This is a genomic window from Streptomyces sp. NBC_00271 (genome assembly GCF_036178845.1).
Taxonomy (GTDB): Bacteria; Actinomycetota; Actinomycetes; order Streptomycetales; family Streptomycetaceae; genus Streptomyces.
The window spans coordinates 8,495,398-8,553,068 of the sequence record NZ_CP108070.1 but is presented as its reverse complement, the minus strand read 5'-3'; the positions used below and the strand labels follow the sequence as shown (position 1 = coordinate 8,553,068).

General features: G+C 70.0%; 40 protein-coding genes and 2 pseudogenes (1 of these 42 running past the window's edge). 21 read left to right on the top strand and 21 right to left on the bottom strand.

Going from position 1 to position 57,671, the window contains the following annotated elements; all coding sequences use genetic code 11:
- Nucleotides 1-10 precede the first annotated feature (10 nt).
- The 9 genes from OG798_RS38645 (at nucleotide 11) to OG798_RS38605 (ending at nucleotide 8,628) form a co-directional block, all read left to right on the top strand.
- Entirely contained in the window at nucleotides 11-199 is a 189-nt protein-coding gene (locus tag OG798_RS38645) for a hypothetical protein (protein ID WP_095852098.1), read from the top strand.
- A 61-nt stretch (nucleotides 200-260) separates the two neighbouring features.
- Nucleotides 261-1,016 carry a peptidyl-tRNA hydrolase gene (locus OG798_RS38640; RefSeq protein ID WP_328758463.1) on the top strand — a complete coding sequence of 252 codons (756 nt, stop codon included), beginning with the start codon at nucleotides 261-263 and terminating at the stop codon, nucleotides 1,014-1,016.
- Between the two features lie 46 nt (nucleotides 1,017-1,062).
- Complete coding sequence (locus OG798_RS38635; protein ID WP_095852099.1) at nucleotides 1,063-1,707, top strand: TetR/AcrR family transcriptional regulator; 645 nt, start codon at nucleotides 1,063-1,065, stop codon at nucleotides 1,705-1,707.
- Between the two features lie 98 nt (nucleotides 1,708-1,805).
- The gene (locus OG798_RS38630) at nucleotides 1,806-2,444 is read left to right on the top strand and encodes a TIGR03086 family metal-binding protein (RefSeq protein ID WP_328758462.1); all 639 of its coding nucleotides are present in this window, start codon (nucleotides 1,806-1,808) and stop codon (nucleotides 2,442-2,444) included.
- Between the two features lie 119 nt (nucleotides 2,445-2,563).
- The gene (locus OG798_RS38625) at nucleotides 2,564-3,352 is read left to right on the top strand and encodes a DUF4142 domain-containing protein (RefSeq protein WP_179436408.1); all 789 of its coding nucleotides are present in this window, start codon (nucleotides 2,564-2,566) and stop codon (nucleotides 3,350-3,352) included.
- A 187-nt stretch (nucleotides 3,353-3,539) separates the two neighbouring features.
- Nucleotides 3,540-4,901, top strand: coding sequence for a DUF692 domain-containing protein (locus OG798_RS38620; RefSeq protein ID WP_267063039.1), 1,362 nt, complete (start codon nucleotides 3,540-3,542; stop codon nucleotides 4,899-4,901).
- A 282-nt stretch (nucleotides 4,902-5,183) separates the two neighbouring features.
- Nucleotides 5,184-5,939 (top strand): DUF4142 domain-containing protein, encoded by a 756-nt coding sequence (locus OG798_RS38615; RefSeq protein WP_095852102.1) that lies wholly within the window; start codon nucleotides 5,184-5,186, stop codon nucleotides 5,937-5,939.
- 121 nt (nucleotides 5,940-6,060) lie between these two features.
- Nucleotides 6,061-6,849, top strand: coding sequence for a TIGR04222 domain-containing membrane protein (locus OG798_RS38610; protein ID WP_095852103.1), 789 nt, complete (start codon nucleotides 6,061-6,063; stop codon nucleotides 6,847-6,849).
- 120 nt (nucleotides 6,850-6,969) lie between these two features.
- Complete coding sequence (locus tag OG798_RS38605) at nucleotides 6,970-8,628, top strand: alpha/beta hydrolase (RefSeq protein WP_121414758.1); 1,659 nt, start codon at nucleotides 6,970-6,972, stop codon at nucleotides 8,626-8,628.
- On the opposite strand, the gene hemQ is transcribed toward OG798_RS38605, so the two are convergent.
- Together hemQ and hemG are read right to left on the bottom strand one after the other, a co-directional pair.
- Entirely contained in the window at nucleotides 8,629-9,360 is a 732-nt protein-coding gene (gene hemQ, locus OG798_RS38600) for a hydrogen peroxide-dependent heme synthase (RefSeq protein WP_054233999.1), read from the bottom strand.
- Nucleotides 9,361-9,364: 4 nt separating this feature from the next.
- Nucleotides 9,365-10,825, bottom strand: a complete 1,461-nt coding sequence (gene hemG, locus OG798_RS38595) for a protoporphyrinogen oxidase (RefSeq protein WP_328758461.1) — start codon at nucleotides 10,823-10,825, stop codon at nucleotides 9,365-9,367.
- A 179-nt stretch (nucleotides 10,826-11,004) separates the two neighbouring features.
- Between hemG and OG798_RS38590 the strand changes: the two genes are divergently transcribed.
- Nucleotides 11,005-11,991 carry a DUF4349 domain-containing protein gene (locus OG798_RS38590; protein WP_121414759.1) on the top strand — a complete coding sequence of 329 codons (987 nt, stop codon included), beginning with the start codon at nucleotides 11,005-11,007 and terminating at the stop codon, nucleotides 11,989-11,991.
- Nucleotides 11,992-12,018: 27 nt separating this feature from the next.
- The gene (locus OG798_RS38585) at nucleotides 12,019-13,407 is read left to right on the top strand and encodes an FAD-dependent oxidoreductase (protein WP_328758459.1); all 1,389 of its coding nucleotides are present in this window, start codon (nucleotides 12,019-12,021) and stop codon (nucleotides 13,405-13,407) included.
- 103 nt (nucleotides 13,408-13,510) lie between these two features.
- On the opposite strand, the gene OG798_RS38580 is transcribed toward OG798_RS38585, so the two are convergent.
- Nucleotides 13,511-13,846, bottom strand: coding sequence for a hypothetical protein (locus OG798_RS38580; protein WP_082417462.1), 336 nt, complete (start codon nucleotides 13,844-13,846; stop codon nucleotides 13,511-13,513).
- 124 nt (nucleotides 13,847-13,970) lie between these two features.
- Here OG798_RS38580 and OG798_RS38575 point away from each other — a divergent pair, with 124 nt between their 5' ends.
- Nucleotides 13,971-14,795 (top strand): rhomboid family intramembrane serine protease, encoded by an 825-nt coding sequence (locus OG798_RS38575; protein ID WP_267063038.1) that lies wholly within the window; start codon nucleotides 13,971-13,973, stop codon nucleotides 14,793-14,795.
- 40 nt (nucleotides 14,796-14,835) lie between these two features.
- On the opposite strand, the gene hemE is transcribed toward OG798_RS38575, so the two are convergent.
- Nucleotides 14,836-15,906 (bottom strand): uroporphyrinogen decarboxylase, encoded by a 1,071-nt coding sequence (gene hemE, locus OG798_RS38570; RefSeq protein WP_121414762.1) that lies wholly within the window; start codon nucleotides 15,904-15,906, stop codon nucleotides 14,836-14,838.
- A 204-nt stretch (nucleotides 15,907-16,110) separates the two neighbouring features.
- Between hemE and OG798_RS38565 the strand changes: the two genes are divergently transcribed.
- From OG798_RS38565 to OG798_RS38555, 3 genes are all read left to right on the top strand, one after another.
- A complete protein-coding gene (locus OG798_RS38565; RefSeq protein WP_177324192.1) occupies nucleotides 16,111-16,737 on the top strand; it encodes a DUF3000 domain-containing protein in 627 nt (208 codons plus the stop codon).
- Between the two features lie 336 nt (nucleotides 16,738-17,073).
- Complete coding sequence (locus OG798_RS38560) at nucleotides 17,074-17,736, top strand: response regulator transcription factor (protein WP_054234007.1); 663 nt, start codon at nucleotides 17,074-17,076, stop codon at nucleotides 17,734-17,736.
- A 124-nt stretch (nucleotides 17,737-17,860) separates the two neighbouring features.
- Nucleotides 17,861-19,138 (top strand): ribonuclease D, encoded by a 1,278-nt coding sequence (locus tag OG798_RS38555; RefSeq protein ID WP_121414763.1) that lies wholly within the window; start codon nucleotides 17,861-17,863, stop codon nucleotides 19,136-19,138.
- A gap of 87 nt (nucleotides 19,139-19,225) precedes the next feature.
- Here the strand turns inward: OG798_RS38555 and OG798_RS38550 are convergent.
- Nucleotides 19,226-19,318 (bottom strand): annotated as a pseudogene (locus OG798_RS38550) (carbohydrate ABC transporter permease); the annotation flags it as partial.
- Between the two features lie 175 nt (nucleotides 19,319-19,493).
- Here OG798_RS38550 and OG798_RS38545 point away from each other — a divergent pair.
- Entirely contained in the window at nucleotides 19,494-20,720 is a 1,227-nt protein-coding gene (locus OG798_RS38545) for a thiolase family protein (RefSeq protein ID WP_054234009.1), read from the top strand.
- Nucleotides 20,717-22,843 (top strand): 3-hydroxyacyl-CoA dehydrogenase NAD-binding domain-containing protein, encoded by a 2,127-nt coding sequence (locus OG798_RS38540; protein WP_328758457.1) that lies wholly within the window; start codon nucleotides 20,717-20,719, stop codon nucleotides 22,841-22,843. Before OG798_RS38545 ends, OG798_RS38540 begins: the two co-directional genes overlap by 4 nt.
- Before the next feature lie 361 nt (nucleotides 22,844-23,204).
- Here OG798_RS38540 and OG798_RS38535 read toward each other — a convergent pair whose 3' ends face one another.
- A complete protein-coding gene (locus OG798_RS38535) occupies nucleotides 23,205-24,221 on the bottom strand; it encodes a hypothetical protein (RefSeq protein WP_328758456.1) in 1,017 nt (338 codons plus the stop codon).
- A gap of 379 nt (nucleotides 24,222-24,600) precedes the next feature.
- On the opposite strand from OG798_RS38535, the gene OG798_RS38530 reads away from it, so the two are divergent.
- Nucleotides 24,601-24,975 carry an NTP pyrophosphohydrolase gene (locus OG798_RS38530; RefSeq protein WP_097224533.1) on the top strand — a complete coding sequence of 125 codons (375 nt, stop codon included), beginning with the start codon at nucleotides 24,601-24,603 and terminating at the stop codon, nucleotides 24,973-24,975.
- 104 nt (nucleotides 24,976-25,079) lie between these two features.
- Here OG798_RS38530 and OG798_RS38525 read toward each other — a convergent pair whose 3' ends face one another.
- From OG798_RS38525 to ngcE, 10 genes are all read right to left on the bottom strand, one after another.
- Nucleotides 25,080-26,546, bottom strand: coding sequence for an ArnT family glycosyltransferase (locus OG798_RS38525; RefSeq protein WP_267063035.1), 1,467 nt, complete (start codon nucleotides 26,544-26,546; stop codon nucleotides 25,080-25,082).
- A 74-nt stretch (nucleotides 26,547-26,620) separates the two neighbouring features.
- The gene (locus tag OG798_RS38520) at nucleotides 26,621-28,141 is read right to left on the bottom strand and encodes an amino acid permease (RefSeq protein ID WP_120985553.1); all 1,521 of its coding nucleotides are present in this window, start codon (nucleotides 28,139-28,141) and stop codon (nucleotides 26,621-26,623) included.
- Nucleotides 28,142-28,294: 153 nt separating this feature from the next.
- Nucleotides 28,295-30,226: a 1-deoxy-D-xylulose-5-phosphate synthase gene (gene dxs / locus OG798_RS38515; protein WP_328758455.1), complete on the bottom strand. Its 1,932-nt coding sequence runs from the start codon at nucleotides 30,224-30,226 to the stop codon at nucleotides 28,295-28,297.
- 196 nt (nucleotides 30,227-30,422) lie between these two features.
- Nucleotides 30,423-31,715 carry a sugar ABC transporter permease gene (locus OG798_RS38510; RefSeq protein WP_099920202.1) on the bottom strand — a complete coding sequence of 431 codons (1,293 nt, stop codon included), beginning with the start codon at nucleotides 31,713-31,715 and terminating at the stop codon, nucleotides 30,423-30,425.
- Nucleotides 31,712-32,503 carry an ATP-binding cassette domain-containing protein gene (locus OG798_RS38505; RefSeq protein WP_168512090.1) on the bottom strand — a complete coding sequence of 264 codons (792 nt, stop codon included), beginning with the start codon at nucleotides 32,501-32,503 and terminating at the stop codon, nucleotides 31,712-31,714. Before OG798_RS38505 ends, OG798_RS38510 begins: the two co-directional genes overlap by 4 nt.
- 203 nt (nucleotides 32,504-32,706) lie before the next feature.
- Nucleotides 32,707-33,804: a sugar ABC transporter substrate-binding protein gene (locus OG798_RS38500; RefSeq protein WP_121414766.1), complete on the bottom strand. Its 1,098-nt coding sequence runs from the start codon at nucleotides 33,802-33,804 to the stop codon at nucleotides 32,707-32,709.
- Nucleotides 33,805-33,937: 133 nt separating this feature from the next.
- Nucleotides 33,938-35,137, bottom strand: coding sequence for an ROK family transcriptional regulator (locus OG798_RS38495; protein WP_095852121.1), 1,200 nt, complete (start codon nucleotides 35,135-35,137; stop codon nucleotides 33,938-33,940).
- A gap of 551 nt (nucleotides 35,138-35,688) precedes the next feature.
- Nucleotides 35,689-36,609 carry a carbohydrate ABC transporter permease gene (locus tag OG798_RS38490; protein ID WP_095852122.1) on the bottom strand — a complete coding sequence of 307 codons (921 nt, stop codon included), beginning with the start codon at nucleotides 36,607-36,609 and terminating at the stop codon, nucleotides 35,689-35,691.
- Nucleotide 36,610: 1 nt separating this feature from the next.
- Nucleotides 36,611-37,534, bottom strand: coding sequence for a carbohydrate ABC transporter permease (locus OG798_RS38485; protein ID WP_067375431.1), 924 nt, complete (start codon nucleotides 37,532-37,534; stop codon nucleotides 36,611-36,613).
- A 59-nt stretch (nucleotides 37,535-37,593) separates the two neighbouring features.
- Nucleotides 37,594-39,045, bottom strand: a complete 1,452-nt coding sequence (gene ngcE, locus OG798_RS38480) for an N-acetylglucosamine/diacetylchitobiose ABC transporter substrate-binding protein (RefSeq protein ID WP_095852123.1) — start codon at nucleotides 39,043-39,045, stop codon at nucleotides 37,594-37,596.
- A gap of 484 nt (nucleotides 39,046-39,529) precedes the next feature.
- Here ngcE and OG798_RS38475 point away from each other — a divergent pair, with 484 nt between their 5' ends.
- A complete protein-coding gene (locus tag OG798_RS38475; RefSeq protein WP_443053957.1) occupies nucleotides 39,530-43,357 on the top strand; it encodes a GH92 family glycosyl hydrolase in 3,828 nt (1,275 codons plus the stop codon).
- 68 nt (nucleotides 43,358-43,425) lie between these two features.
- On the opposite strand, the gene OG798_RS38470 is transcribed toward OG798_RS38475, so the two are convergent.
- From OG798_RS38470 to OG798_RS38450, 5 genes and pseudogenes are all read right to left on the bottom strand, one after another.
- On the bottom strand, nucleotides 43,426-46,710 hold the full coding sequence (locus OG798_RS38470) for a GH92 family glycosyl hydrolase (RefSeq protein ID WP_328758452.1): 3,285 nt from the start codon (nucleotides 46,708-46,710) through the stop codon (nucleotides 43,426-43,428).
- A 375-nt stretch (nucleotides 46,711-47,085) separates the two neighbouring features.
- Nucleotides 47,086-47,253, bottom strand: a pseudogene (locus OG798_RS38465) (cellulose binding domain-containing protein); the annotation flags it as partial.
- A gap of 380 nt (nucleotides 47,254-47,633) precedes the next feature.
- The gene (locus OG798_RS38460) at nucleotides 47,634-48,845 is read right to left on the bottom strand and encodes an RNA-guided endonuclease InsQ/TnpB family protein (RefSeq protein ID WP_267063032.1); all 1,212 of its coding nucleotides are present in this window, start codon (nucleotides 48,843-48,845) and stop codon (nucleotides 47,634-47,636) included.
- 409 nt (nucleotides 48,846-49,254) lie between these two features.
- On the bottom strand, nucleotides 49,255-50,805 hold the full coding sequence (locus OG798_RS38455) for a sensor histidine kinase (RefSeq protein ID WP_267063031.1): 1,551 nt from the start codon (nucleotides 50,803-50,805) through the stop codon (nucleotides 49,255-49,257).
- Nucleotides 50,802-51,488, bottom strand: coding sequence for a response regulator transcription factor (locus tag OG798_RS38450; RefSeq protein ID WP_120987411.1), 687 nt, complete (start codon nucleotides 51,486-51,488; stop codon nucleotides 50,802-50,804). Before OG798_RS38450 ends, OG798_RS38455 begins: the two co-directional genes overlap by 4 nt.
- A 394-nt stretch (nucleotides 51,489-51,882) precedes the next feature.
- Here OG798_RS38450 and OG798_RS38445 point away from each other — a divergent pair, with 394 nt between their 5' ends.
- Nucleotides 51,883-55,551 carry a S8 family peptidase gene (locus OG798_RS38445; RefSeq protein ID WP_328758451.1) on the top strand — a complete coding sequence of 1,223 codons (3,669 nt, stop codon included), beginning with the start codon at nucleotides 51,883-51,885 and terminating at the stop codon, nucleotides 55,549-55,551.
- 290 nt (nucleotides 55,552-55,841) lie between these two features.
- Nucleotides 55,842-57,671: the 5' end (the start) of a S8 family peptidase gene (locus OG798_RS38440; RefSeq protein ID WP_267063028.1), read on the top strand. 1,833 nt of this gene lie beyond the right edge of the window; the window shows 1,830 of its 3,663 coding nt (coding positions 1-1,830); its start codon is at nucleotides 55,842-55,844; its stop codon lies off the right edge, out of view.

Below are 57,671 nucleotides of genomic sequence, written 5' to 3'. Positions count from 1 at the left end.
CGCTGGGACCATGAGCGACGACTACTGCGCCACCCCGGCGGCCCCCGCCCCGGCACCGGACCCGGCCGACGCCGGGCCGCCGTTCGCCGAGTGCGTGCTCTGCCGGAAGCCGACCGAGTACCCGGAGTCGTACAAGGGGATCACGCTGTGCCCCGTCTGCGAGTGGCAGGAGGCACAGCGGACCGCCTGTTCCGGGTGACGGCGACGGTGGCACGACCGCTCGCCGAAGAACCGATCTTCCGCCTGGCACACTGGAGGGCGTGAGCAGCGACCCGACCGTAGCCGACGCACCCGGCCGACCCGACGTACCCGGCTCGGCCGAGGACAGCCCCTTCCGATCCGAGCGCACCGCGCGCGACGAGGCCCCGCAGTTCGTGCTGCCGCTGGTCGTGCGCATCGAGAAGGCCGCTCCCCCGGCACGCACGGACGCGCTGGAGACCGCGGCCCGCGCCGTGCTGACGATCCTCAGCGATGAGCGGGCCCTCGGGGACGGCGAATGGGCGCAGGCGGTGCGGGACTGGCAGGACGCCCGGATCCGCAAGGTCGTACGACGGGCGCGTGGCGCCGAGTGGCGGCGGGCCGAGACGCTGCCCGGCATCACGGTGACCGGGAAGTCCGCCGAGGTGCGCGTCTTCCCGCCGGTCCCCCTGGACGGCTGGCCGAAGGACCTGGTCAAGCTCCAGGTCTCCGGCACCGACCTCGACGACCCGGAGCCGCCGGTGGACGCGGACCCGACGGCGCCCATGCTGTGGCTCAACCCCGATCTCGACATGTCGGCCGGCAAGACGATGGCGCAGGCCGGGCACGGCGCGCAGCTGGCCTGGTGGGAACTGTCGGACGAGGAGCGGGCGGCCTGGCGCGACGCCGGTTTCCCCCTCGCCGTCCGCACCGCCGACCCGGCCCGCTGGAGTGGACTCACCACCTCCGGGCTGCCGTTGGTGCGTGACGCGGGGTTCACGGAGATCGCGCCGGGGTCGTGCACGGTGGTGGCCGACCATCCTGCGCTGCGCTCCTGACCGATCCCGACCGACCCCGAGTGACCTACGGACCCGAGGAGGCGCGATGGCCGGGACCCGGCTGGACGGCAGGGTCGAACGCGGCAACCGCACGCGGCAGTTGGTGCTCCGCCGTACGGTCGACATCGCCTCGGTCGAAGGACTGGAAGCACTGTCCGTGGGTCGTCTCGCCACCGAGCTCCAGCTCAGCAAGAGCGGGGTCTTCGCGCTCTTCGGCTCCAAGCAGGAACTGCAGCTGGCCACCGTGCGGGAAGCGGCGCGCATCTACGTCGAGCAGGTGACCCGGCCCGCGTCCGAGACCCCCGCCGGTGTCGCCCGGGCCTGGCGGCTGTGCGCACTCTGGCTGGACTACTCCCAGGGCCGGGTCTTCCCCGGCGGCTGTTTCTTCTACGAGGTCATCGCCGAGTTCGACGCCCGGTCGGGGCCCGTGCACGACGCCGTCGCACAGGCCCAGCGGGACTGGGCGGCCCATGTGGAGCACACCATCGCCGAGGCACGCGACCTGGGTGAGCTGCGCTCCGACACGGATGCCGCGCAACTCGCCTTCGAGCTCATCGCGTTGATGGAGACGGCGAACGCGGTGTCGGTGTTGCGTGACGAGACGGACGTCTATCACAGGGCCCGCGTCGCCATCCTTTCCCGGCTGCGCGCGGCGGCCACCGATCCGTCCCTCGTGCCCGAGCCCTCCTGACCTGCCGAGCTCTCCCGACCTGCCGAGCCTTTGACGCGGGATGCCTCATGGCCGAAAAGAAGTAGCACGATCGTTCGCTCAGTTTTATGCTCGGCCGTATGACATCGACCGGAGTGGACATCGTCGAGCTCGACCGGATCGCCGTCTATGAGTCGCTGCGGCTCGTCGGGCTGGCGCGGGGCGCGGACTGGGAGCGGGACACACCATGTGCGGGGTGGACGCTGCGGCGGCTGGTGGCGCACATGGCCGCGCAGCACCACGGGTTCGCGGCAGCCGCCCGGGGAGCGGGGCACGAGACGGCGTACTGGCGGGAGCCGCAGGACATGAGCGACCCGGAGCGGACCTACCGGGGAGCGGCGACGGCGGTGCTGGCCGCGTTCGCCGAACCGGGCGTGACGGAGGGGGAGTTCGTACTGCCGGAGATCAGGGACGGGGGCGGGTTCCCCGGCGGGATGGCCCTCGGCTTCCACTTCGTCGACTACGTGGTGCACGCGTGGGACGTCGCCGCCACGCTCGGCGTCGGACTCGAACTGCCGGACCACGTCCGCGGGGCGGCCCTGGCCGTCGGCCGCCTCGTACCGACGGATCCGGCCGGTCGCGGGCCTGGGTTCGCGTTCGCGCCGCCGGTCGACGTGCCCATGGGCGCGGATCCGCTGGACGAGGCGCTGCGGCTGCTCGGACGTACACCAGAGAAGTGGCCGCTGTCGGCCGACGGCGCCGATTCACAGCTGATTTGACCTGTACAGAGGGTTCGCTTTAGTCGCGCTTGAACATTCCCGGCGCCCCGCACGTATTTCACGTCGCTGGCCAAGTACAGCTTTCCAACGACCAGTCGGTTTCCCCCGGGAGGCTCATTTTGCGGCGTATCAATGGTTCCGCCTTCGTCATCGCGACGCTCGCCGCCACTGTCGGCGCGCTCGCGTTCCCCGTGTGGTCGTACGCCGACCGCGCCGGCACGGGGCAGGCGAATCTGGCGGCGGGGACGGTGAACACGCAGTGGGGGCCCCTGTCCGCCGCCGACCGCGATCTGATCGTGCGCGTGCGGCTGGCCGGACTGTGGGAACTGCCGGCGGGACAGCAGGCGCTCGAGCGGGCCCCCAACAAGGCGATCAAGGAGGTGGGCGATCACCTGATCGTCGGCCACACCGACCTCGACAAGCGGGTACGGGTCATCGCGGCCCAGCTCAATGTCGAGCTGCCGAATCAGCCCAACGCCCAGCAGCAGGGCTGGCTGCAGGAGATGACCGCGGCGACGGGAGCAGAATACGAACGGAAGTTCGTGAACCTGCTGCGAGCCGCGCACGGCAAGATCTTCCCGGCGATCGGCGCGGTCCGTAACTCCACCCGCAACACGCTGGTCCGGCAGCTGGCCTCGGACGCCAACCAGACGGTGCTGGACCACATCACCATCCTGGAGAAGACCGGGAGCGTCGACTTCGACGCCATCGCCAACGACACGGCGGCCCTGTCGACCGCGAGCCCGACCGGTCCCCCGGCGCCGGCCGCCGGCGTCACGGCGCCCTCCGCGCCGCCGGTGCAGCCGGCCGACGGCGTCGTCGCCACGTCGAGTCCGTCGCCCGCGCCGCCGGGACAGGTCAACACCGCCCGGCCGGAGCCCTCGGATCCGGACAACGTGCTGCGGTAGCCGGTGCGTCCGCCGGCGCCTCGGGGCGTCGGCGGAACCTCAAATGTTGCTCTGAACGTCCGGCGACATGGGTTCGGCCCCGCTTCCCGGGGCCATGACTCCGTCACGCCGGAACACGGGTCCGTCGTGAGGAGACAGCGGCCAGGGCTGCAGCTGCCGGGGTTCGAGCGGTGACGGAGGAGGCGACATGACACAGCCGAGGCGGCTGGGGACGGGAATCGGGTGGCGGCCGGAGATCGCCGAGGCCGTGGAGCGCATGCCCGGCATCGACTGGGTCGAGGCCGTGGCGGAGAACCTGTGCCCCGGGCATCTTCCCGAGTCGCTGCTGCGGCTGCGCGAGCGGGGCATCACGGTGGTGCCGCACGGGGTCTCGCTCGGCCTCGGCGGCGCGGACCGGCCCGAGGAGTCCCGTCTCACCGCCCTCGCGGAGCGGGCCGAGGCGCTGGGCTCGCCGCTCGTCACGGAGCACATCGCGTTCGTACGGGCCGGGGGCGCGCTCACCGCCTCGCCCTCACTGGAGGCCGGGCACCTGCTGCCGGTCCCCCGCACCCGGGACGCCCTCGACGTGCTGTGCGAGAACGTCCGTATCGCGCAGGAGGCCCTTCCCGTCCCGCTCGCGGTCGAGAACATCGCCGCGCTGATCTCCTGGCCCGGGGAGGAGATGACCGAGGGGCAGTTCCTGTACGACCTGGTGGACCGCACCGGCGTACGCCTCCTCATCGACGTGGCCAACCTCCACACGAACCACGTCAACCGGGCCGAGGACCCTTCGAAGGCCCTCGACGAACTCCCCGTCGAGGCCATCGCCTACGTCCACGTCGCCGGCGGCTTCGAACGGGACGGTGTCTGGCACGACAGCCACGCCCACCCCGTCCCCCGGCAGGTCCTCGACATCCTGGCCGACCTCGCCTCCCGCGTGACCCCACCGGGGGTCCTCCTGGAACGCGACGAGAACTTCCCGGACCCGGGCGAACTGGAGAGGGAGCTCGGGGCGATCAGAGTCACCCTGACGAAGGCGCGGGCACGGGTCGTGACGCCGTCCGGAACCCCGGCGGGCCCGCGCTCCGGTGAGGCCGCCGCCCCCGCGAACGACACCCCCGGAGCAGCCGGGAGCCACGCGGCCGACGTGGCCGTGGGTACGCGGCAGCGGCTCGCGCTCGGGCAGGCCGCGCTGTTGTCCGCGCTCGTCGCGGGCACCCCCGTGCCCGAGGGGTTCGACCGGGGACGGCTGGGTGTGCAGGCGCGGGCGCTCGCGGCCAAGCGGGCGGACGTCGTCGCGAAGGTGGCGGCGGAGCTGCCGGAGATCCTCGGGGACGCGTACCGGCCGGCGTTCCTCACGTACGCGCAAGGGCATCCGATGAGCGGTGGGTACCGGCGCGACGCGTTGGACTTCGCCGAGTACATGCTGCTCGCGGGGCACCCCGAGGACGCGGAGACGCGGCGGCGGCTGCGTGCGTGGTGGCTGGAGCGGTCCGGCCCGACCCCGCCGTCGCAGCGGCCCACGGCCCGGCTGGCCCGTGCGACCCGACGGGTACTGCTGCGCCGCTGACCCCGCCCGCACCGCAGGAGCCGACGCGGACTCCTACGCGCGCCGTAGTGCCTCGCCCCGGCAGAGTGTGCCGGGGTTAACACCGGGCCCCGTCCGACCGGATCCCACGTCCGTTTTCCAGGGTTTCCTGATGGTCTGGACTCCGGTCGAACCACCTCATTCGGCGCCTTCCTCCCACCCGGCAACCCTTACTCCTCGTACGGCAGTTGGCGTAGTGCCCGAAGTAATATGCCAACCCGCACCCGTAGCGCACTAGCGTGCGGTGCCGCAACAGGAGGCACCATGCGATCCATCAACCGCACCGGATTGGTCAGTGGGACAGGACTCATCGTCGCGGCCCTCACCGCGACCCTCGCTGCCCTGATCTTTCCGATCTGGTCGTACGCGGACCGCGCCGGCACCGGCCTGGACACCCTGAACGCCCAGTCCGTGTCGACGCGGTTCGGTCCGCTGTCCGCACTGGACCGGGAGTTCGTCACCAAGGTCCGGCTCGCCGGGCTGTGGGAGCTGCCCGCCGGCCAGCAGGCCGAGGAGCGTGGCACCACCCAGGCCGTGAAGACGGCGGGCGCACACCTCGTCGAGGGCCACACGTTCCTCGACGCGCGCGTCCGGAACGTCGCCGCACGGCTCGGACTCGAACTCCCGAACCAGCCCAACGCCCAGCAGCGCGGCTGGCTGGCCACGCTCGACGCCGCGCACGGCACGGACTACGACCAGAAGTTCGCGAACATCCTGCGCAGGGCGCACGGCAAGGTCTTCTCCGTCGTCGCCCAGGTCCGCGCGAACACCCGTAACTCCCTCGTACGGGACCTCGCCGACGACGCGAACACCACCGTGCTCGACCACATCAAGGTCCTCGAAGCCACCGGGTACGTGGACTTCGACGCCCTCGCCCAGGACGCCGCGACCGCGAGCCCGCCCCCGCTGACGGCTTCCCCGGCCCCGCCGGGTCCCACCGAGTCCCCGGACAGCCCCGTCCCCGTCACCCCGTCCGGGACCTATCCACTGCCCCCGGCCGCGTCCCGCCCCAAGGGCTAGCCGCGCGGCGCCCCTTGGGGAGCGTCTCGGTGACCACCGGAACGTCACAGAGCCACAACGCTCCGTCCATATCGTGGGCATACCGTGGCGCCGACCTGGACTCCTCGCGTAGAAACACGCCATGTTCTGGGTCCTTCTCCTGCTCCTGGCCTGGGCCGCGGCCGGTATCTCCTGCACTCGGCTGTGCCTGGCCGCCGTGCGCGCGGCGGCGGTCGACGCCGACGCGGCGCGCGGACACCACCTCACGCTGTACGAGGCGGCGTTCCTGTCCGGCGGCCCCGCCCGGGTCGCCGATCTGACCCTGGTGTCGATGGCCCGTCAGCGGCGGCTGCTGCTCGCGCACACGGGCTGGGCGACCGTCGTGGACCCGCGCGGTCGCGACGAGATGGAGCGCTCGGTGATAGGGGCGATAGGTCCGCAGGGTCAGTCCCGGATAGCGCCCGTACGGGCGAGCACGGCCGCCGCGGACTCCGTACGCCGCCTCGCCGACCGTCTCGTCGCCGCGGGCCTCGCCGTGCCCGACGGCGCCCGCACCACCGTCGCGAGCGCCATCCGCCAGGTCCAGGCCGCCGCCGCGGCCGTCCTCGCGCTCGGCGCCGTCGCCGTGCTGATGCCCTCCCCGTCCCGGGCGAGCGAGAACGACGTGCCGATCGCCGTGTGGTTCTCGCTGCCGCTCATCCTTACCGTGAGCTGCCTCGCCATCGCCCGCATCGAGGTCCACCCGTACACGCGCTGGGCCTCCCCGGCCGGACAGCGGCTGCTCGGCACCCTCGCCCGGCACCCCGACGCCACCGGCGACGACCGTACGTACCTCACCTCGGTCGCCGTACGCGGCGTCCGCGCGGTCGGCGAGCCGGAGCTGCGCGCGGCCTTCGCGCACCGCGACCGAAGCCCCGAGCGGCAGCGCTGACGGCGCCCGAGGGGGCGCATAGGGGTCATTGGGGCCGACACCGGCACCAGGTGCTTTACTTCATCAACTGACGAACCAAACATCCCTTTTGTCGCTGCCGTGCGCCGAAGGGGATACGCGATGAGAGCTGCCGTCCTGTACGGAACCACCGGGTCCTTGCTTCTGAGCGGCCTCGTCGCCGCCCCCGCGGGCGGTGCGGCGGCCTGGCCGGACCCCGCGGCCGCCCTCGAGGCGCGCGGCACCGTCGTCGCCGCCGCCCGCGCCGCGAAGGCCGGCGTCCATTGGGGCGCGTGCCCCAAGGGGGACCACTTCCCGGTCGAGATGCGCTGCGGCACGGTCACCGTGCCGCTGGACTACGCGCAACCCGACGGCAAGAAGATCAAACTGACCGTCAGCCGCGCCGGCGCCACCGGCAAGGACCTGCGCAACTCCAAGCACAAGGTGCCGCGTCAGGGCTCCCTCGTCTACAACCCGGGCGGCCCGGGCGCGTCCGGCATGTACTTCCCGCTGATCGGCTTCCTCCCCGAGTGGAAGCGCGTCGCGGCCGCGTACGACCTCGTGGGCTACGCCCCGCGCGGCGTGGACCGCTCGGCCCCGCTGTCCTGCGAGGACCCGAAGCGCTTTCTGAAGGGGCCCGCGCAGTCGCCGACGTACCCCTCGGAGACGTACAAGAAGGAGCGCATCGCGGAGGCACAGGCGTACGCGCGCGGCTGCCTCAAGCGCTCCGGGCAGGGCATCCGCCACTACACCTCGCTCAACAACGCCCGCGACCTCGATGTGCTGCGCGCCGCGCTGGGCGAGCGGAAACTGACGTTCATGGGGGCGTCGTACGGCACGTACTTCGGCGCCCTGTACGCGACGCTCTTCCCCTCGCACGTACGCCGGATGGTGTTCGACTCGGCGGTCAACCCCGACCCCCGGCAGATCTGGTACCGGAACAACCTCGACCAGTCGGTCGCGTTCGAGGCCCGTTGGGCGGACTTCCGCGCGTGGGTCGCCAAGCACGACAAGGAGTACGCGCTCGGCACCACGCCCCAAGCGGTGCTGCGCAACTACGAGAAGGCGCGGGCACGGCTCGCCGCGGCGCCCGCGGGCGGCAAGGTGGGGCCGCGTCAGTTGCAGGGCGCGTTCCTGGAGGCGGGGTACTTCGACGACTACTGGCCGCAGCGCGCCCTGGCGCTGTCCGCCTATCTGAAGGGCGACCCGAAGCCGCTGATCCAGCAGGCCGGGCCGCATCCGGAGGCGTCGGCCGAGGCGGAGAACGGCAACGCGGTGTACACGGCCGTGGAGTGCAACGACGCGGCCTGGCCGACGGACTGGCGTACCTGGGACCGGGACAACACGCGGCTCGCGCGCGTGGCACCGTTCGAGACCTGGGACAACGCGTGGATGAACCTGCCGTGCGCGTACTGGCCGGTGCCGCGGCAGAAGCCCCTCGATGTGCGGACGCTGCCCGGGGCGCTGGCGCCGGTCCTGATCCTGGCGGCCCAGCGGGACGCGGCGACGCCCTATGAGGGGGCGGTGGAGCTCCAGCGGCGGCTGTCCGGCTCGGTCCTGGTGACCGAGAACGGCGCCGGGACGCACGGGATCGCGGGCGGGCCCAACAAGTGCGTCAACGGCTACCTGGACGCGTACCTCCTGGAGGGCCGCCTCCCGAAGCGGCGCACGGCGTGCGCCCCGCACGCGGAGCCCAAGCCGGCCGCGCCGGGCGGTGACAAGACCACCCGGCACGACGCGCAGGCCCGTGAGGACGCGAAGACGACCCGCCAGGCTCCCTGATCAGGCGAGCCCGGCGACCAGCTCGGCCACGGACTTACGGCGGCCCGTGTAGAACGGGACCTCCTCGCGGACGTGCATGCGGGCCTCGGAGGCGCGCAGGTGGCGCATGAGGTCGACGATGCGGTACAGCTCGTCGGCCTCGAACGCGAGCATCCACTCGTAGTCGCCGAGGGAGAACGAGGCGACCGTGTTGGCGCGCACGTCCGGGTAGCCGCGGGCCATCTTGCCGTGGTCGGCGAGCATACGGCGGCGGTCCTCGTCGGGCAGCAGGTACCAGTCGTAGGAGCGCACGAAGGGGTAGACGCTCACATAGTTGCGCGGCGTCTCGTCGGCGAGGAACGCCGGGATGTGCGAGCGGTTGAACTCGGCGGGGCGGTGCAGCGCCATGTTCGACCAGACCGGCTCCAGGGCGCGGCCCAGCCTGGTGCGGCGGAAGAGGTTGTACGCCTCCTGGAGCTGGTCGCTGGTCTCGGCGTGCCACCAGATCATCAGGTCGGCGTCGGCGCGCAGCCCCGACACGTCGTAGGTGCCGCGGACGGTGACGTCCTTCGCGGCGAGCTGGTCGAAGAGCTCCTGGACCTCGTCGGCGAAGCCGGCGCGGTCCTCGGGCAGCACGTCCTTCAGCTTGAACACGGACCACAGGGTGTAGCGGATGACCTCGTTGAGGTCCTTAGCCAGCTTGCCCTTGTTCGGGACCCTGCCGGACTCGGTGGTGGGGGCGTCGTCACTCATGAGGCTATTCTCCCGCTCCGCCGTGCAGGCTCTGCACCGGGTTCGCCCTCAGCTCGTCCAGTCCGGCGCGGTCGCCGCCGAGCTGGTCCACGGCGGCGTACGCGCTCGCGACGCACGCGGGGATGCCGACCCCGTCGTACGCCGCGCCGCAGACGGCGAGCCCCGGGAGCTTGGCCACGTGCTCGCGGACGCGGGCCACACGCGTGTGGTGCCCGACCGGGTACTGCGGCAGGCCGTCGTCCCACCGGGTCACCCGGGTCGCCACGGGCTCGGCGGCCAGGCCGGTGGCCTCGCGCAGGTCGTGCCGGGAGACGTCCACGAGGTCGGCGTCGTCGCGGCCCAGCACCTCCGTCTCGCCGTACCGCCCGACGGAGGTGCGCAGGACGAGCAGGTCGGGGTTCTCCTCGGCGATCCAGCCCCACTTCCGGGAGGCGAAGGTGGATGCCTTGATGGTGTGGCCGTCCACCGGCGGCACCAGGAAACCGCTCCCTTCGGGGAGCCTGATGTCCGCACGCCGGTAGGCGAGCGTCACCAGCGCCATGGAGGCGTACTCGACACCGGCCAGCTCGGTGGCCGCCGCGGGCGCCTCGGCCCTCAGCAGGGCGGCGGCCGCGCCTGCGGGCACCGCGACGACGACCCCGTCCGCGTGCAGGACGCGTCCCCCGGCCACCACCCGCCAGCCGCCGTCCTCGGCGCGGCGCAGCTCCGTCACCGTGGTGCCGGTGAGGATCTCGCCGCCCCGCGCGCGCACCGACCGCGCGACCGCGAGCGGGAGTTGGCCCACTCCGCCCTCGATGCCCATGAACACCGGTCCGGTCTGCTGGGCCGCGGCCGCCTTCGCCTGGATCTCGCGGACCGCCTCGGTCAGGGAGACATGGGTGCGGACGGCGGCGAACAGCTGGGGGACGGCCAGCCGCATCGAGATGCGGTACGCGTCGCCCGCGTAGACGCCGCCCAGGAGGGGCTCGACCAGGCGGTCGACGACCTCGCGGCCGAGGCGTGCCGCCACGTACTCCCCCACGGCCACGTCGTCGCCGACTTCCGTGCGGGGCAGCTCGGCGTCGCGCTCGATGCGGGCCAGGCCCTCGTCGGAGAGGACTCCGGAGAGGGCGGTGGCCGTGCCGGGCACGCCCATGACGTGGCCCTTGGGCATCGGGCGCAGCGCGCCGCGCGTCCACAGGGAGGCGGTCGCGGTGGCGGGCGGCTGGAGGCGGTCGGCGAGGCCCACCTCGCGGGCGAGCGCGACCGCTTCCGGGCGGCGGGCGAGCATCGACTCGGCGCCGAGGTCGACCCGAGCGCCCGCGATCTCGCCGGGCAGCAGCTTGCCGCCGACGCGGTCCGACGCCTCCAGGACGGTCACCCGCGCGCCGCGGCCCAGCAGGCGGTGGGCGGCGGCCAGACCGGCGATGCCGCCCCCGATGACGACGACCTGTCCCGTACCCGTACGACTGTCCTGTGCGCGCATGCCTCCACCTTCTCAGACCCCGCTGACAGGCCCGCCGGGACCCGGAGCCGTCGTCCGGTACGGCGGTGTCCTGCGCGAGTCCCGACCGTGACCGCATCGCGATCGGATCCGGCCAACGTCGTGCCCTGCTCCGGCGTCGAAGGAGGGTCAGCAGTCACCAGCCACGGGGGTACGCCCACATGCACACACGACGTTCCGCACGAACCGGCCCGGTTGTCGCCGGGATGGTCCTCGCCGCCGCCCTCGCGGTGACGGGCTGCGGCGCAGCCGACGGTGGCTCCGCCTCCAGCGCCGACAAGGCGGCCGCGCCGGGCGCCGAGAACGCCCGCTCGGACGCGGCGGGCAGCGTCGCCTCGGGCGCGGGCGGCGCGAAGTCCACCAGCCCGTCCAAGGCCACCGGCACATCCGTGCCGACCGGCAGCCACATCATCCGCACCGCCTCGCTGACCCTGCAGGTCAAGGATGTGCCCAAGGCGCTGGACGCCGCCCGCACCGCGGCCGTCGACGCGGGCGGCTACGTCGGCAACGAGACGACCACCCGGGACGGCGGGGGCCGCGAGCGCACCCGAGCCGTACTGCGTGTGCCCACCGACCGCTACGACGCGGTGCTCTCCTCCCTGGAAGGCACCGGGAAGGTCGTCGAGCGGACGGCGAAGGCGGAGGACGTCACCGACCAGGTCGTCGACGTGGAGAGCCGCGTCAAGTCGCAGCGCGTCAGCGTGGCCCGGGTCCGCGAGCTGATGGACCAGGCCACCAAGCTGAGCGATGTGGTCGCCCTGGAAGGGGAGTTGAGCACCCGTGAAGCGGACCTCGACGCCCTGCTCGCCCAGCAGGCGTCCCTGAAGGACCGCACCAGCCTGGCCACCATCACGCTCTCCCTCTCCGAGACCCCGCTGAAGGCGGCCGCGAAGAAGTCCGACACGCCGGGCTTCGTGGACGCGCTGACGGGCGGCTGGGACGCGTTCGTCACGATGCTGCGCTGGATCGCCGTGGTGTTCGGCGTGGTGCTCCCGTTCCTGCTGAGCGCCGGGCTCCTCCTGGCGCTGTGGCTGCGGCTCGCCCGCGCGGGGCGGCCGCGCCGGCCCGGGGCCGAAGCGGCTCCCGCGAGCGCGGGTTCGCTGCCGGTGGCACCGCCGGTGCGCGAAGAGGGTGGCGACGAGGACTGAAATGCCCGGTCCCCGTAGCGTGTTCGCATGAGCATGAGCCGTACGGAGCGACTGGTCGTGATCGGGGGTGACGCGGCGGGCATGTCCGCCGCGTCACAGGCACGCCGGATGCGCGGGCCCGACGAGCTGGAGATCGTGGCGTTCGAACGCGGTCACTTCAGCTCCTACTCGGCCTGCGGCATCCCGTACTGGGTGGGCGGCGACGTCCCCGAGCGGGACCGGCTGATCGCCCGGAGCCCGGCGGAACACCGGGAGCGCGCGATCGACCTGCGGATGCGCACCGAGGTCACGGAGATCGATGTCGCCGGGGGCCGCGTCCGATCGCTCGACCTCGAGACCGGGGCCGAGGAGTGGACCTCGTACGACAAACTCGTGATCGCGACCGGCGCCCGTCCGATCCGCCCCGACCTGCCGGGCGTCGACGCTCCGGGCGTGCACGGCGTGCAGACCCTGGACGACGGCCAGGCCCTCCTGGACACACTGGCGACGACCGAGGGCCGTCGCGCGGTGGTCGTCGGCGCGGGCTACATCGGCGTGGAGATGGCCGAGGCGCTCATCAACCGCGGGTACGAGGTGACGGTCGTCAACCGCGGCAAGGAGCCGATGTCCACCCTCGACCCGGACATGGGCCGCCTGGTGCACACGGCCATGGAGAACCTCGGCGTCACCATGGTCAACGACGCCGAGATCACCAAGTTCCTCACCGGGGACGCGGGCCGGGTCCGCGCGGTGGCCACCGAGGACGCGGAGTACCCGGCGGACGTGGTCGTACTCGGCATCGGCGTACGCCCCGAGACCACGCTCGCACGGGCCGCGGGACTCCCCCTCGGCGACCACGGCGGGCTGCTCACCGACCTGGCGATGCGGGTGCGCGGACACGAGAACATCTGGGCCGGCGGCGACTGCGTCGAGGTGCTGGACCTGATCTCGGGACGCGAACGGCACATCGCGCTGGGCACGCACGCCAACAAGCACGGCCAGGTCATCGGCTCCAACGTGGCCGGCGGGTACGCGACCTTCCCCGGTGTCGTCGGTACGGCCGTGAGCAAGGTCTGCGATCTGGAGATCGCCCGCACCGGACTGCGCGAGAAGGACGCGCACCGGGCGGGCCTGCGGTTCGAGGCCGTCACCATCGAGTCGACCAGTCGCGCGGGTTACTACCCGGACGCGGACCTCATGACGGTGAAGATGCTCGCCGAGCGCCGCACGGGGCGGCTGCTCGGCGTGCAGATCGTCGGCGGGGAAGGCGCGGCGAAGCGGGTCGACATCGCCGCGGTCGCGCTGACCGCGGGCATGACGGTGGAACAGATGACATCCCTGGACCTGGGCTACGCGCCCCCGTTCTCACCGGTGTGGGACCCCATCCTGGTGGCGGCACGCAAGGCGGTGACGGCGGTACGTAAAAACGCCGCGTAAGTGGAGCGCCCCGAAGGGGCGCGGGGCTGTGACATATGCGGCTCCGCCGCGTGGGCGCGACCAGCCACAACGCACCCGCAGTCAACACTCCACCGCTGCGCGCCTACGCCGATTCGTGCCCCGCATTCCCATTGATCCGGTCTATCGCCTGCCGCGCCTGCTCGGCCGGCGGCCGCGCCGGCAGCGAGGACACCGACGCCGAGGCGGTGACGGCCGCGGGCTGCGTCGTCGGCGGCTTGGCGTGGGCGGCCGACCGCGCGGAGCGCAGTCGGTGGCTCACGGCCTCGTCGAGGGTCACCGGCCGCTGCATCCGCGCCGCGAGCCGTCCGGCCTCCTGGCCGAGCGCGGCGACGTCCTCCCAGGGGAGGTGCAGCACCAGGGCGATTTCCGCCTCGCCGTCGGGCAGGGCATGCATCGGAGGAGTAACTCGGTCGTTCATCGCCTGTGTCCTCACGTCTCTCGCGTCGCGTCTTCGTCGCGGTGCGGGCGGTTGAGGAGACATACGGATGCGAGGGCGGGGACGTTCACGGATTCACCCGGCGTATCCCGGGCACTAGTTCCTCGTGGTCATCCCCGTCCATGACGTGAACCCGGTGCGCCGCACGCCCTATGTGACGTATGCGCTGATCGCCGCCAATGTTCTGGTGTTCCTCTACACGCCCGGCCTCGCGGGATCGGTGGCGGGTGACAGCGGGCTCTCCCAGCTGTGCCATCTGCACGCGTTCCTGGAGCACTACGCCGCGGTGCCGCAGGAGTTGGTCCACCACCAACTGCCCCGCCTGGTCCCGACCGGCGACGTCGGCGTCGGCGTCGGGTCAGGAGGCCCCGGGTGCCTGGTGGGCCCGCCGACGTACGACAAGTCGCCGCCGCTCTCGGTCCTCACCGCGATGTTCCTGCACGGCAGCTGGCTGCATCTGCTCGGCAACATGCTCTTCCTGCTGATCTTCGGCAACAACATCGAGGACCGCCTCGGACATGTGCGGTTCTCGGTGTTCTACGTGGCGTGCGGTTACGCGGCCGCGTACGGCTTCGCGTACCTCAACGCCGACTCGGCCGACCCGCTGATCGGCGCTTCCGGAGCGATCGCCGGAGTCCTCGGCGCCTATCTGGTGCTCTATCCGAGGGTCAGGGTCTGGGTGCTCGTCCCGTTCCTGGTCTTCCTGCCGCTGCGCCTGCCCGCGTGGCTGGTGCTGGGCTTCTGGTTCGCGTTGCAGGCGGTGTACTCGTCCGGCGGCGGCGTCTCCACCGCCGGAACCGTGGCGTACGAGGCCCACGTGGTCGGCTTCCTCGTGGGGATGCTGCTGGCCTGGCCGCTGCGCCCGGGCACCCCGCCACCACCGGAACCGCGCAGCCTGCTGTTCGGCAGACAGGCGCGGCACGGCTGGTGAGGAGGGCGGCGTCGAGGCGTGCGCCGTCCCCCGTAGGAGGTCAGCGCTCGGTCTGCTGGTGGACGTACTCCACGAGACGGGTCAGCGCGTCCGGGTCGATGCTCGGCATGACGCCGTGGCCGAGGTTGAAGACATGGCCCTCCAGACCGGCGGCGGCGTCCAGCACCTCGCGGGTCTTGGCTTCCACGGCCTCGGTGGTAGAGAAAAGGACGGCGGGGTCGAGGTTGCCCTGGAGCGCCTTGCCGGGACCGACACGGCGCGCGGCCTCGTCGAGCGGGACGCGCCAGTCGACGCCGACGACGTCCGCGCCCGCCTCGCCCATGAGGCCGAGCAGCTCGCCGGTGCCGACGCCGAAGTGGATGCGCGGAACGCCGTACGCGGCCACGGAGTCGAAGACCTTCGCGGACGCGGGCAGCACCGAACGGCGGTAGTCGGCGGGTGCCAGGGCGCCGACCCAGGAGTCGAAGAGCTGGACGGCACTGGCGCCCGCCTCGATCTGCACCTTCAGGAAAGCGGAGGTGATCTCGGCGAGACGGTCGATCAGGTCGGCCCACAGCTGCGGGTCGCCGTACATGAGCGCCTTGGTGTGCTCGTGGTTCTTGGACGGGCCGCCCTCCACGAGGTAACTCGCGAGGGTGAAGGGCGCGCCCGCGAAACCGATGAGCGGGGTCTCGCCGAGCTCGGCCGTCAGGAGCTTGATCGCCTCGGTGACGTACCAGACGTCCTCGGGGGTCAGATCGCGCAGCTGGGCCAGGTCGGCGCGGGTGCGGATCGGGTTCGCGACGACCGGGCCGACGCCCGGCTTGATGTCGAGGTCGATGCCGATGGCCTTCAGCGGGACGACGATGTCGCTGTAGTAGATCGCCGCGTCCACGTTGTGCCGGCGCACCGGCTGGAGGGTGATCTCGGCGACCAGCTCGGGCCGCATGCAGGAGTCCAGCATGGGAATGCCCTCGCGCACCTTGAGGTACTCGGGCAGCGAGCGACCGGCCTGCCGCATGAACCACACGGGCGTGTGCGGCACGGGCTCGCGCCTGCACGCCTTGAGGAAGGCGGACTCGTACGTGGCTGTCGGCGGCTGGCCCGCGGCGGGGCGGTCATTGGCACTCACGACGGAAAGTCTCGCATGCCCCGCCGACCCGCAAGTGCCGGGCTCCGGCGCCCGGAGCGATCCGCTCCCGCCTGCGCTTTCGCGCGGCACGATCCGGACAGTGGTCCGGCGCACGGGTGTCTCTCCCTGCGCGCGGGCTCCGTTCCCCTTAATCTTCCCCGCATGGCTGCGGCTCAGGGACGACTGTCGGACGGCGCTGGCGAAATGGACGATGCCAAGGAGGGGGACCGGGATGCGAGGGAGACGGCTCCGCCACCCTTCCGGGCTGCCGTCGACGCACTGAGGGCCGCGCGGCTGCGGCCCGAGATCGAGATCGACCCGACGCGCCCACCACAGCGCCTGGCCCCCTACGCGTACGCGTTGGAGGCCGCGGTCGTCGCCGACGACGAGGACCTGGCGGACGGCCGGCTCATCCTGTTGCACGACCCGGCGGGGCACGACGCCTGGCAGGGCTCCTTCCGGCTGGTGACGCTGGTGCGCGCGGAGCTGGAGCCGGAGATGGCGGCCGACCCGCTGCTCCCCGACGTCTCCTGGTCGTGGCTGACCGGCGCGTTGCAGGCCCGCGGTCTGTCGTACGGCGAACCGAGCGGCACCGTCACCCGGGCGAGCTCGCACTACTTCGGGGGGCTGTCCGAGCGCCCCGCCGCGTCCCAGATCGAGATCCGGGCCTCCTGGACGCCTCGCGAGGGCCTGGGCGGCGTACCGGACACGGCCGCGCACCTCGCCGCCTGGTGCGATCTGCTCTGCCAGATCGCGGGCCTGCCCCCGGCGGGGCCGGGCGACGGCTCGGTGGTGACCCTCCCGCAGCGCCGGGGGCCGCAGTCCCGCTGAACGCCCTTCTTTCGCTTCTCCGTCTTCCGGGGCGCCCGTGTCATGTCGAACGGGCGCCCTTTTCGACCTCACGGAACGCCGCGCCCTTTGCCGAGTTCCTTGCCGAGGTTTTGTCGATACGGCCACTTTCAGCCGTGTCGCGACATGGAACGACTCGGTTTGATCTTCGGATGATCGATCGCGTGTCCGAATTGCACGGATTGTTACTCACCAAATCGTGATCATTCTCTAAAGGCGGACGGGTTTGATGCCGAAGACGTCTGTGACCTTGAAAGCACGGTTCGCCCCGGCTTCATCCCCACAGCCGGTCCCCGTCCCGCACCCCCAGGAGGCCTGGTGTCCGTTCTCCTCGAGCAGCCCGCAAGCCTGGTCGCCTACCGCCCGAACAAGCCGACCGCCATGGTGGTCGTGGCCGACCCACGGGTCCGATCCACCGTCACCCGCCACCTCTGGGCGCTCGGAGTGCGCGACGTCATCGAGGCGTCGTCCGTCGCGGAGGCCCGTCCCCGAATCGGCAACCCGCGCGACATCTGTGTCGCCGACGTCCACCTGCCCGACGGCAGCGGGCTCACCCTGCTGTCCGAGACCCGAGCCGCCGGCTGGCCCAACGGCCTCGCCCTCTCCGCCGCCGACGACATCGGCGCCGTGCGCAACGCCCTCGCGGGCGGCGTCAAGGGCTATGTCGTCACCGGCACCCGTACGAACGTCGGGCTCCCCACCCGACCCGGTGTCGCGCCGATCGGCTCGGCCGCCGCCCGTATGCACCGCCGCCCCCCGGGTGCCCCGAGCCACCCGGGCGGCTACCGCGAGCTCTCCGGCCGAGAGGTCGAGGTGCTCCGACTCGTCGCCGAGGGCCAGTCGAACAAGGCCATCGGCGTCTCCATGGGCCTGTCCGCGCTGACCGTCAAGAGCCACCTCGCCCGCATCGCCCGCAAGCTCGGCACGGGCGACCGCGCCGGGATGGTGGCGGTCGCCCTGCGGACGGGGATCATCCACTGAAAACGGGGGCACACCCCCCACCGGACCGGAACTTTCACCGACCTGACTGGTTTACGACCCTCCTGCGCCCGTCGACGGAACGTTCCGTCGGCGGGCGTAGTCCATACACAGATACCCTTGACAGGTGACCGACGCCCAAGAGACCGCAGAAGACAGCTCACTGCGAACCACCGGAGGCGGCCCTCCGGACGACGTCGAATCGGCGCCGATCCCTTTGCTTGAGCCCCGAGAGGGCATTCCGCCCGTCGTCGCCGACGAGGCCTCGCTCGCCGAGGTGATCGCGGCCTTCGCCGCCGGCTCCGGCCCCGTGGCCGTGGACGCCGAACGCGCGTCCGGGTACCGATACGGCCAGCGCGCCTATCTGGTGCAGCTGCGCCGCGAGGGCGCCGGCACCGCGCTGATCGACCCCGTCGCCTGTCCCGACCTCTCCGGGCTCGGCGAGGCCATCTCCGGCGTCGAGTGGGTGCTGCACGCCGCCACCCAGGACCTGCCGTGTCTGCGGGAGATAGGCATGGTGCCGACGCGGCTCTTCGACACCGAGCTGGCCGGACGCCTGGCCGGGTTCCCCCGAGTGGGCCTGGGCGCGATGGTCGAGAGCGTGCTCGGCTTCGTACTGGAGAAGGGGCACTCCGCGGTCGACTGGTCCACGCGCCCGCTCCCGGAGCCGTGGCTGCGCTACGCCGCGCTCGACGTGGAACTGCTCGTCGACCTGCGCGACGCCCTGGAGAAGGATCTCGACCGGCAGGGCAAGCTGGACTGGGCCCGACAGGAGTTCGACGCGATCGCGCAGGCCGAGCCCGCGCCGCCGCGCAAGGACCCCTGGCGCCGCACGTCCGGGATGCACAAGGTGCGCCGCCGTCGGCAGATGGCGGTCGTGCGGGAGCTGTGGGAGGCCCGGGACCGGATCGCCCAGCGCCGGGACATCTCGCCGGGCAAGGTACTGGGGGACGGGGCCATCGTGGAGGCCGCGCTCTCCCTTCCGGCCAACGTGCACGCGCTTGCCGCGCTGAACGGGTTCGGGCACCGGATGGGGCGGCGCCAGCTGGAGCAGTGGCAGGCCGCCGTGGACCGCGCGAAGGCAGTGCCGGACGCCGAGCTGCCGCAGCCGGGGCAGCCCGTCACCGGGCCGCCGCCGCCGCGTGCCTGGGCCGACAAGGACCCGGCCGCCGCCGCCCGGCTCTCCGCGGCGCGGGCCGCCGTGTCGGCGCTGGCCGAGCAGCTCAACATGCCGCAGGAGAACCTGATCACTCCGGACACGGTGCGGCGGGTGTGCTGGGAGCCGCCGGCCGGTGCCGACGCCGAGTCGGTGTCGGCCGCGCTCGCCGGGTACGGGGCTCGGGCGTGGCAGGTGGAGTTGGTCACACCGGTACTGGTGGAGGCGCTGGCCGTTAAGGGTGCCTAATCGCCGTACGTGGTTCTGACGTACGGCGAATGGGGGTTGTTTCGCGTCGCTCGCGCAGTTCCCCGCGCCCCTTTCGGGGCGCGGTTTCGTCTCCCGTGCGCTCCGAAAGGGGCCTTTGAAGCGAAAGAGCGACGTCGAGATCACGCCAAGATCCCCGGATGGCCCACACAGGAACGGGAGGGAGAGCGAGACGATGTCCGTGCCCGAGCGGAGACGATCGGCGGATGTGACGTTCGCCGCTCCCGTCGTCGGGGCTGGGCAGGGTGGTTACTCGCAAGTAGCATGACGGGGTGAGCGCGCGCTCAGTCGCGTGCGACGCGCAGCAGTGCCATCCCGCATCTGGAGGAGAGCCATCGTGCCTCGTACCGTCAGGGACGTCGTCTTCGTCGACGGCGTCCGCACCCCGTTCGGCAAGGCGGGCCCGAAGGGCATCTACCACGAGACCCGCGCCGACGACCTCGTCGTGAAGGCCATCCGGGAGCTGCTGCGCCGCAACCCCGGCCTCGACCCGAAGAAGATCGACGAGGTCGCCATCGCCGCGACCACGCAGATCGGTGACCAGGGTCTGACCCTGGGGCGGACCGCGGGCATCCTCGCCGGACTGCCGCAGTCGGTTCCCGGCTACTCCATCGACCGCATGTGCGCGGGCGCGCTGACCGCCGTCACCACCACCGCGGGCTCCATCGCCTTCGGCGCGTACGACGCCGTCATCGCCGGTGGTGTCGAGCACATGGGCCGCCACCCGATGGGCGAGGGCGTGGACCCGAACCCGCGGTTCGTCAGCGAGAAGCTGGTCGACGAGTCCGCCCTGTTCATGGGCATGACCGCCGAGAACCTGCACGACCGCTACCCCACGATCACCAAGCAGCGCGCCGACGAGTACGCCGTGCGCTCGCAGGAGAAGGCCGCCAAGGCGTACGCCAACGGCAAGATCCAGCAGGACCTGGTGCCGATCTCGGTGCGCAACACCAACGCGGACGCCGGTGAGACGGGCTGGGGCCTGGTCACCGCCGACGAGCCGATGCGCCCGGGCACCACGCTGGAGAACCTGGCCGGCCTGAAGACCCCGTTCCGCGTCCACGGCCGGGTCACCGCCGGCAACGCCGCCGGTCTGAACGACGGTGCGACCGCGTCGATCCTCGCCTCCGAGGACTTCGCCCGCGAGAACGGCCTGCCGGTCAAGATGCGCCTGGTCTCGTACGCCTTCGCGGGCGTCGAGCCGGAGGTCATGGGCTACGGCCCGATCCCGGCCACCGAGAAGGCCCTCGCCCAGGCCGGCCTGTCGATCGAGGACATCAACCTCTTCGAGATCAACGAGGCCTTCGCCGTCCAGGTGCTCGCCTTCCTGGAGCACTACGGCATCGCCGACGACGACGCGCGCGTCAACCAGTACGGCGGCGCGATCGCCTACGGCCACCCCCTCGCCTCCTCCGGCGTCCGTCTGATGACGCAGCTGGCCCGCCAGTTCGAGGAGCAGCCGGAGGTCCGTTACGGCCTCACCACCATGTGCGTCGGCTTCGGCATGGGCGCCACGGTGATCTGGGAGAACCCGCACCACAAGGACGCCGGAGGCAACAAGTGAGCACCACTGAACTCCTGAAGGGTGCGGCCGAGCTGTTCCCCGACGAGGTCGTGACGTCCGCGCACGTACGCCACCTCGACCTGCCGTTCGGTGCCGGGCGGTTCGCGCTCATCACCCTTGACAACGGCTTCGACCACACCAAGCCGACCACCTTCGGCCCGGCGTCGCTGGCGAACCTCAACACCGCCATCGACCAGGTGGAGGCGGAGGCCGCGGCCGGCGAGATCGTCGGTGTCGGTGTCACCGGCAAGCCGTTCATCTTCGCGGTCGGCGCGGACCTGAAGGGCGTCGAGCTCCTCAAGAACCACGACGACGCGCTCGCCATCGGCAAGGGCGGCCACGAGGTCTTCAAGCGCCTCGCGGGCATCGCGGTCCCGACCTTCGCGTACTACAACGGCGCGGCGATGGGCGGCGGTGTCGAGGTCGGTCTGCACTGCCAGTACCGCACGGTGTCGAAGGCCATCGCGGCCTTCTCCCTCCCCGAGGTCTTCCTCGGTCTGGTCCCGGGCTGGGGCGGCTGCACGCTGCTCCCGAACCTGATCGGCGCCGACAAGGCCGTCTCGGTCATCATCGAGAACTCGCTCAACCAGAACAAGCAGCTCAAGGGCAAGCAGGTCTTCGACCTCGGCATCGCCGACGCCCTCTTCGAAGGCGCCGACTTCCTGGAGCAGTCGCTGATCTGGACCGCGTCCGTCCTCAAGGGCGACATCGCGGTCGAGCGTCCCGAGATCGACCGCGGCGAGGCCTGGGACCAGGCCGTCGCCAAGGGCCGGTTCATCGCCGACGGCAAGGTGCACGGGGCGGCTCCGGCCGCGTACCGCGCCCTCGACATCATCGAGGCGGCCAAGGACGGCGACCTGCAGAAGGGTTACGACGCCGAGGACATCGCCCTCGCCGACCTGATCATGGGCGGCGAACTGCGTTCCGGCATCTACGCCTTCAACCTGGTCCAGAAGCGCGGCAAGCGCCCCGCGGGCGCGCCGGACAAGAACCTGGCCCGTCCGGTCACCAAGGTGGGCGTCGTGGGCGCGGGCCTGATGGCCTCGCAGCTCGCCCTGCTCTTCCTGCGCCGCCTCGAAGTACCGGTCGTCCTCACGGACATCGACCAGGAGCGCGTCGACAAGGGTGTGGGCTACGTCCACGCCGAGATCGACAAGCTGCTGGCGAAGTCCCGCATCAACCAGGACAAGGCCAACCGCCTCAAGGCGCTGGTGACCGGTGTCCTGGACAAGGCCGAGGGCTTCTCCGACGCCGACTTCATCATCGAGGCCGTCTTCGAGGAGATCGGCGTCAAGCAGCAGGTGTTCGCGGAGGTCGAGGCGGTCGCCCCGGCGCACGCGATCCTCGCCACCAACACCTCCTCCCTCTCGGTGACGGAGATGGCGTCGAAGCTGAAGAACCCCGAGCGGGTCGTGGGCTTCCACTTCTTCAACCCGGTCGCGATCCTGCCGCTCCTCGAGATCGTGCGCGGCGAGCAGACGGACGACGCCTCGCTGGCCACGGCGTTCGCCGTCGCCAAGAAGCTGAAGAAGACCGCGGTGCTGGTGAAGGACGCTCCGGCGTTCGTCGTCAACCGCATCCTCACCCGCTTCATGGGCGAGATCCAGAACGTCATCGACGAGGGCACGCCGGTCGAGGTCGCGGAGAAGGCGGTCGAGCCCCTGGGCCTGCCGATGTCTCCCCTCGTCCTGCTGGAGCTGGTCGGCCCCGCGATCGGTCTGCACGTCTCGGAGACCCTCAACCGGGCCTTCCCTGACCGCTTCACGGTCTCCCCGAACCTCGCGGCCGTCGTCAAGGCGGGCAAGCGCGGCTTCTACGTGTACGACTCCGGGAAGCCTGAGCTGGACCCCGAGGTCGCGGCGCTCCTGAAGCAGGGTGACGTGGTCCTCACGGAGGAGCAGGTGCGTGCCCGTGTCCTGGACGCGGTCGCCCAGGAGATCGGTCTGATGCTCGACGAGGGTGTCGTCGCCGAGGCCCAGGACATCGACCTCTGCCTGATCACCGGTGCCGGCTGGCCCTTCCACCTGGGCGGGATCACTCCGTACCTGGACCGTGAGGGCGTCTCCGAGCGAGTGACCGGCAAGCGGTTCCTCGAGGTCGGGGTGGCTTCCGTCCCCGCGTAGCCGCTCCGCTGTGTCTCCCGGGTGCCCTGTATGCCGACGTGGCGTACGGGGCACCCGCCGTTTCCCTCGCCCCCGCCGCCCCTACCCTCCCCCAAGCTCTCGGCTTCGCTCGAGCAGGGGGACCCCCATCATCCCCAGGGGCTCCGCCCCTTCGACCCCGAACCCCGAATCGCCTGAAGGGCTCGTCCTCAAACGCCGGACGGGCTGAAAGATGCGGCGCGACCAGCCCCCACCGGCCCCGCAGCCAAACGAACTCAGGCGGGCGGGGGACGCGGGGCGAAGCCCCCGCCTCAGGGGCGCGGGGAACTGCGCGACCAGCCCCCACCGGGCCCGCAGCCGAAGAACACACCCCACGTTTCTGTCACACCGGGCGCCACGCCTCCAGCGCCAGGCCCGGTTCGTCCTTGCGCCGGGTGAGGAGGAGTTCCTCGCCGCCGGGGGCCAGGGTCGCCGCCACCACACGCCCGTCCTCGTCCTCGGCAAGAGACACCTCGGCCCCGACGGGAAGCCCGGGACCCGACTCGGTCCACCACGCCCCCGCCGCCTCCTGCTCGGTGGGATACGCGGCGAAGACGATCCGACCACTCGCCGACCGCTGCGCGAGCAACGTGCAGTCGTAGCCGTCGAGTTCACAGCGGATCGCCGAGACGGGGCCGGGACCGGCCGACGCGAGCACGGCGACAGGCTTGGTGCCCGGGCGCCACGCGCACACGTCACCCGCCTCGTCGGTGAAGAAGAGGGTGGTGGACGAGGGGGAGGTGGCGAGGGCGCGGAGGGTGCCGGGACGTACCGGTGTCTCCATGGACTCCTGGAGCACCGGCTGCTTGCCCGGCTCCTCCTGGCGCCAGTGGGCGACCCCGTCCGACACGGCCGCGTACAGCTCGACCAGCCCGGACTCCCCCGTCACGGCCGCCAGATCCTCCCGTACGTCACTGCCCTTGAGGTCGCGCCAGAGATCCCAGCCGCCCTTCTCCTTCTGGGCGACCATGCTGACCCCGCCATCCTTGTTGCGCACGAAGACGTGGGCACGCCCCTGCACGTCGACCGCGACGGCCGGCGTACCGGTGCGGTCACCCGTCCTGTTGGGGTGCCCGATCGAGTGCCAGTCGAGCGCGGCGAGCCGTGGCCGGAAGTGCGTGGTGTGCACGAGTCCGGACTCGCCGGGCACGGTGGGGCGCCAGGAGACGAGATGGGCGTAGCCGTCGGCGCCCTGCCCGACGGCGAGGACGGAGTGCAGACGCTGCTCGCCGCCGATGGTGCGCGGTGGGTCCCAGGGGCCGCCGGGGCCGCGCTCCACCCGGCATTGGACGGCGGTGCCCGACAGCAGGTACACACTGAGCCTGCCGTCGCGACCGCGTCTGAGCCATTCGCCGTTCACCGGTTCACTTTAATCCGGAGCCCTCTCGTCATCGCCAGGGGCCCAGGGGGCTGCCCGTGGCCGGTGACAGCCGGCGACGGACGTGCAGGCGCCCGTCGGTGCCGACGACCGCCAGGACGACGGCGCCATGTCCTTGTCGCGGTCGGGCAGCGACACGACGGGGCGCCGCGTTCGGGTGCCCACAGCGCGGCCACGGCGCCCGTACCTCCGTGGCCGCCGAGCCCGGCGCCGGACCCGGACCAGCGGCCGTCGGCGTGTCGGCGGTAGGCCATGACCTGCTGGGCGCCGACCTCCCGGTAGTACAGGCAGGTGCGGCCCGGTTCGGGCCGGTACCAGCGCCATACGGTGTTCAAACGGCCGTTCATGCGACGCTGGTCGGATGACCGACCAGCCTCTGCTCGTGATCATCGACGCCGCCAACGTCGTCGGCTCCGTCCCCGACGGCTGGTGGCGCGACCGCCGGGGTGCCGCGGAGCGGCTGCGGGACCGGCTCGCCCAAGACGGACTGCCCGGGCACGAGGGTCCGGTCGAGCTGGTCCTCGTGGTGGAGGGCGCGGCCAAGGGTGTGGAGTCCGTCCCCGGTGTACGGGTCGTGGAGGCACCCGGCAGCGGCGACGACCGCATCGTGGAGGTGGTGACCGAGGCCGGTGACCGCCCCGTCCTGGTCATCACGGCGGACCGTGAACTGCGGCGCAGGGTGACCGAGTCGGGCGCGGAGGTGGCGGGACCCCGGACGGTACGGGGGCCGTCCTGAGCCGGCGCGCGACCGGTGGGCCGGAGCAGGTCGGCGGGCGAGCGGGTGGGCAAGCCCGGGGCGAGCGGGTAGGGCGAGCCCCGGTGCGCGGCGCGGCCCCGGGGTCAGTCCGGCCGCCCCGCGCGGGCGTACAGCACCGCCCCGTCCACCGTGCCCGCCTCCTCGTACCCCGCGGCCAGCAGCCGGCGCAGTGAGCTGACCCGGTCGGGGGCGTACGGCTTGCCCCGGGAGTCGTCGACGACGAGGGCCGGCGGGTGGGCCGTCAGTTCCGCGCGGAACACCGGCCAGGCGCCCTCGACGGCGTACTTCTCGCCGACCTGGGGACCGTCGCGGCCCCCGCTGTAGTTGGTCAGGAGCCCGGCGGTCAGATAGCGGCTGGCGGGGGTCCGGTTCGCCAGCCAGTACGTCTCCGGGTGTATGCCCCACACGAGGACGCGGTCCCCGGGATCCGTACGGTGGTCCAGGGCGGCGGCGAGGCGCTGGGCATGCCCGAGTTCGGGGCGTGGCGCGAGCAGGCCCCAGGCCAGGAACAGCGCGCAGCAGCCGACCGAGGCGCAGACGGCGGTCACCAGGCGGTCGCGGGGCAGGATCTGGAGCGCGGCTGTCGCCAACAGGGCCACGGCCGGAATGAGTTGCAGGTAGTAGTGGCCGAAGAAGTGGAAGCCGACCAGGACCGCCACCGCCGACGAGCCGAGCCACAGCCAGAGTTCGGCCGCGCCGGTACGGGCCACGCGCAGCGCTCGCAGGATCGGCGGGATCAGGCCCGCGCAGGCCGCCGCGAGGATCCCCGTGTTGGTCAACCCTCGTGACAGGACGTGGAGTTCGGAGCCCCTGAAGGAGATGTAGGCACCCGAACCGGTGGCCGTCCAGAACAGGAATCCCGCCGGGGTGGTGAGCAGCGCCGCGCCGAGGACCGGGGCGACCGCACCAACTCCGAGCCACAGCAGGCCTCTTCGGGGTGCCGTCTCCTGCCGCCACAGCATCCACAGCACCGGCACGAGCACCACCCCGCCGGTCTGCTTGGTCAGGAAGGAGCAGGCCACGGCGACCCCCGCGGCGCCCCAGCGGCACCGGTCGGCGCACCACATCGCGGCCGTCGTGCAGGGCAGTATGAACACCTCGAAGGTCGCCGCCTGCGCGTCCTCGGGGTTGAGCCCGATCGAGACCAGCACGTACAGCACCCCGGCCGTACGCCCGGCCGGATCGCCCCAGCGACGCCGGGCCAGCGAGGCCAGCAGCACGGCGGTCGACAGCTGGGCCACGATCGCGAGGACGCGCACGGACGTGAGCGAACCGGAGCCGAACACCGCGAACGCCGCCTCGTACAGCCACGGCACGAGCGGCGGTTTGCGGTCCACGACGGTCTCGTACAGCTCTCCCCCACCCGCCAGTATCCGCGCCTGTACGGCGAGATAGCCCTCGTCGGGATTCCACAGCGGCCGTACGAAGGAGGGGGCCCGGGTGAGACAGACCAGCACCCCGAGGACGGGCAGCAGCCGTCTCCAGTAGCCGGGGCCCGACATCCGTGACGCGGCTGCGGAGCGTGGTGTTTCCAGGAGCCCGGCGAGCATACGGTGCACGCTATCCGGCCCCGCGGTCTCCACCGAAGCGGGACATACGGGGCCGGAGCATCAATAGGGGCCGATCACTGGGTGTTGGGGCGCGGCGGGTGCACCGCGGCCTCGGTCGTCTCCCCGTGCCGCCCGAGACGGCTGTGCGAGCGGCCGTACAGGAAGTAGACGCCGAAGCCGATCACCATCCAGACCGCGAACCGCAGCCAGGTCTCGGCCGGCAGGTTGAGCATCAGCCAGAGCGAGGCGAGGACGGAGACGATCGGGACGAGCGGGACGAGCGGGGTGCGGAAGGAGCGGGGCAGGTCGGGGCGGGTGTGGCGGAGGATGACGACGCCGATCGCGACGACGACGAAGGCGAAGAGCGTACCGATGTTGACCAGTTCGGCCAGTTCGCTGAGGCTGGTGAAGCCCGCCAGGATCGCGATGATCACGCCGAGCAGGATGGTCGGCCGGTGCGGGGTGCGGAACCTGGGGTGGACCCGGGAGAAGAACCGCGGCAGCAGTCCGTCGCGGCTCATCGCGAAGAAGACCCGGGTCTGGCCGAGCAGCAGGATCATGCAGACCGTGGTCAGACCGACGGCGGCGCCGAAGCTGATGACGCCCGCGTACCAGGGGTGCCCGGTCGCCTTGAAGGCGTCGGCGAGCGGGGCGTCGATGGACAGCCGGTCGTACCTCTGCATGCCGGTGACGACGATCGACACGGCCACGTAGAGAGCGGTGCAGATGAAGAGCGAGCCCATGATGCCGCGCGGCATGTCCCGCTGCGGGTTCTTGGTCTCCTCGGCGGCCGTCGCCACCACGTCGAAGCCGATGAAGGCGAAGAAGACGACGGAGGCGGCGGTGAAGATGCCCATCACGCCGAAGTTGGTGGGTGTGTAGCCGAACATGAGCTGGACGAGCGGGGCATTGAGACTGCTGCCCGCCTCCTGGGCCTGCACCTTGGGGATGAAGGGCGTGTAGTTGTCGCCCACGATGAAGAAGGCGCCCGCGATGATCACGATCAGCACGACGGTGACCTTGATGGCGACGACGACCGTGGTGACGCGGGCGGAGAGCTTCACGCCGATGACCAGGATCGCCGTGAGCACCAGCACCAGCGCGGCGGCGAGGATGTCGAAGCCGAACCCGGAGGACCCCTCGCGCCCGCTGAGATAGTCCGGCAGATGCCAGCCCGCGTTGTCCAGGAGCGAGCGCACGTACCCCGACCAACCGACGGCCACCACCGCCGTGCCGAGCGCGAACTCCAGCACCAGGTCCCAGCCGATGATCCAGGCGGGCAGCTCACCGAGCGAGGCGTACGCGAACGTGTATGCGGACCCCGCCACCGGGACCGTGGAGGCGAACTCCGCGTAGCACAGCGCCGCCAGGGCGCAGACGACACCCGCGACGACGAACGCCAGCGAGACCGCGGGGCCCGCGTTCTCCTTGGCGACCTTGCCGGTGAGGACGAAGATGCCGGTTCCGATGATGACACCGACGCCGAAGACGGTGAGATCCAGAGCCGACAGCGACTTCTTGAGTGCGTGCTCCGGCTCCTCAGTGTCCAAGATCGATTGTTCGACCTTCTTAGTCCTGAAGAGGGTGCTGCTCACGGGCCTACCTCCACGCTTGGTGTCCTCGACATGATCGAGGGGGCGTGTACCGCGCATGCCCCGGTGCGGTCTGATTCACGCAAATGGGCCGGTTTCGCCACCCGTGCGGGGTGGCCAAACCGGCCCAATGGACCTGCGTTCGAAGGTGGTACGTCAGTCGCGGGCGGGCTCCACCGAGTCCACCGCCTGCGCGGCGGCCCCCGGGAAGCGGCCGTCGAGCTTGGAGACGAGACCGGTGACCTGACGGGCGATGTCGGGTGCGGTCAGGCCGATCTCCGCCATGACCTCGGCGCGCGAGGCGTGGTCGAGGAAGCGCGGCGGGATGCCGAAGTCGCGCAGCGGGACGTCGACGCCCGCGTCGCGCAGGGCCTGCGCGATCGTCGAGCCCACGCCGCCCACCCGGGAGTTGTCCTCGACGGTGACGACCACGCGGTGCTGCTCGGCGAGCGGGGCCATGGCCTCGTCGACCGGCTTGACCCAGCGCGGGTCGACGACGGTCGTGGAGATGCCCTGCTGGTCGAGGAGGCCGGCGATCTCCAGGCACATCGGCGCGAGGGCGCCGACGGAGACGAGGAGCACGTCGGGCGCGTCGGTGCCCGGCTCACGCAGCACGTCCATGCCGCCGATCCGACCCACCGCGGGCACCGCCGGACCGACCGCGCCCTTGGAGAAGCGGACCACGGTCGGCGCGTCGGTCACGTCGACGGCCTCGCGCAGCTGGGCGCGGACCTGGTCGGCGTCACGCGGCGCGGCGAGCCTGAGACCCGGCACGACCTGAAGGATCGACATGTCCCACATGCCGTTGTGCGAGGCGCCGTCCGTACCGGTGACACCCGCGCGGTCCAGCACGAACGTCACGCCGCACTTGTGCAGGGCCACGTCCATCAGGACCTGGTCGAAGGCGCGGTTGAGGAAGGTCGCGTAGACCGCGAAGACGGGGTGCAGTCCGCCGGTCGCCAGGCCCGCCGCGGACACGGCGCCATGCTGCTCCGCGATGCCGACGTCGTACACCCGTTTGGGGAAGACCTTGGCGAACTTGTCGAGGCCGACCGGCTGGAGCATCGCGGCCGTGATGGCGACCACGTCCTTGCGCTCCTGGCCGAGCTTGACCATCTCCTCGCCGAAGACGGAGGTCCAGTCGGCGCCGGAGGAGGCGATCGGCAGGCCCGTGTCGGGGTGGATCTTGCCGACGGCGTGGAAGCGGTCCGCCTCGTCCTGCAGGGCGGGCTGGTAGCCGCGGCCCTTCTCGGTGAGGCAGTGCACGATGACCGGGCCGCCGAAGCGCTTGGCGCGGGCCAGCGCCGACTCCAGGGCCTCGATGTCGTGGCCGTCGATCGGGCCGACGTACTTCAGGCCCAGGTCCTCGAACATGCCCTGCGGGGCGATGAAGTCCTTGAGCCCCTTCTTCGCGCCGTGCAGGGTCTCGTAGAGCGGCCTGCCGACGACCGGCGTGCGCTCCAGGAGGTCCTTCCCCCGGGCGAGGAAGCGCTCGTAGCCGTCCGTGGTGCGCAGGGTCGCCAGGTGGTTCGCGAGGCCGCCGATCGTGGGGGCGTACGAACGCTCGTTGTCGTTGACGACGATGACCAGGTGGCGGTCCTTGGCGTCCGCGATGTTGTTGAGCGCCTCCCACGCCATGCCGCCGGTGAGAGCGCCGTCACCGATGACGGCGACCACGTGGTCGTCCTTGTCGAGCACCTCGTTGGCCTTCGCCAGACCGTCGGCCCAGCCGAGGACCGTGGAGGCGTGCGAGTTCTCGATCACGTCGTGCTCGGACTCGGCCTGCGAGGGATAGCCGGACAGGCCGCCCTTCATCTTCAGCTTCGAGAAGTCCTGACGGCCGGTGAGCAGCTTGTGGACGTAGGACTGGTGACCGGTGTCCCACAGCACCCTGTCCTTCGGCGACTCGAAGACGCGGTGCAGGGCGATGGTGAGCTCCACGACACCGAGATTGGGGCCGAGGTGGCCGCCTGTCTTGGAGACCGCGTCGACGAGAAAGGTCCTGATCTCGCCGGCCAGCTGGTCCAGCTGCTCCAGGCTGAGCCGGTCCAGATCGCGCGGTCCCCTGATGCGGGTCAGCAGCGGCACCCGTGCCTCCTTGCAGTAGAGCTGTTCGAGCTTTGCCGGGCCTGTCGAGTCTAATGTTCCGCCAGGACATGACTGTGCCCGGCACCGCCATTGGCACCGGGCACAGGTTCAAAGGGGGCTGCGAGCAGCGCGCCCCTCAGGGGCGCGGGGAACTGCGCGACCAGCCAAAGCCGGCCCGCAGCTTCCCCGTAAACCGCTACGCGCGACCGGCCGTCTTCTGCGTCTTGCGGGTGACGGCGTCGATGACGACCGTGGCGAGAAGCACACCACCGGTGATCATGTACTGGATCGGCGACGCAATGCCCTGCAGCGCCAGACCGTACTGGATGGACACGATCACCAGCACGCCCAGCAGCGCGTTCCACGTACGACCGCGACCACCGAAGAGGCTGGTGCCACCGATGACCGCCGCGGCGATCGCGTTCATCAGGAGGTCACCCGCGCCCGCGCCCTGGTTGGCGGAGGCGATCTTCGAGGCGATGAACAGACCACCGATGGCGGCGAACGTACCGGAGATCGCGAAGACCGAGATCCGGACCATCTCCACGTTGATACCGGCACGCCGGGAGGCCTCGACGCTGCCACCGAGCGCGAAGATCTTCCGGCCGTACGCGGTCCGGCGCAGCACGAAGTCCGTGATCAGCAGCACCGCGATGAAGATCACCACGGCCAGCGGAAGGCCCTTGTACTGGTTGTAGGTGATCGCCACGGCGAAGGCGACGATCGCCAGCAGCGCGGTGCGCAGGATGGTCTCGCTCAGCGGCCGGGACGGCACACCCGCGGCCTCGCGGCGCTTGTTGCCGTAGAAGGAGCTGAGGAAGAACACGGCGGTGACGCCGATGGCGAGCACGTAGGCGGCGGCGACATCGGTGAAGTAGTAGCTGGTCAGCTTGGCGACGAGGCCGTTGCTGTCCAGGTTGATGGTGCCGTTGCTGCCCAGGATCTGGAGCATGAAGCCGTTCCAGAACAGCAGACCCGCCAGGGTGACGGCGAAGGCCGGCACACCGATGCGCGCGAACACGAAGCCGTGGATCGCGCCCGCGACCGTGCCCGTGAGAATGGCCAGCACGAAGGCCAGATACTCGTTCATGCCGTGCGTGACGTTCAGCACCGCGAACGCGGCGCCCGCGACACCGGAGACCGAACCGACCGACAGGTCGATCTCACCGAGCAGCAGCACGAAGACGATACCGACGGCGATCATGCCCGTGCCGACCATGGCGACGGAGATGTCGGACAGGTTGCCCGCGGTGAGGAAGTTGGAGTTCAGGCTCTGGAAGATGATCCAGATGATGACCAGGCCGAGGACGACCGGGATGGAGCCCAGGTCACCGGCCTTCATCTTGCGCTTGAACTCGGAGGCGTAGCCCGCGAAGCCCTGCTCGCGCACGAGGAGCCGGGGGTCGACCGCGGTGACCGCCGCGGCGGCCGCCTCGGGGTTCTCCACGACGTGGTCCTCGGGGGTCTCAGAGGTCTTGTCGATGCTCACTTCTGAGCCTCCCCATTGCTGCGCGCCGCACGACGGGTCACGGCGTTTTCCGTGGCGCCCGTGATGGCGGAGATGATCTCTTCCTGCGAGGTCGACTTGACCTCGAAGATGCCGTTGTTGCGCCCGAGGCGCAGGACGGCGACCTTGTCGGCCACGGCCTTCACATCCGCCATGTTGTGGCTGATGAGGATGACGGCGTGACCGCGCTCACGCAGCCGCTCGACCAGGTCGAGCACCTGGGCGGTCTGTTCGACACCGAGGGCCGCGGTGGGCTCGTCGAGGATGACGAGCTTGGGCTCGCCGAGCATCGAACGGGCGATCGCCACGGTCTGGCGCTGACCGCCGGAGAGCGAGGCGATCGGGATGCGGACGCTGGGGATACGGATGGACAGCGTGTCCAGCAGCTCGCGGGAGCGGCGCTCCATCTCGACCTCGTCCAGGATGCCGCGCTTCTTCAGCTCCCGGCCCAGGTAGAGGTTGCCGACGACGTCGATGTTGTCGCACAGCGCCAGGTCCTGGTACACGGTCGCGATACCGAGGCCCTGGGCGTCTTGCGGCTTGTTGATGTGGACGGTCTTGCCGTCCCACTCGATGGCGCCCTCATCGATGGGGTGCACGCCGGCGATCGTCTTCACCAGCGTGGACTTTCCGGCGCCGTTGTCGCCCACCAGGGCGACCACTTCACCGGCGTGGACCTCAAGCTCTACATCGGTGAGCGCCTGGACGGCACCGAATCGCTTGGAGACCCCGCGCAACGCCAGGACAGGCGTAGCGGACACGTTAACCATCTCCTTCGCCGCCTGACCCGGCGGGAGGTTGTGCAGAAGTTTGTGGAGGGGGGGTGTTCCGTCCGGCGCCCCGCCCTAGCTTTGCGGGGCTGATGGATGCGGGGCGCCGGAGGGGCTTCTATGACGCAAGTCCCGTACGGAAATTCAAGAACGAATTCCCGTACGTGGATAGAGACTTGCGGCGGCTACTTCAGTTGCTCGGACTACTTGATGCCGAGCGCGTCGCACTTGGCCTTGTAGGCGCTCGTGCAGATGTCGCTGACCGTGTAGACGCCGTCCTTGAGGACGGTGTCCTTGATGTTGTCCTTGGTCAGCGAGACGACCGCGACGATGACCGAGGGGATCGCCTTGTCGGTCGGGCTGTCGACCTTGTCCTTGGCGACGGTGTCGAGCGACTTGCCCTGGGCGAGCGCGACAGCCATCTCGGCGGCGGCGTCGGCCTCGGGGGCGTACGGCTTGTAGACGCTCATGAACTGCTCACCGGCGATGATGCGCTGCACACCCGCGAGCTCGGCGTCCTGGCCGGTGACCGGGACGGAGATGCCCGCGGCCTTCAGGGCCGTGATGATACCGCCGGCCATGCCGTCGTTGGCGGAGTAGACGCCGACGACGTTCTTCTTGCCGAGGGCGGAGATGGCGCCCTCCATGTTGGCGTTGGCGTTCTCCGGCTTCCAGTCCTTGGTGTCGTACTCCTTGCCGATGTTCACCTTGCCGTCGAGGACGGAGTGGGCACCGGCCTTGAACTGGGCGGCGTTCGGGTCGGTGGACGACCCGTTCATCATCACGATCTTGCCGGACTTGGCCTTGGAGCCGAGCGCGGTGAGGAGGGCCTCACCCTGCGTCTTGCCGACGGTCGTGTTGTCGAACGACGTGTAACCGCTGATCGGACCCTGGGCGAGACGGTCGTAGGCGACGACGGGGATGCCGGCGTCCTTGGCCTTCTGGACCGAGTTCTTGATGGCCGCGGAGTCCACAGCGTCGACGATCAGGACGTCCACCTTGTCGGTGATCATCGTCTCGACCTGCTGGGCCTGCGTGGTGGCGTCCTGCTTGGCGTTGGCGTACTGGACCGTGCCCTTGCCGTTCGTAAGCTCCTTGACCTTCTTCTCGATCAGCGGCTTGTCGAACTTCTCGTAACGCGCGGTCTGGTTCTCGGGAAGGAGCAGACCGACCTTGATCGCGTCGCCCTTCTTGGCGGAGCTGGAGCTGTCGCTCTTGCCACCGGACTCCTTGGCACTGCCACAAGCAGCCAGCGAAACGGCCATCGCACCAGCGGCAACGGCAAACGCGGCACGACGCATACGCGTGTTCACTCTTGAAACCTCCCTGACGAGGCCGCGTCGTTGCGGCCGAGGTGGCTGGAAGTCAACTCGGCCACGCGTGCGACGTCAAGAAGTAAATACTTAACGAGATGGCAACGGTGCCATGCGTTCTCTAAGTGAAGGCAGGGGCCGCTGCGGACAGCGATCCGTCCAAAAGGGTCGAATCGCCCATCTCGCTGAGTGCGAGAGCGAGCGCCCCGAGGACCTCCGCACGACCGCCAAGTGCCCCTGGCAGCACCGAGAGTTGACGTGCGGCACTGGGGATCGCGTAGCGGCCGACCGACTCTCTGATGGGCCCGAGAACCAGTTCCCCGGCCTCGGCGAGATCGCCGCCGAGGACCACCCGGCTCGGGTTGAGCAGATTGCAGAGATTCGCGACTCCACTGCCGATGTGACGGCCGACATCGGCGATCACCCGACGGCAGCCCGGGTCTCCGTCCCTGGCCAGTCTGACGACGCCCTCCATGGTCAGATCGGTGCCGTGACTGGACTGCAGGAGCGGCAGCACATAGCGCGCCGCCGTGAAGGTCTCCAGGCAGCCCCGGTTGCCACAGCGACAGACAGGACCGGATTCATCAAGGGTGATGTGTCCGATTTCACCTGCCGTGCCGCCGGGCCCGCGGTAGATCTTGCCGTCGATCACCAGCCCGGCGCCGACACCGCTCGCGACCTTGATGTACGCCAGGTCCTTGACCCCGCGCCCACTGCCCCAGACCAGCTCGCCGAGCGCGCCCAGGTTGGCGTCGTTGTCCACGTACACGGGCACGCCGAGCCGCCCCCGCAGCTCCTCGGCGGGCTTCGCGCCGGTCCAGCCCGGCAGGATCGCGGTGGACCCCAGGGTCCCCGACTCCACGTCGATGGGTCCGGGCACGCCGAGCCCCACGCCCGCGATCTTGGACCGGTCCACCCCGGTCGCCGCGATCAGGCGGCTGACCAGCTCTTCCGCCCGGTCGAAGCCCTGTGCGGCGCTCGCGTCCACGTCCAGCGGCTCGGACTCCTCGGCCAGCACCTGGTGGGCGAGGTTCCCGACCGCGACGCGCAGATGCGTATGACCGAAGTCGACGCCGATCACGATGCCGGCGTCACCGCTCAGGGACACGCTGCGGGCCCTGCGGCCACCCGCCGAAGTGGGGGTGACCTCGACCGTTCCGCCGTCCTTGAGCTCCCGGACGATATTGGAAACGGTCGCGGCGGAGAGGCCCGTCGTCCTCGCGATCTCCGCTTGCGTGAGCGAACCGGCAAGGCGCACCGCACGTACGACGCGCTCCAGATTGGCTCGGTGCAGCGACGACTGCGACCCCGGAGTCTCCACGACGACCTCCCGCGTACGAGGCCGCCACGATGAGGCCCCGCCTATGTCCAACTAGTGAACTCTAAGCTGAGCTGTTTGGGTTACCTCCCGTCAAGAGGTTGAGCTGCATCCGGCGCGGATGAGCACACATGTGCGGGACAGACCGGGCCGTAGATCCTTCTATGGCCCAGGTCACACCCCGACTGATTACAAGTTGTCGCCGCCTCCGCCGTACAAGATCAAGACCACGGCGCCGCCCCGCCGGGCGTGGGCTTCCGCGGAACCCCTCCGGGCGGGTGGAGCCTTTTTCGGGGGACCGGGGAATGCGAGACCCGGTGGACGGGATCCAGTGGAGGGGACCTGTCCAGTAAGGGGACCCGGAGCACGCGACCGAGTAGGTGGGATCGAGCAGGCGGGATCGAATACGTGGAACCGAATGTGCGGGACTGAAGAGGCGAAGCCGAATGGGCGGGACCGAGTACGCGTAATCCCCTCCGTGTATCCGGAAGGGATTACGCACTCCAGGAATTTCTCGGTGTTCGACGGATTTGGCGGCCGTTGCCTCGCTCGGCCTACTTGAGAGCCCCAGCCGTCAGCCCCTGGACCACCTGTCGCTGGAAGATGATGTACGCGGCCAGCACCGGGAGCATGGCCATCACCAGGCCCGCGAAGAGGCCCGACCAGTCGCCCTTGTAGCCCTGGCTGGTCGCCAGTTCGACGAGGCCCTGGGAGAGGACCTTCTTGTCGGGGTCGGTGTTCAGCACGGTGGGGAGCATGTACTGGTTCCACTGGCCCAGGAAGTTGAAGATCCCGACGCTGACCAGACCCGGCTTGGCCATCGGCAGCATGATCTGGAAGAAGGTCCTGGTGTGCGAGGCACCGTCGACGAACGCCGCCTCGGCGATCGAGGTCGGCAGCGTCCTGAAGAACGAGGTCAGGAAGAAGACCGTGAACGGCAGCGAGTAGGCGATGTAGACGAGGATCAGACCCGGCAGCGTGTTCAGCAGACTCATGTTGTTCAGGACGTAGAACAACGGCACCAGGGCCAGCATGATCGGGAAACTCATTCCTCCGACGAAGAGGAAGTAAATGAAACGGTTGCCCGGGAACTCGAATCGGGCGAGGACGTAAGCCGCCATCGAGCCGAGCACGAGCGTACCGACCAGCGAGAATCCCACCACGATGAGCGTATTGCCGAAGTAGTCGCTCATATGGGCCTGCGACCACGCGCGCGACCAGTTGTCGAAGTGCAGTTTGTCCGGCAGCGACCAGGGCGAGCTGAAAATGGAGTCGTCGTCCTTGAAAGACGTCATCACCGCCCACAGCAGGGGCAGTACGACCATGATCGCCCAGATGATGAGAATGCCGTGCGAGAAGGCGTTGAGGATGCCGCCCTCACTGCTCTTCGCCTTTTCCGGCGGCGCCTTCTCCTTCACCACCTGAGGACGGTCCTCGACCGGTTCCACGGGCGGCGGGGTGTCAGTGGTCTTCATGCTAGAACTCCAACCGCTCGCGCCGGCCCAGTCGCATCACGATCGCCGCGAACAGCAGCGTGACGATGAGCAGCGCGACACCGATCGTGGTGGCGTAGGCGGCGTTCGCGTCACGGAACGCCGATTGGTACACGTACAGCGGAAGGACCGTGGTCGAGTAGTCGGGGCCGCCGGGACCCACGGTCATGATCTGTACGGCGGCGAACGCCTCGGCGCCGAGCGCCAGGATCCCCATGTACACCCATCCCGACTGCACGGTGTCCCAGAGCAGCGGAAGGGTGATCTTGAAGAAGGTGGTGGCGCGGCTCGCGCCGTCGAGCAGCGCGGCCTCGTAGAAGTCCTTCGGAATCGAGGCCATGCCCGCCGAGAACAGCACGACGAAGAACCCGACCGTGCTCCACAGCAGCACCGCCATCACACACCACAGGGCGAGGTTCGGGTCGCCCAGCCAGTCCGGCTGGACACTGCCGAGGCCGATGGCCTTCAACGTCCCGTTGATCACCCCGTCGTTGGGGTTGTAGGCGAATTGGAAAAGCAGGGAGACGATCGCGATCGACAGCACCTGCGGGAAGAAGTAGGCGATTTTGTAGAAACCCGAACCGCGCACTCCGGTGATGGCGGCGCCCTTTCGGCGCCGCCCACCGACATTGAGCATGAAGGCGAAGAAGAGCGCGAGGCCCAGCGTCACCAGCGGCAGCAGCAACGCGAACAGCAGACTGTGCTGCAACGACTTCCAGAAGATGTCGTCGTGCAGCATTCTGGTGTAGTTGGCGAAACCGACCATCTTGAAGTCGGGGCTCAGACCGGTCCAGTCCGTGAACGAGTAGTAGATGGCCTGGACGAAGGGCCAGATCACGAAGATCGCGTACAACGCCAAGGGGGCCACCAAGAACCCCACAATGAACCGGTACTTGCCGTGTTGCATGGTTACCGACCCCGATCGAATCGCGGATGCCACCGCCGGCGACGCGTGGACACGCGCCGCTACTGGTGCTTGTAGTGCTTGATGGACTGGTCCTTGGCCGCCGCGTCCGCGTAGCCCTGGATCTTCTTGATGGCCTCGGCCGGGGTCAGCCGTCCTGCCATCATCTCGCCGAGACCGGCGACACCGATCTGCTCCTTCTGAAGCTTCACGTACCAGTCCTGGAGCCGGGGGTTGACCACGTTGGTCCCGGCCTTGTCCAGGGCCGCGACACCGGACTTGAGGCCCGGGGTCAGCGTGATGCCGTCGGTACCGCCGTTGTAGGCGGTCAGCGACTTCACCTGGCTGGTGAAGTTCTTCGACGAGGCCTCACTGAGCATGATGCGCAGCTGCTCCATGCCTCCCTCGGGGTTGTTCGCCTTGGCCGGCACGATGAAGGGCTCGCCGCCGGAGGCCCAGATGGTGCCGAACGGCATCTTGTCGGAGCTGTCCAGACCGGTCGGGCCGCTGACGGCCAGGTTGAAGTCCTTCGGGATGACGTTCGCGGACTCGTTCTCCACCCAGGAGCCGTTCGGGATGAAGAGCGCCTTGCCCTTGGCCCAGGCGGTCTGCGACTGGATGTGGTCGATGCCCGGGGTGCCCTGGAGGATGTAACCCTTCTTGTAGAGCTCGTAGTACGCCTCGAACGCCGACTTGACGGCCGGGTCCTTCCAGGCGTTGGGCTCCAGGTTGTCGATCTTGTCGAGCACCTCCCGGCCGCCGATCTTGGCGATGAAGGGGTAGAGCGAGAACGGCAGGTAGTAGGGGTACTTGCCCGCGTACGTCCAGCCGGCCACGCCCTTCTTCTTCGCCTTCTCGCACAGCGCGAGCATCGCGTCCCAGGTCTCGGGGTACGTCGCGTCGAGCTTGTCGAGGGCGGTCTGCGAGTACCAGACGCCGTAGACGGTGTACGCGTAGTACATGATCCAGACCGGCGCGCCGTCGAACTGGCCCATCTCCACGATGCCGGGACGCAGCGTGTCGCGGACCTTCTTCGACGGGTCGTCGATGGACGGCGCGTCGAGGAGCGGAGTCAGGTCGGTGAGCTGCTTCTTGCCGACGAGCACGCCCATGTCCATCTGCTGGGCGCCGGAGTTGTCGATCAGGTCCGGCGGGGTGCCGCCGTTGAACTTGGGCTGCAGTTCGGACTGGATCTTCTGGGTCGCATGGAAGTTGACCTTGGCCTTCGGGTAGGCCGTCTTGTACTGGGCGTTGGCGTCGGTCGCGTACTTCGTACCGAATCCGCCGTCGAAGATGACGACGGCGAGCGGGGCCGTCTCGTTGACGCCCAGCGGGTTCTTCGTGGTCTTCTTGCCGGCCTTGGCCTTGTCACCGGAACCGCTGTCGCTGCTCGCGCAAGCGGACAAAAAGCTCATCGTCGGTACGGAAATCAGGCCGAGTGCCGCGGACCGCTTGATCAGGTCACGGCGGCCGACACCCTCGGTGTTGCTGTTCTCGGCGGAAGTGGATCCCATGCTCAAGTCCTCGCCTTCTCCAGGACTCAGGCGGTGAACCGGATCCTCCCCGGCACCGCGGTTAGGTCAAGCTGGGGTCGTGCGTGAGGGATTCAGTCGGTCAACGCGGCGATCCCTGCCCGTCACACTGGCCGCCGACGCCCGATTCCCCCCGGGACGTGCCTGCCCGCGGCCGTCGAACGGCTGGGCGGGTGCCGACAGGTATAGTCCACTTCCCGTCAGCGGAGCAAGATCGAAAGCGGGTTTACCCGCGGGTCTTTTCCGAGTTGAGACCTCGCGGAAATATGGCGCGTCCGCGACTTCCCCAGAGGAAGATCGACAGGGCACCAATCTCCCACCATGGGAGTAATGCGCAGCTCGTCGCACGATATTCATCCCGGGCGCCACATCCAACACCCTTGACACCGCTGACAACTTGACTCCCTACTGGTCCTTGCGCAGCAAATTTGACAACGTTGTCCAATGCCAGGGAGGGTGCTCGCGCATGCAGCACAGAGCTCGGTACAGACGGAGTTCTTCGGTTCGGCTCAGATGGGGTTCCTCAACGATAATGGGGGTGGTAGCGCTTTCCCTGGTAGTGGCCTCGCAGGGCACCGCGATTGCCCTTCCGGCCCAAACGGCGTCCACCGACCGCGAGTTCGCCTCCTCGTTCGAATCAGGCGATCCGGCACCGACCTGGCTCAACACGGTGGACACCGGAGCAGACGGCGCAAAGCGCGCGTCGGGTGTCGACGGCGGCTACAGCAGCGGCATCCCCGGCAATGTCACCGACCACGTCACGGACGTCAGGGCGAGCGGCGAGAACACCGGCGGCGGCGAGGTGAAGGAGAACCTCGTCGACGACGAGTCGAGCACCAAGTGGCTGACCTTCGAGCCGACCGGCTGGGCGGAGTTCGACTTCGACGCCCCGGTCAAGGTGGTCACGTACGCGCTGACGTCGGCCAACGACCACGACGAGCGCGACCCCCAGGACTGGACGCTCCAGGGCTCCACGGACGGCAAGGACTGGAAGACCCTCGACACCCGTTCCGGCGAGTCCTTCGGCGAGCGGTTCCAGACGAAGTCGTACGACATCGCGAGCCCCGTCGAGTACCAGCACTTCCGGCTCGGCGTCACCAAGAACAACGGCGGTGACATACTCCAGCTCGCCGACGTCCAGTTCTCCACGGGACAGAGCGACGACCCGACGCCCAAGGACATGCTCTCGCTGGTGGACCGGGGCCCGAGCGGCTCCCCCACCGCGAAGGCCGGCGCGGGCTTCACGGGCAAGCGGGCCCTGCGCTACGCCGGTACGCACAAGGCGGACGGCCGGGCGTACTCGTACAACAAGGTCTTCGACGTGAACGTGGGTGTCGGGCGCGACACCGAGCTGTCGTACCGGATCTTCCCCTCGATGGCGGACGGCGACCGGGACTACGACGCCACGAACGTGTCGGTGGACCTGGCGTTCACGGACGGCACCTATCTGAGTGACCTGAACGCGGTCGACCAGCACGGGTTCGCGCTGACGCCGCAGGGCCAGGGCGCGGCCAAGGTGCTGTACGTCAACCAGTGGAACAACGTCGCCTCGCGGATCGGTTCGGTCGCGACCGGAAAGACCGTCGACCGGATACTCCTCGCGTACGACTCCCCCCAGGGCCCGGCGAAGTTCCGCGGCTGGCTGGACGACGTGGCGCTGAAGACCGTGGCTCCCGAGAAGCCCAAGGCGCATCTGGCCGACTACGCGCTGACGACCCGCGGCACCAACTCCAGCGGGGGCTTCTCGCGCGGCAACAACTTCCCGGCGACGGCCGTCCCCCACGGCTTCAACTTCTGGACGCCGGTGACCAACGCGGGCTCGCTGAGCTGGCTGTACGACTACGCGCGCGCCAACAACGCGGACAACCTGCCGACCATCGAGGCGTTCAGCGCGAGCCACGAGCCGAGCCCCTGGATGGGTGACCGGCAGACCTTCCAGGTGATGCCCTCGGCCGCCTCGGGCACCCCCGACACCGGCCGCACCGCCCGCGCGCTCGCCTTCCGGCACGAGAACGAGACCGCGCGCCCGTACTACTACGGCGTGACCTTCGAGAACGGTCTCAAGGCGGAGATGGCGCCCACCGACCATGCCGCGGCCCTGCGCTTCACCTATCCGGGTGAGGACGCGAGCGTGCTCTTCGACAACGTGACCGAGCAGGCGGGCCTCACGCTGGACAAGGACAACGGGATCGTCACCGGCTACTCGGACGTCAAGTCCGGGCTGTCGACGGGTGCGACCCGGCTCTTCGTCTACGGGGTGTTCGACGCGCCGGTGACGGACGGCGGCTCGTCCGGCGTCAAGGGGTACCTGAAGTTCAAGCCCGGCGCCGATCACACGGTCACCCTGCGCCTGGCGACCTCCCTCATCAGCATCGACCAGGCCAAGGACAACCTGCGCCAGGAGATCCCCGACGGCACGTCGTTCGGGACCGTCAAGGAGCGGGCGCGCAAGGCGTGGGACAAGCTGTTCGGCAAGGTCGAGGTCGAGGGCGCGACGCCGGACCAGCTGACCACGCTGTACTCCAGCATGTACCGGCTGTACCTGTACCCCAACTCCGGCTTCGAGAAGGTCGGTTCGAAGTACCAGTACGCCTCGCCGTTCTCCGCGATGCCCGGCCCCGACACTCCCACCCACACCGGCGCGAAGATCGTCGACGGCAAGGTGTACGTCAACAACGGCTTCTGGGACACCTATCGGACGACCTGGCCGGCGTACTCCTTCCTGACGCCCTCTCAGGCGGGTGAGATGGTCGACGGGTTCGTGCAGCAGTACAAGGACGGCGGCTGGACCTCGCGCTGGTCCTCCCCCGGGTACGCGGACCTGATGACCGGCACCTCCTCGGACGTGGCGTTCGCGGACGCGTACGTCAAGGGCGTGGACTTCGACGCGGAGGCGGCCTACGACGCCGCGCTGAAGAACGCGACCGTCGTCCCGCCGGCCTCCGGCGTGGGCCGCAAGGGCATGTCGACGTCCCCCTTCCTCGGCTACACCAGCACCGCCACCGGTGAGGGCCTCTCGTGGGCGATGGAGGGATACGTCAACGACTACGGCATCGCCGAGATGGGCCAGGCCCTCTACAAGAAGACCGGCAAGAAGCGCTACAAGGAGGAGTCCGCGTACTTCCTCAACCGGGCCCAGGACTATGTGAACCTCTTCGACTCGAAGGCCGGGTTCTTCCAGGGCCGCGACGCGCAGGGCAACTGGCGTCTCGACTCCTCGAAGTACGACCCGCGGGTGTGGGGCTACGACTACACCGAGACGAACGGCTGGGGGTACGCCTTCACCGCGCCGCAGGACTCACGGGGCCTCGCCAACCTGTACGGCGGCCGGAGCGGGCTGGCCCAGAAGCTCGACACGTACTTCGCCACCCCGGAGACGGCCTCGCCGGACTTCGTGGGCTCCTACGGTGGGGTCATCCATGAGATGACCGAGGCGCGTGACGTACGGCTGGGCATGTACGGGCACTCCAACCAGGTGGCCCACCACGTGAACTACATGTACGACGCGGCGGGTCAGCCCTGGAAGACGCAGAAGAACGTCCGCGAGGTCCTCTCCCGCCTCTACACCGGCAGCGAGATCGGGCAGGGCTACCACGGCGACGAGGACAACGGCGAGCAGTCCGCGTGGTACCTCTTCTCCTCGCTCGGCTTCTACCCGCTGGTGATGGGCAGCGGCGAATACGCCATCGGCTCCCCGCTGTTCACCAAGGCGACCGTGCACCTGGAGAACGGCAAGGACCTGGTCGTCAAGGCGCCGAAGAACAGCGCGAAGAACGTGTACGTGCAGGGTGTGAAGTTCAACGGCAAGCGCTGGACGTCGACTTCGCTCCCCCACTCGCTCATCTCCCGTGGTGGTGTACTGGAGTTCGACATGGGCTCCAAGCCGTCGTCGTGGGGCACGGGCAAGGACGCGGCGCCCGTGTCGATCACCGAGGACGACAAGGTGCCCACGCCCCGCGCGGACGTCCTCAAGGGTGACGGCGCGCTCTTCGACAACACCTCGGCGACGGACGCCACGGTCACCTCGGTCGACCTGCCGACGTCCGCCGCGGCCAAGGGGGTCCAGTACACCCTGACCTCGTCCGCGGATCACTCCAAGGCCCCGGGGGGCTGGGTCCTGCAGGGCTCCTCCGACGGCACCACGTGGACCGACCTCGACAAGCGCACCGGCGAGTCCTTCACCTGGGACAAGCAGACCCGGGTGTTCTCGGTCGCGCATCCGGGCTCGTACGCGCACTACCGCCTGGTCCTCGACAGCGAGGCGACGCTCGCGGAGGTGGAACTGCTGGGCTGACACCCTCACACGGACGGGGCGGGCGCGGAGATCACTCTCCGCGCCCGCCCTGTTGTGCGGCCGGGGTCTCAGTTCACCGCGAGGGTGAACACGTGCAGATCCGCGTTGTCCGGCAGCTTCACGCTCTTGACGGTCTTGCCGGACGGGGCCTGGAAGGGCTTGGTGGCGAAGACGTACGTGGCCACCGGGTCCTTGTCGGCGCCCGCGACATTGCGGTACGCGGTCCTGGCGACGGTCTCGTTGCCGTACTGGACGGTGCCGCCTCCGCCGCCGACGGTCCAGTCGGTGAAGGAGAGGTCGACGGAGTCCGTGCTGCCGTCGGTGTAGGTGAGGGTCGCGTGGGTCTGCTGGTTGCCGTTGACCGCGCTGCCGATGAAGGACAACCGGTCGGCCGGATGGGCGAGTTCGATGGTCTGGGCGGTCGCCGAGGCGTTGTCGGGACGGCCGGTGGGCGAGTCGGGCCAGGTGTAGGTGAGGCCGTCCACGGTGCCCTGGGTGCCGGGGGTCAGGCCGGCGGCGGCGAGGGCCTGACGGGAGTAGCTCCAGCCGCCGCCGTCGTAGTCGGCCTCGTCGTGGTCGCCGGTGTCGTCGGAGACACCGGTGTTGTTGTAGGCGGCCAGGAGGGAGCCGGGTGCCGCGACGGTCAGCGCCACCGGCTGCTCGTACGAGGTGGCGGCCGACGTCACGGTGACCTTGACGTCGTAGAAGCCCTGCTGGGCGGTGTCACCGGCGGACAGGGTGATCTCCTGGGCGCCGTCGGTCACGGTGCCCTCGGCGGGGGTCGCGGTCACGCCGGCCGGGGTGACCACCTTGAAGCGGACCTCGGGGCCGGTGCCGCCGCTCAGCGCGAGGGCACGGATGTCGAGCTTGGTGCTGCCGCCGGGTGCGAGCGTCGCCGTGGTCGGGCCGACACCGATCTGGTACGGCTGCTCGCCCTCACGGAAGGACGGCGGGGCGGCCGCCGGGTCACTGCCCCAGGTGCCGTTCGGGGTACCGGAGAGGGTGTAGTCGAGCGTGCCGCCGTCGCGGACGAATGAGGCGGGAAGCCACGGGCGGTCGCTGGTACGGCCGTCGACCTTCAGCGACTGCACGTACGGGACGTCGGCGGCGGCGCCGTTCGCGCGGATCTCGATGTCGTTGCCCCCGGGCCGGTTGATCTCCACCCGTGTGAACAGCGGTGAGGCGAGGACGAGTTCGGCGCGCGAGGGGACCTGCGGATACATGCCGAGCGCGGAGAAGACGTACCAGGACGACATCTCCCCCAGGTCGTCGTTCCCGGGGATGCCGCCCGGCTGGGTCGACCACAACCCCTTCATCGCGGCGCGGACGGTCTCCTGTGTCTTGTACGGCGCGCCCGCGTAGGCGTACAGGTAGGGCACGTTGATCGAGGGCTCATTGTCCAGCTCCGACTTGTCGCCACCGCTGCCCGAGAAGGCCCAGCTGCCGTCGGCGTTGTGGAAGAAGGCGTCGAGGCGGTCGAGTGCCTTGTCCCGGCCGCCCATCGCGGCGAAGAGCCCGGCCGGGTTGTGCTGCACCATCCAGGTGTACTGGGCGGCCGTACCCTCCACGAATCCGTTGCCGGTCGCCGGGGTGAAGCCGGTGACCCAGCTGCCGTCCGCCTTGCGGTTCGCGATGTAGCCGCCGCTCGGGTCGGCCGCGATGTTGAAGTTGTTCTGCCACCACTGAGAGCGCCGGGCGAAGTCGGCGGCCGTCTGCTTCTTCCCCGCCGCCGTGGCGAGCTGGGAGAGCGCGAAGTCCGCGCCGGACATCTCGAGGGTCTCGGCGGCGCCGCCCCAGGCGTTGGACACGGACGGCATGTAGTGCTGCTCGAGGTACTTGTCCAGCGACGGCCGCTGCCCGACGGACAGGACCGGCTTGCCCGAGGAGGAGAGGTCGCCCTCGGTCGGCACGGTCGCCGCCTTGACCAGCGAGTCCAGCGCGCCGCGCAGGTCGAAGTCGGTGCCGCCGAAGGCCCGGATGCCGGCGAGCGCGGTCGGGGACGGGTCGCCGTTCATGACGTGGGTGCCGCTCGCGCCGTGCAGCCAGCGGTCCCAGACGCCGCCGTTCTGCCGGGCGAGTTCGAGCAGCGACTGCGCGATGTCGGAGCCGGTGTCCGGGCTGAGCAGGGTCAGCAGCTGGACCTGGGAGCGGTAGACGTCCCAGCCGGAGAAGGTGCCGTACTGGGCCCGGTGGCCGCGGCCGACGACATGGACCTTGTCGTCGGGGCCCCGGTATCTGCGGTCGGCGTCACTGATGACGTTCGGGTGCAGAAGGGCGTGGTAGAGCGCGGTGTAGAAGGTGGTGCGGTCGCTGTCGCTGCCGCCGCCGACCCTGATCGCGCCGAGCTGGTCGCGCCAGGCCCGGTGGGCGGCGTCCTGGACCGAGGCGAAGGAGCGGGACGGCGGGTTCTCGGCCGCGAGGTTGGTGGCCGCGCCGGCCTGGCTGACGTACGAGATGCCGACCTTGACGTTCACGGGGTCGGCGCCGGGCTCGAACTCCACATAGCCGCCCGCGCCCTTGCCCGCGACGGGACGGCCGCCGCTCGCGAAGCCGCCGGTACCGCCGCTCGCCTCCGTGGACCCCGGGCTCAGCTTGTCGTCCTGCCAGGTGCCGGTCGACTTGAAGTCGCGGTCGAAGCGGGCGGTGAAGTAGAGCGTGTAGTAGGCGCGTTGGCCCTCGGGGTCGAGGTAGCCGCAGAAGTTCCCGGAGGTGACGGACCCGGAGACCGTACGGGTCGCCGGGTCGATCTTCAGGGTCGAATCGGTCGACCCGACCTCGGAGTTGGCGCTGCGGACCAGGAGCGAGGCGGGCTTGTCGGCGGGGAAGGTGAAGCGGCCCGAGCCGGTGCGCGCGGTCGCGGCGAGGTCGGCGGTGACACCGGAGGCGAGGCCGACCTTGTAGTGGCCGGGCTCGGCGGTCTCGTCGGTGTGCGCGAAGTCGGCCGCGTACACCGCGTCCTTCGTGTCGCTCGCCGGGGAGGACGTGACCTCGCCGGCGTACGGGAAGAAGGGGATGTCGCCGCTGCCTCCCGCGCAGCCCGTGCCGGACATGTGGGTGAGGCTGAAGCCCCTGATGCGGGTGGCGTCGTACTGGTAACCGCCGGGCGCGGCCGTACGGGTGGCGTCGCCACGGGTGTTCTCGGGACTCCAGGAGAGCATGCCGAAGGGGACGACGGCGCCGGGGAAGACGTTGCCGCCGTTCTTGGTGCCGATGAGCGGGTCGACGTAGGTGGTGGGGTCTCGGACGAGGTCGGGTGATGCGGCGGTGGCGGCCGCCGCGGGGGTGACGGCGGGGGTGATCCCGGCGGCCGCCAGGGCGACGGCGAGCAGGACGGATGACGGACGGAAACGCATGACGCGGCCCCTCCTCCTTCGGACGGGTCGCGCACCACAGGTCGCACAAGCCGCAGGGACAGTAACGTGCGCCACGGGTACCACGGAAGACCGCGTGCGACCCCACAGGCACGCTCGGCGCACACCCCTATGGCGCAACACGCCCCCGGCATCCCCTCAACTCGCTTGACATCGTTGTCGGTTGGGGCGGTAGAGTCATGTACAGACCATCAGACAACGTTGTCGCACACCTCGGTCGTCACAAGCCACGCTCCCCCAAACTCTCGGCTTCGCTCGAGCAGGGGGACCCCCAACCCGGGCGGCAACCCCCCTCGCCCGCCCGGGCTCGCGGACCGGGTGAGTTCCACACCACCCACCCGGTCCGCCCAGAGCCCGTCAACCGACCTGGCAGGGAAGCACGGTCGCGGGATCACCGCCGGAGCCCGAGACGACGTACCCGAAGGTCGCGCTCTTCCCGGGATCCAACCCGCCGTTCCAGTCGGCGTTGTGCACCATCACGTCCTGGCCGCTGTAGGTCGCGTTGCCGTTCCAGAGGCTGACGACCGACGTTCATGACAGCTTCGGGCATGACGAGCAGACCCTTCGCTCGATGTCGCGAGAATGTGAGGTGAGGCGGGAGCGGCTCCCGGCGGGTTCCGGTCCGCCACATGGGAGCGCTCCCACCTCATTCGGACGTTAGCGCGCACAACCACCTCTGTAAACGCTTCACGTGTAAGCGCTTCACACACGAGGGCCGCACCCCCTGACAATGGGTGCGGCCCTCGCCATGGCCGCGCACTCCCCGGTGTCGAGCTCGGTCACCGTCGCTGGATCCCTTCGTCGTGGGCACGTCCATGGCGGACGGCCGGGCGCGCACGTGGGGCAGCAACCTGAGGCGAACGCCAACTACCCGTCGCTAAAGCGACGGGCTTGCACAACGGGCGTCACTGGGTGTGAAGCTGCGTTTGCGTCCAGCCCCACTCCGAGGGTGTTCGGGGTGCGGCAGGGGCCGTTGACGGGACCCCGCGTCGCCACAACTCCCAGGCGCGTGTCCGGATGTTGCGGGAGCTGTTCCGGTCCGCGTGATCAACGAATCCGCAGTTCCGGCACGCGAACCAGGCCTGGGAGACCCGGTTCGCCTTGTCCACGTGCCCACACTCGGCGCAGGTGCGCGAGGTGTACGCCGGATCGACGTGCACCACCGGAACCCCCGCCTTGCGGGCCTTGTATGCAATGAACACTCCTAGCTGACGGAAGGACCAGGAGGAGTGGGTGGCTCGTTGGGGCCTGCGAAGCCGTACCCGTTCGCGGATGCCTGTGAGGTCTTCCAGGGCGATTCCGCGACCGGTGCGTTCTGCCTCGGCCACCACGTGTTTGGCGATCTTGTGGTTGATGTCCTTGGCCCGCCGCGCCTCCTTGCGCCTGCGCTTCTTCAGGCGGCGTTTCGCGGACGGGGTGTTCTTCTTCTGCAGTTTGGTGCGCAGGCCGCGCTCGCGCAGGCGGGTGCGGTTGAGCTCGCGTCCGGCCATGATCTCGCCGTCGGACGTGGTCGCGATGTTCACGATGCCCAGGTCGATCCCGAGGAAGTCCACCGGATCGGTGTGGAGCGGCGCTTCAGGGACCTCACAGGTGGCGTTGAGGAACCACATGCCGTCCCGCTCCAGCAGGTCCGACTCGCCCTTGCGGTACAGGGCCAACGTGGCCAGCTGCTCCACCGACGCGGTGAACGCCACGTTCTTCACCCGGCCGCTGGTGGTCCAGATGGACACCGTCCGATCCGGGATCTGCCAGGACAGCATGCGGTCGTCGTAGGGCTGCGCGCCCCGGGGGCGGAAGGCGATCGGCTTCTCGGCGGCCTTGCGGTAACGGCGCGAGCCGGGCCTGCCGAGGTTCCCGGCCCTCAGGTTCGCCTTCAGCGTGGTGTAGGCGTCACACACTTTCTTGATCGAATGCTGCGCGGCCTGCGCACCGAGATTCCAGCGGGATTTGACCGCATCGTAGGTGTGCTTGCGCAAGGCGAAGTTCTTGAACTCCCCGCACTCGAAAGCGATCTCACTCACCCACGTTGCGGCCTCGTTGCAGGCGTGAAGGGTCGCCTCGAGTGCCGCCGCCTGTTTCGGTGTCGGCTCCAGCTTGACCTGCACGACCAGCTTCACGATCACCGATCGTATGCACCCGTACGAGACACCACCACACGTTCGGGGCCGTTCATCACATGGAGTGACTCATCCAGCCACGCGTTCGCACTACCTGGCTCCGCCGGAGAAGGCGCCCAGCCGCTCCGCACCGCAGTCACGGGGATGTGTTTCCTCCCGGGCCTCAACGCCCGGGGTTCCTCGCAAGAATTCGCTGAAGTGCGGGGAGGGAAAGCCCGGCGCGAGGACAACGAACCGCTCCCTTCCGGCCGCCGGGGCGCGCCGCTGTCGCGTCACCCGTGCATGGCGCGCACCTCGATCTGACGCCTGCGAACGTATGCCGCCGCCGAAGAGAGTGTCAACAATTCCGTTGACCTTCATGGTGGGTACACAGGGGCGGTCAAGAAGGTGCTGAAGAAGGTGCTGGGGATCAGGCCGACGCGGGTGCCCGAGTGGCTGCCGGGTCCGGGGTCCTGGCGCCTTCGGCCGGGGGCAGTTCGAGCGTGAACTCCGTACGGCCCGGGGCGCTCTCCACGCGGATGCGACCGCCGTGGGCGACGGTGACCGCCTCGACGATGGCGAGTCCGAGGCCGGAGCCGCCCTCCGTGGGGCCGCCGCGGGCGCGCGAGACATCGCCGCGTGTGAAGCGTTCGAAGACCGACGGGAGCAGGTGCTGCGGGATGCCCGGACCGTCGTCGCGGACACGGATCACGCAGGCCGCTTCCGTGGCCTCCACCGAGGCGATCACGGTCGTGCCGGCGGGTGTGTGCACACGGGCGTTGGCCAACAGGTTGGCCACCACCTGGTGCAGCCGTGCCTCGTCGCCGACGACCAGGGCCGGGGTGTCCAGCAACAGCGCCAGCTGCCAGTTGTGGGTGTCCCCGGCGGCCCGCGCGTCCCACACCGCCTCGGCGACCAGTGCCGCGAGGTCCACCTCGGCCGCGTGCAGCGGCCGGCCCTCGTCCAGCCGGGCGAGCAGCAGCAGGTCCTCTACGAGGCCGGTCATCCGGGCCGACTCGGCGGAGACCCGGCGCCAGGCCAGGGTCGGTTCGATCCACTCGGTGCCGCGGTTCATCAGTTCCGCGTATCCGGCGATGGAGGCGAGAGGTGTACGGAGTTCATGACTGGCGTCGGCGAGGAAGCGGCGCATGCGTTCCTCGCTGCGGCGCATCTCCTCCTCGCCGCGCTGGCGTTCGGCGAGCGAGGACTCCACGTGGTCGATCATGCGGTTGAGGGCGGCACCGACCTGGCCGGCCTCGCTGCCGGGGTCGGTGTCGCGTTCGGGGACGCGGGTCAGGGCGGTGACCTCGCCGTGGCCCAGCGGGGAGCGGGAGACCTCGACGGCGGTGGCGGCGACCCGTCCGAGGGGGCGCAGTTGGCGCCGTATGACGACCGCGCAGACGCAGCCCGCGGCGGTGAGGCCGACGGCGGCCACCACACCCTCGACCGCGACCAGCCGGCCGATCATGTCCTGTACGTCGCCCATGGGGAGCCCGGTGAGCACGGGGACGCCGTCGCCGCCGAGGGCGGTCACACGGTAGCTGCCGAGGCCCGGGACGGTACGGGTGTGCAGGGAGCCGTCGGTGGTGATGCCGTCGAGGGCGGCGCGCTGGACGGCGGTGAGGATTTGCCGGCCGCCGTCGTGGGTGACGACCTCGGCGGCGAGGATGTCACCGCCCTCGTCGAACCGGGCGGCGAGCGTGCCGACGGCCTGTCCCCGTTCGTTGAGGAACCCCAGGTCCGTGTCGTCGCCGCTGCGGCGCTGGAGGCCGCCCTGGCTGCGCTCGGCGGCGTCGGTGACGCGCTGGTCCAGGTTGCCGAGCAGGTAAGAGCGTTGGGCGAAGACGGTGGTGAGGGCCATCGCGGCGCAGACGGCGACGAGGGTGGCGCTGATGAAGAGCAGCAGCCGCGTGCGCAGCGAACGTCCGGCCCGCGCCGTGGGTCGGGAGCGTCCGGGGAGCCGGGTCCGTCGGAGGTTCATCTCCCGTCCTCCACCGGGCGGATCGCGTACCCCACTCCGCGCACGGTGTGGATCATCGGGGTCCGCCCCTTGTCGATCTTCCGGCGCAGGCTGGAGATGTAGACCTCGACGAGGTTGCCGCCGCCGTCGAAGGAGTTGCTCCACACGTGGTCGAGGATCTGGGCCTTGCTCAGCACCTGACGCGGGTGGCCGAGCAGCAGGCCGAGCAGGTCGAACTCCTTGGCGGTGAGCTGGATCGGCGTACCGTCGCGGCGCACTTCGCGGGTCTCCTCGCTCAGGACGAGATCACCGAGCACCAGGACGGAGTCGTCGGCCCGGAGCGGTTCGGCGCCGGCCCTGCGCAGCAGTCCGCGCAGCCGCAGGACGACCTCCTCCAGGGAGAAGGGCTTGGTCACGTAGTCATCGGCGCCCGAGGACAGGCCGTCGATGCGGTGCTCCAGCGCGTCGCGCGCGGTCAGCATGAGGACGGGCAGTCTCGGGTTCTCGTACCGCAGCCTGCGCAGCACCTGGATCCCGTCGAGGTCGGGCAGCATCCCGTCGAGCACGACCGCGTGCGGGGCGCAGCCGCGGGCGGCGCGCAGGGCGCTGTGCCCGTCGGCGACCGGGTAGGGCCGCCAGCCCGCCTCGGTGACGGCCACGGACAGCAGTTCGGTGAGTGCGGGTTCGTCGTCGACGATCAGCACGCGGACACGGGGCCGCTCGCCGCCGTCACGTCCGCCGCGGAGGCGCTCGCCCCCGTCGCGCTCGCCGCGCACGCGGACGTCGTCGCTGCGGACACGCTCACCGGGGACGCGGTGGCCACCGATGGGGTCGCCGGGGGCGCGTGTGGCGTGGAGACGTTCGCTTCGGGTGCCAGACATATGACGATCCTGTCCCGGTTCGCTGGGAGAACCCTGTGTTCCGACTTTGCCGCAGCCGTGCGAAGGGCCTCGTGGGAGGACCCGGCGGTCCTCAACCCCGGTGGCCGAAGGGGGCGTTGGCACGGCCCGGCCACAGGAATCCCTTGAGCCCCTTCGCGCTCGGCCCGCACGCTGGTCCAGACCTCACCAGGTCTCTCAAGGGGAGGAAAGCCCACAGATGCGAAGACTCCACGCCCTCTGGGCCATGGCAGGCGCCGCCGCTCTGCTCGCGGGTGCCGTCGCGCCCTCGGCAGCGGCCCCGACCCCCTCGTCGAACCCCTCATCGGGCGCGGCGCAGGGCAGTACCCGGACCGTCACCCTCATCACCGGAGACACGGTCTCCCTCACCGGCGGCGCGGATGGGAAGTACGCCGTCGACGTCCGGCACGGCAAGGGCCGCGAAGGCGTCAACTTCGTGACCACCGAGCAGAAGGGCGAGGTCAGCGTCACACCCGACGATGCGATCCCGCTCGTCCAGGCGGGCCGCCTCGACCCGGCCCTCTTCAACATCAGCCAACTCGTCGAGCAGGGATACGCCGACGAGAAGACCGGCGCCATCCCGCTGATCGCCACCTACGAGAAGGGCGCCGAGACCCCCGAGGGCGCGCGCCGGACGCGCGCCCTGCCGGGTATCGGCGGCGCCGCGCTGAGCGCGAAGAAGTCGACCGCGTCGACCACGTTCTGGGCGGACATCGCCCCGGCCCCCGGCACCTCCCCCACCGCGCGGGCCGCCCGGCGGCTCGGCGACGGCCTCGACAAGCTGTGGCTGGACGCCAAGGTCTCGGCGTCCCTCGACGTCAGCGTCCCGCAGATCGGCGCTCCCGACGTGTGGAAGGCCGGTTTCGACGGCAAGGGCGTCAAGATCGCCGTCCTGGACACCGGCGTGGACACCGGACACCCGGACCTCGCGGGCAGGATCGCGGAGTCCGAGAGCTTCGTACCCGACGAAGGGATACAGGACGGATTCGGCCATGGAACGCACGTGGCATCCACCCTCGTCGGCTCGGGCGCGGCCTCCGGCGGCCGGTACAAGGGCGTGGCGCCGGGCGCGGAACTGGCGGTCGGCAAGGTACTCGACGACACCGGACACGGCCAGGAGTCGTGGATCATCGCGGGCATGGAGTGGGCCGCCCACTCCGGCGCGAAGGTCGTGTCGATGTCCCTGGGCGGTACGGCGTCCGGCCCGTCGGATCCGCTGAGCGAGACGGTGGACCGGCTCTCGGCGTCCACCGGAGCCCTGTTCGTCATCGCGGCGGGCAACGCGGGTCCCTCCGACCAGACCGTTGGCACGCCGGGCATCGCCGACTCGGCGCTGACCGTGGGCGCGGTGGACAAGTCGGACCACCTGGCGTCCTTCTCCAGCCGTGGCCCGCGCCTGGGCGACTCGGCGATCAAGCCGGAGATCACCGCCCCGGGCGTGAACATCACCGCGGCCCGCGCCTCCGGCACCTCCATGGGCACGCCGGTCGACGACCACTACACGACCGCGAGCGGTACGTCGATGGCGACCCCGCACGTGGCGGGCACGGCGGCGCTGGTGGCACAGGCGCATCCGGACTGGACGGGCGAGCAGATCAAGGCGGATCTGGCCAGTACCGCCAAGACGCAGTCGGACGCGGACGTCTACCAGCAGGGCGACGGCCGGGTGGACGCGGTCCGGGCGGTCGAGCAGGGCGTCTTCGGGACCTCGACGCTGAGCTTCGGCACGTACGACGACGATGCCACCGGCATCGACAGCAAGGACATCACGTACACCAACACCACCGACAAGGCGGTGGAGTTGAAGCTCGCCTCGACCCTGGCCGAGGCCGCGCCCGGCGCCGGTTCGGTGACCGTGCCCGCGCACAGCACCGCCACCGTCCCGGTCTCCGTCGATCCCACGAAGGAGGACCAGGGCCGGTACTCGGGTCACGTCACGGCGAGCGGCGACGGCGCCCTGGTCACCACGGGCGTCGGCTTCGAGAAGGCTCCGAAGGCGTTCGAGCTGAAGGTGAACCTGATCGGCCGCGACGGACAGCCGATCACCGGGTCCGCGCTGTACACCATGCAGGAGTTGAACGGCGCGATCTCCAACCAGTACGGATTCATGACCGCCGTCAACACCTGGCAGGTCCCGGCCGGCACGTACTCCATCGGGACCTGGATCTACGACCGCGACGGGGGCGGCGTGGCCATCGGTACCTCGGTCGTCGGCGATCCCGAGATCAAGGTCGACGGGGACACCACGATCACCCTCGACGCCCGCAAGGCGGTGGAGATCAAGCCGAAGACGAGGGAGGACTCCGAGTCCAAGGGCTTCACCACCTCCTGGCACCGCGAAGGGCCGGGCAGCTCCTTCGGGATGTCCTACGGCCAGGGCTGGTGGACCAAGCACATCTACGTGGCGCCGACCAAGCCGGTCACTCGGGGCAGCTTCGAGTTCTACTCCAAGTTCCGCCTGTACGCGAAGGAGTTGACGGCGAGCGTCGTCGGCCCGGAGAAGCTTCCGCTGTCGATGTACTACTCGCAGACGTACAACGACTTCCCGACGAAGATCAGCGGTAGCCACACCGTGCGGGCGGTCGACGCGGGCGGCGGCACCGCGGCCGACTTCGCGGGGCTCGACGTCAAGGGCAAGGTGGCGGTGGTCGGGCTCGGCGCGACCGAGCGGTCGGATGCCGCCCTGGCCAACGCGACCGCGGCCGGGGCCGGTTATCTCATCACCTACCGCAAGACACCCGGCTTCTGGCTCGAAGCCGTGGACCACGCGACCACCGTGCCCCTCGTGATCGCCACCGGCGAGGAGGGCGCCAAGCTCACCAGCCTGCTGCGGACCGGCAAGAAGGTCACACTGAAGCTGGGCGGCACGCCGGTCAGTCCGTACGTCTACAACGTGCTGTTCGCGCAGAAGGGCGCCGTCTCCGCGAACCAGACGTACCGCGTCGACAGCTCCAACACCGTGAAGCGGACGGCCCGTTACTACGCGGGCGCGGCCGGCGAGATGGGCTACGACACCGCTTACACGTTCCGCCCCTATCAGCTCTTCTCCGCCGACAGCGGCGAGTACATGCAACTCGGTACCTCGCGCACCGAGTACTACAACGTCGACCCCGACACCCGCACCTGGCATGTCGTCTACCCCGACTGGCGGGCGAGCAAGGGCCAGTGGAGTCCGCTGCGGACCTTCGACAAGGCGGGCACGGAAGCCGCCGAGGACTGGCTGCGCCAGGTCGTCCGCCCAGTGAGCAGCGAGGAGTACGGACCCTCGCAGCGCACCGGTGACCAACTCACCATGTCCGTGCCAGAGTTCGGTGATTCCACGATTGGCCACTACGGATACGTGGACGGCACGCAGGACACCGCGAAGGGCAAGCTGTACGCGGACGGACAGCTGGTCGGCGACTCGCTCATCGGCGGGTACGGCGTCTTCACCGTCCCGGCGGCGCAGACCTCGTACCGCTTCGTGCTCGACGCCCAGCGCAGGGCCGACTGGGCGCGGTACTCGACCAGCACGCACACCGAGTGGTCCTTCGCCTCGGCGCACACGACCACGCAGACGGCGCTGCCGGTGCTCTCCGTCGACTACGACCTGCACGGGCTCGATCTACTCAACCGCGCCGAGGCCAGGAAGAAGACGAAGCTCGGACTCTCCCTCCGGGACCAGGCGGGGAGCGTCAAGGCCGGTTCGCTGAAGGCCTGGGTGTCGTACGACGACGGCGCGTCCTGGAAGGGGGTGCTGGTCCGCCACGGCCGGGCGGAGATCAGGCACCCGAAGGGAGCGGAGTTCGTGTCGCTGCGGGTGCTGGCCTCCGACAGTGCCGGAAACCAGATCGACCAGACCGTGCTGCGGGCCTATGGCCTGAAGTAGACCAACGCACACACCCGTGCAACAGGCCTGACGAGAAGGACCCCTGCCGCGAGCCGCTGGTTCGCGGTGGGGGTCTTCGCCTTCGACGGACGCCTCTGCCGGACCCGCGACTGCCGGTGCCGCGGCTGCCGGTGCCGCAGCCGTCCGAGCGGCGCCCTGTTCGCCAACTCCCGTGACCGAAGAGGGCATTGGCACTGCCCGGCCACAGGAATCCCTTGAGCCTCTTCTCCCCCGGCCCGCACAGTGGTCCAGACCTCACCAGGTCTTTCAAGGGAAGGAAAAGCCCACAGATGCGAAGACTCCACGCCCTCTGGGCCATGGCAGGCGCCGCCGCTCTGCTCGCGGGTGCGATCGCCCCCTCGGCAGCGGCCCCGACCCCCTCGCCCGACGCCCCACCGGGCACGGCGCAGGGCAGCACCCGGACCGTCACCCTCATCACCGGCGACACCGTGTCGCTCACCGCCGGACCGGACGGGAAGTACGCCGTCGACGTCCAGCGCGGCAAGGGCCGAGAGGCCGCCACATTCCTGTCGAGCGAGCGCGACGGCGAGATCAGTGTCCTGCCGGCGGACGCGATCCCGCTGGTGAAGGCGGGCCGTCTCGACCCGGCCCTGTTCAACGTCACCCAGCTGGTGAAGCAGGGATACGCGGACGCGAAGACCGGCACCACCCCGGTGATCGCGACGTACAAGAGCGGCAGCGCGATCCCCGACGGCGCACGCCGGACGCTCAAGCTGCCCGCGATCGACGGGGCCGCGCTGAGCGCGAAGAAGTCGACCTCCTTCTGGGCCGACATCGCCCCCGCTCTCGGCACCCAACCGAGCACCAAGGCCGCCAGGCAACTCGGCGAGGGCATCGACAAGATCTGGCTCGACGGCAAGGTACAGGCGTCCCTCGACGTCAGCGTGCCGCAGATCGGCGCACCCGAGGTGTGGAAGTCGGGCTACGACGGCAAGGGCGTCGACGTCGCGGTCCTGGACACCGGCGTGGACACCGGGCACCCGGATCTGGCGGGCAAGATCGCCGAGACGCAGAGCTTCGTACCGGGCGAGACGGTGCAGGACGGTCACGGTCACGGCACCCATGTGGCGTCCACGATCGTCGGCTCGGGCGCGGCCTCGGACGGCAAGCGCAAGGGCGTGGCACCGGGCGCGCAACTGCGCGTCGGCAAGGTGCTCGACAACACCGGCCACGGCCAGGACTCCTGGATCATCGCGGGCATGGAGTGGGCGGCCACATCCGGCGCGAAGATCGTGTCGATGTCGCTGGGCGGTGACGCCACCGGCCCCTCCGACATCCTGAGCGAGACCGTCGACAAGCTGTCCGAGTCCACCGGCATCCTCTTCGTGATCGCGGCGGGCAACTCCGGCCCGTCCGAGCAGACCGTCGGCACCCCGGGCATCGCCGACTCCGCGCTGACAGTGGGCGCCGTGGACAAGTCCGACAAGCTGGCCTCGTTCTCCAGCCGCGGTCCGCGTGCCGGTGATTACGCGGTCAAGCCGGAGATCACCGCGCCCGGCGTGGCCATCACCGCGGCCCGCGCCGCGGGCACCAGCATGCCTGGTGGTACGCCGGTCGACGACTACTACACGACCGCGAGCGGTACGTCGATGGCCACCCCGCATGTCGCGGGCGCCGCGGCGCTGGTCGCCCAGGCCCACCCCGACTGGACGGGCCAACAGATCAAGCAGGCGCTGGCGACCACGGCGAAGACCATGCCGGACGCCGACGTCTTCGAGCAGGGCGACGGCCGGGTCGACGCCGTACGGGCCGTCAACCAGGGCGTCTTCGCGACGCCGACGCTGAGCTTCGGCAAGTACGAGGAAACCGACACCGAGGCCGCCGACAAGGACATCACGTACACCAACACCACCGACAAAGCGGTGGAGTTGAAGGTGTCCTCGTCACTTCGCGACGCCACACCGAACGCGGACACGGTGACCGTCCCGGCGAAGGGCACCGCCACCGTCGCGGTCACGGTCGACCCGGCGAAGGAGGCGACGGGCCGGTACACGGGCCACATCACCGCGAGCGCCGACGGCGTCCTCGTCACCACGGCCATCGGCTTCGAGAAGCTGCCGAAGACCTACGACCTGAAGGTGTCGCTGCTGGGCCGTGAC

Bases quoted from the DNA above. Each gene is read 5' to 3' on its own strand.
- OG798_RS38620 (WP_267063039.1), top strand. From the start codon at position 3,540: ATGACACAGCCGAGGCGGCTGGGGACGGGAATCGGGTGGCGGCCGGAG.
- OG798_RS38585 (WP_328758459.1), top strand. From the start codon at position 12,019: ATGAGCATGAGCCGTACGGAGCGACTGGTCGTGATCGGGGGTGACGCG.
- OG798_RS38500 (WP_121414766.1), bottom strand. From the start codon at position 33,804: ATGCGTCGTGCCGCGTTTGCCGTTGCCGCTGGTGCGATGGCCGTTTCG.
- hemG (WP_328758461.1), bottom strand. From the start codon at position 10,825: ATGCGCGCACAGGACAGTCGTACGGGTACGGGACAGGTCGTCGTCATC.
- OG798_RS38615 (WP_095852102.1), top strand. From the start codon at position 5,184: ATGCGATCCATCAACCGCACCGGATTGGTCAGTGGGACAGGACTCATC.
- OG798_RS38475 (WP_443053957.1), top strand. From the start codon at position 39,530: ATGCAGCACAGAGCTCGGTACAGACGGAGTTCTTCGGTTCGGCTCAGA.
- OG798_RS38590 (WP_121414759.1), top strand. From the start codon at position 11,005: ATGCACACACGACGTTCCGCACGAACCGGCCCGGTTGTCGCCGGGATG.
- OG798_RS38445 (WP_328758451.1), top strand. From the start codon at position 51,883: ATGCGAAGACTCCACGCCCTCTGGGCCATGGCAGGCGCCGCCGCTCTG.
- hemQ (WP_054233999.1), bottom strand. From the start codon at position 9,360: ATGAGTGACGACGCCCCCACCACCGAGTCCGGCAGGGTCCCGAACAAG.
- OG798_RS38455 (WP_267063031.1), bottom strand. From the start codon at position 50,805: ATGAACCTCCGACGGACCCGGCTCCCCGGACGCTCCCGACCCACGGCG.
- OG798_RS38505 (WP_168512090.1), bottom strand. From the start codon at position 32,503: ATGGTTAACGTGTCCGCTACGCCTGTCCTGGCGTTGCGCGGGGTCTCC.
- OG798_RS38580 (WP_082417462.1), bottom strand. From the start codon at position 13,846: ATGAACGACCGAGTTACTCCTCCGATGCATGCCCTGCCCGACGGCGAG.
- OG798_RS38605 (WP_121414758.1), top strand. From the start codon at position 6,970: ATGAGAGCTGCCGTCCTGTACGGAACCACCGGGTCCTTGCTTCTGAGC.
- OG798_RS38565 (WP_177324192.1), top strand. From the start codon at position 16,111: ATGGACGATGCCAAGGAGGGGGACCGGGATGCGAGGGAGACGGCTCCG.
- OG798_RS38630 (WP_328758462.1), top strand. From the start codon at position 1,806: ATGACATCGACCGGAGTGGACATCGTCGAGCTCGACCGGATCGCCGTC.
- ngcE (WP_095852123.1), bottom strand. From the start codon at position 39,045: ATGGGATCCACTTCCGCCGAGAACAGCAACACCGAGGGTGTCGGCCGC.
- OG798_RS38470 (WP_328758452.1), bottom strand. From the start codon at position 46,710: ATGCGTTTCCGTCCGTCATCCGTCCTGCTCGCCGTCGCCCTGGCGGCC.
- OG798_RS38610 (WP_095852103.1), top strand. From the start codon at position 6,061: ATGTTCTGGGTCCTTCTCCTGCTCCTGGCCTGGGCCGCGGCCGGTATC.
- OG798_RS38645 (WP_095852098.1), top strand. From the start codon at position 11: ATGAGCGACGACTACTGCGCCACCCCGGCGGCCCCCGCCCCGGCACCG.
- OG798_RS38485 (WP_067375431.1), bottom strand. From the start codon at position 37,534: ATGCAACACGGCAAGTACCGGTTCATTGTGGGGTTCTTGGTGGCCCCC.
- OG798_RS38530 (WP_097224533.1), top strand. From the start codon at position 24,601: ATGACCGACCAGCCTCTGCTCGTGATCATCGACGCCGCCAACGTCGTC.
- OG798_RS38635 (WP_095852099.1), top strand. From the start codon at position 1,063: ATGGCCGGGACCCGGCTGGACGGCAGGGTCGAACGCGGCAACCGCACG.
- OG798_RS38525 (WP_267063035.1), bottom strand. From the start codon at position 26,546: ATGCTCGCCGGGCTCCTGGAAACACCACGCTCCGCAGCCGCGTCACGG.
- OG798_RS38490 (WP_095852122.1), bottom strand. From the start codon at position 36,609: ATGAAGACCACTGACACCCCGCCGCCCGTGGAACCGGTCGAGGACCGT.